Origin of the sequence: Spirosoma sp. 209 (assembly GCF_002006735.1) — a bacterium.
In the GTDB taxonomy this organism is placed as follows: Bacteria; Bacteroidota; Bacteroidia; order Cytophagales; family Spirosomataceae; genus Spirosoma; species Spirosoma sordidisoli.
This window is the reverse complement of record NZ_MVEC01000009.1, coordinates 1-56,965: the sequence shown is the minus strand read 5'-3', so window position 1 is coordinate 56,965 and position 56,965 is coordinate 1. Positions and strand designations below refer to the sequence as shown.

At 53.2% G+C, this 56,965-nt stretch carries 54 protein-coding genes and 1 tRNA gene (1 of these 55 cut by a window edge); 37 read left to right on the top strand and 18 right to left on the bottom strand.

What is annotated here, in order from left to right:
- Together B1C80_RS15545 and B1C80_RS15540 are read right to left on the bottom strand one after the other, a co-directional pair.
- Nucleotides 1–897, bottom strand: the 5' portion of a protein-coding gene (locus B1C80_RS15545) for a FecR family protein (RefSeq protein ID WP_077922113.1). Its footprint begins 96 nt before the window's first position; the window shows 897 of its 993 coding nt (coding positions 1–897); its start codon is at nt 895–897; its stop codon lies off the left edge, out of view.
- 79 nt (nt 898–976) lie between these two features.
- Complete coding sequence (locus B1C80_RS15540; RefSeq protein ID WP_077922112.1) at nt 977–1,564, bottom strand: RNA polymerase sigma factor; 588 nt, start codon at nt 1,562–1,564, stop codon at nt 977–979.
- Nucleotides 1,565–1,721: 157 nt separating this feature from the next.
- Between B1C80_RS15540 and B1C80_RS15535 the strand changes: the two genes are divergently transcribed.
- From B1C80_RS15535 to B1C80_RS15400, 28 genes are all read left to right on the top strand, one after another.
- Nucleotides 1,722–4,148 (top strand): penicillin acylase family protein, encoded by a 2,427-nt coding sequence (locus B1C80_RS15535; protein WP_077922111.1) that lies wholly within the window; start codon nt 1,722–1,724, stop codon nt 4,146–4,148.
- A gap of 54 nt (nt 4,149–4,202) precedes the next feature.
- Nucleotides 4,203–4,565 carry a hypothetical protein gene (locus B1C80_RS15530; protein ID WP_077922110.1) on the top strand — a complete coding sequence of 121 codons (363 nt, stop codon included), beginning with the start codon at nt 4,203–4,205 and terminating at the stop codon, nt 4,563–4,565.
- A gap of 55 nt (nt 4,566–4,620) precedes the next feature.
- Entirely contained in the window at nt 4,621–5,220 is a 600-nt protein-coding gene (locus B1C80_RS15525) for an OmpH family outer membrane protein (protein ID WP_077922109.1), read from the top strand.
- A 594-nt stretch (nt 5,221–5,814) separates the two neighbouring features.
- Nucleotides 5,815–6,276 carry an SsrA-binding protein SmpB gene (gene smpB, locus B1C80_RS15520; RefSeq protein ID WP_077922108.1) on the top strand — a complete coding sequence of 154 codons (462 nt, stop codon included), beginning with the start codon at nt 5,815–5,817 and terminating at the stop codon, nt 6,274–6,276.
- 71 nt (nt 6,277–6,347) lie between these two features.
- Nucleotides 6,348–6,863 carry an HNH endonuclease gene (locus tag B1C80_RS15515; protein ID WP_077922107.1) on the top strand — a complete coding sequence of 172 codons (516 nt, stop codon included), beginning with the start codon at nt 6,348–6,350 and terminating at the stop codon, nt 6,861–6,863.
- Between the two features lie 218 nt (nt 6,864–7,081).
- Nucleotides 7,082–8,866, top strand: a complete 1,785-nt coding sequence (gene rpsA / locus B1C80_RS15510; RefSeq protein ID WP_077922106.1) for a 30S ribosomal protein S1 — start codon at nt 7,082–7,084, stop codon at nt 8,864–8,866.
- 147 nt (nt 8,867–9,013) lie between these two features.
- Nucleotides 9,014–9,084 (top strand) — tRNA-Cys (locus B1C80_RS15505).
- Nucleotides 9,085–9,349: 265 nt separating this feature from the next.
- Entirely contained in the window at nt 9,350–10,660 is a 1,311-nt protein-coding gene (locus tag B1C80_RS15500; RefSeq protein ID WP_236648804.1) for a c-type cytochrome, read from the top strand.
- A gap of 27 nt (nt 10,661–10,687) precedes the next feature.
- Entirely contained in the window at nt 10,688–13,789 is a 3,102-nt protein-coding gene (locus B1C80_RS15495) for a TAT-variant-translocated molybdopterin oxidoreductase (RefSeq protein WP_077922105.1), read from the top strand.
- Nucleotides 13,790–13,898: 109 nt separating this feature from the next.
- Nucleotides 13,899–15,329: an NrfD/PsrC family molybdoenzyme membrane anchor subunit gene (gene nrfD / locus B1C80_RS15490; RefSeq protein WP_077922104.1), complete on the top strand. Its 1,431-nt coding sequence runs from the start codon at nt 13,899–13,901 to the stop codon at nt 15,327–15,329.
- An 81-nt stretch (nt 15,330–15,410) separates the two neighbouring features.
- Nucleotides 15,411–15,944, top strand: coding sequence for a DUF3341 domain-containing protein (locus tag B1C80_RS15485; RefSeq protein WP_077922103.1), 534 nt, complete (start codon nt 15,411–15,413; stop codon nt 15,942–15,944).
- A 50-nt stretch (nt 15,945–15,994) separates the two neighbouring features.
- Nucleotides 15,995–16,564, top strand: coding sequence for a cytochrome c (locus B1C80_RS15480; protein ID WP_369822708.1), 570 nt, complete (start codon nt 15,995–15,997; stop codon nt 16,562–16,564).
- A gap of 88 nt (nt 16,565–16,652) precedes the next feature.
- Entirely contained in the window at nt 16,653–17,963 is a 1,311-nt protein-coding gene (locus B1C80_RS15475; RefSeq protein WP_077922101.1) for a quinol:cytochrome C oxidoreductase, read from the top strand.
- 18 nt (nt 17,964–17,981) lie between these two features.
- Complete coding sequence (locus B1C80_RS15470) at nt 17,982–19,103, top strand: cytochrome c oxidase subunit II (protein ID WP_077922100.1); 1,122 nt, start codon at nt 17,982–17,984, stop codon at nt 19,101–19,103.
- A 25-nt stretch (nt 19,104–19,128) separates the two neighbouring features.
- Complete coding sequence (locus tag B1C80_RS15465) at nt 19,129–21,018, top strand: cbb3-type cytochrome c oxidase subunit I (RefSeq protein WP_077922099.1); 1,890 nt, start codon at nt 19,129–19,131, stop codon at nt 21,016–21,018.
- Nucleotides 20,993–22,012 (top strand): heme A synthase, encoded by a 1,020-nt coding sequence (locus B1C80_RS15460; protein WP_077922098.1) that lies wholly within the window; start codon nt 20,993–20,995, stop codon nt 22,010–22,012. The genes B1C80_RS15465 and B1C80_RS15460 overlap by 26 nt, the downstream gene beginning before the upstream one ends.
- 1 nt (nt 22,013) lies before the next feature.
- The gene (cyoE, locus tag B1C80_RS15455) at nt 22,014–22,892 is read left to right on the top strand and encodes a heme o synthase (protein ID WP_077922097.1); all 879 of its coding nucleotides are present in this window, start codon (nt 22,014–22,016) and stop codon (nt 22,890–22,892) included.
- 6 nt (nt 22,893–22,898) lie between these two features.
- Complete coding sequence (locus B1C80_RS15450) at nt 22,899–23,489, top strand: cytochrome c oxidase subunit 3 (protein WP_077922096.1); 591 nt, start codon at nt 22,899–22,901, stop codon at nt 23,487–23,489.
- A gap of 14 nt (nt 23,490–23,503) precedes the next feature.
- Nucleotides 23,504–24,301 carry a cytochrome c oxidase subunit 3 gene (locus B1C80_RS15445; protein ID WP_077922095.1) on the top strand — a complete coding sequence of 266 codons (798 nt, stop codon included), beginning with the start codon at nt 23,504–23,506 and terminating at the stop codon, nt 24,299–24,301.
- A gap of 14 nt (nt 24,302–24,315) precedes the next feature.
- On the top strand, nt 24,316–24,651 hold the full coding sequence (locus B1C80_RS15440) for a cytochrome C oxidase subunit IV family protein (RefSeq protein WP_077922094.1): 336 nt from the start codon (nt 24,316–24,318) through the stop codon (nt 24,649–24,651).
- A 3-nt stretch (nt 24,652–24,654) separates the two neighbouring features.
- The gene (locus B1C80_RS15435) at nt 24,655–25,368 is read left to right on the top strand and encodes an SCO family protein (RefSeq protein ID WP_077922093.1); all 714 of its coding nucleotides are present in this window, start codon (nt 24,655–24,657) and stop codon (nt 25,366–25,368) included.
- A 56-nt stretch (nt 25,369–25,424) separates the two neighbouring features.
- Nucleotides 25,425–25,970, top strand: a complete 546-nt coding sequence (locus tag B1C80_RS15430; RefSeq protein WP_077922092.1) for a DUF420 domain-containing protein — start codon at nt 25,425–25,427, stop codon at nt 25,968–25,970.
- 13 nt (nt 25,971–25,983) lie between these two features.
- Nucleotides 25,984–26,265, top strand: coding sequence for a hypothetical protein (locus B1C80_RS15425; RefSeq protein WP_077922091.1), 282 nt, complete (start codon nt 25,984–25,986; stop codon nt 26,263–26,265).
- A 52-nt stretch (nt 26,266–26,317) separates the two neighbouring features.
- Entirely contained in the window at nt 26,318–26,587 is a 270-nt protein-coding gene (locus B1C80_RS15420) for a DUF983 domain-containing protein (protein ID WP_236648803.1), read from the top strand.
- Nucleotides 26,588–26,720: 133 nt separating this feature from the next.
- Nucleotides 26,721–27,338 carry an RNA polymerase sigma factor gene (locus B1C80_RS15415; protein ID WP_077922089.1) on the top strand — a complete coding sequence of 206 codons (618 nt, stop codon included), beginning with the start codon at nt 26,721–26,723 and terminating at the stop codon, nt 27,336–27,338.
- Nucleotides 27,307–28,239 carry a hypothetical protein gene (locus B1C80_RS15410; RefSeq protein WP_077922088.1) on the top strand — a complete coding sequence of 311 codons (933 nt, stop codon included), beginning with the start codon at nt 27,307–27,309 and terminating at the stop codon, nt 28,237–28,239. Before B1C80_RS15415 ends, B1C80_RS15410 begins: the two co-directional genes overlap by 32 nt.
- Nucleotides 28,236–29,264, top strand: a complete 1,029-nt coding sequence (locus tag B1C80_RS15405) for an outer membrane beta-barrel protein (RefSeq protein WP_077922087.1) — start codon at nt 28,236–28,238, stop codon at nt 29,262–29,264. Before B1C80_RS15410 ends, B1C80_RS15405 begins: the two co-directional genes overlap by 4 nt.
- 3 nt (nt 29,265–29,267) lie before the next feature.
- The gene (locus tag B1C80_RS15400) at nt 29,268–30,089 is read left to right on the top strand and encodes an NAD(P)H-binding protein (RefSeq protein ID WP_077922086.1); all 822 of its coding nucleotides are present in this window, start codon (nt 29,268–29,270) and stop codon (nt 30,087–30,089) included.
- 14 nt (nt 30,090–30,103) lie between these two features.
- Here B1C80_RS15400 and B1C80_RS15395 read toward each other — a convergent pair whose 3' ends face one another.
- Entirely contained in the window at nt 30,104–31,249 is a 1,146-nt protein-coding gene (locus B1C80_RS15395) for a glycosyltransferase family protein (RefSeq protein WP_077922085.1), read from the bottom strand.
- Nucleotides 31,250–31,307: 58 nt separating this feature from the next.
- On the bottom strand, nt 31,308–32,135 hold the full coding sequence (locus B1C80_RS15390; protein ID WP_077922084.1) for a UDP-2,3-diacylglucosamine diphosphatase: 828 nt from the start codon (nt 32,133–32,135) through the stop codon (nt 31,308–31,310).
- Nucleotides 32,136–32,245: 110 nt separating this feature from the next.
- Here B1C80_RS15390 and B1C80_RS15385 point away from each other — a divergent pair, with 110 nt between their 5' ends.
- A complete protein-coding gene (locus B1C80_RS15385) occupies nt 32,246–32,878 on the top strand; it encodes an acetyltransferase (RefSeq protein ID WP_077922083.1) in 633 nt (210 codons plus the stop codon).
- 215 nt (nt 32,879–33,093) lie between these two features.
- Here the strand turns inward: B1C80_RS15385 and B1C80_RS15380 are convergent, their stop codons facing one another.
- Nucleotides 33,094–34,035, bottom strand: coding sequence for a GDP-L-fucose synthase (locus B1C80_RS15380; RefSeq protein WP_077922082.1), 942 nt, complete (start codon nt 34,033–34,035; stop codon nt 33,094–33,096).
- 168 nt (nt 34,036–34,203) lie between these two features.
- Complete coding sequence (locus B1C80_RS28730; protein ID WP_236648802.1) at nt 34,204–34,359, bottom strand: hypothetical protein; 156 nt, start codon at nt 34,357–34,359, stop codon at nt 34,204–34,206.
- Here B1C80_RS28730 and B1C80_RS15375 point away from each other — a divergent pair.
- Entirely contained in the window at nt 34,358–35,197 is an 840-nt protein-coding gene (locus B1C80_RS15375; RefSeq protein ID WP_077922081.1) for a toxin-antitoxin system YwqK family antitoxin, read from the top strand. The two genes, B1C80_RS28730 and B1C80_RS15375, sit on opposite strands and share 2 nt — an antisense overlap.
- A 9-nt stretch (nt 35,198–35,206) precedes the next feature.
- On the opposite strand, the gene B1C80_RS15370 is transcribed toward B1C80_RS15375, so the two are convergent.
- From B1C80_RS15370 to B1C80_RS15360, 3 genes are all read right to left on the bottom strand, one after another.
- Nucleotides 35,207–36,004 carry a tetratricopeptide repeat protein gene (locus tag B1C80_RS15370; protein WP_077922080.1) on the bottom strand — a complete coding sequence of 266 codons (798 nt, stop codon included), beginning with the start codon at nt 36,002–36,004 and terminating at the stop codon, nt 35,207–35,209.
- A gap of 76 nt (nt 36,005–36,080) precedes the next feature.
- Nucleotides 36,081–37,490 carry a DEAD/DEAH box helicase gene (locus B1C80_RS15365; RefSeq protein ID WP_077922079.1) on the bottom strand — a complete coding sequence of 470 codons (1,410 nt, stop codon included), beginning with the start codon at nt 37,488–37,490 and terminating at the stop codon, nt 36,081–36,083.
- Between the two features lie 72 nt (nt 37,491–37,562).
- Nucleotides 37,563–38,465 carry a fructosamine kinase family protein gene (locus B1C80_RS15360; RefSeq protein ID WP_077922078.1) on the bottom strand — a complete coding sequence of 301 codons (903 nt, stop codon included), beginning with the start codon at nt 38,463–38,465 and terminating at the stop codon, nt 37,563–37,565.
- Between the two features lie 101 nt (nt 38,466–38,566).
- Between B1C80_RS15360 and B1C80_RS15355 the strand changes: the two genes are divergently transcribed.
- Nucleotides 38,567–39,763, top strand: coding sequence for an anhydro-N-acetylmuramic acid kinase (locus tag B1C80_RS15355; RefSeq protein ID WP_077922077.1), 1,197 nt, complete (start codon nt 38,567–38,569; stop codon nt 39,761–39,763).
- Nucleotides 39,764–39,771: 8 nt separating this feature from the next.
- Here B1C80_RS15355 and mog read toward each other — a convergent pair whose 3' ends face one another.
- The 3 genes from mog to B1C80_RS15340 all read right to left on the bottom strand — a co-directional run bounded on the left by mog (nt 39,772) and on the right by B1C80_RS15340 (nt 43,403).
- On the bottom strand, nt 39,772–40,296 hold the full coding sequence (gene mog, locus B1C80_RS15350) for a molybdopterin adenylyltransferase (protein ID WP_077922076.1): 525 nt from the start codon (nt 40,294–40,296) through the stop codon (nt 39,772–39,774).
- A gap of 103 nt (nt 40,297–40,399) precedes the next feature.
- The gene (locus B1C80_RS15345) at nt 40,400–42,220 is read right to left on the bottom strand and encodes a glycosyltransferase (RefSeq protein ID WP_077922075.1); all 1,821 of its coding nucleotides are present in this window, start codon (nt 42,218–42,220) and stop codon (nt 40,400–40,402) included.
- 184 nt (nt 42,221–42,404) lie between these two features.
- The gene (locus tag B1C80_RS15340; RefSeq protein WP_077922074.1) at nt 42,405–43,403 is read right to left on the bottom strand and encodes a N(4)-(beta-N-acetylglucosaminyl)-L-asparaginase; all 999 of its coding nucleotides are present in this window, start codon (nt 43,401–43,403) and stop codon (nt 42,405–42,407) included.
- Between the two features lie 107 nt (nt 43,404–43,510).
- Here B1C80_RS15340 and purU point away from each other — a divergent pair, with 107 nt between their 5' ends.
- Nucleotides 43,511–44,326: a formyltetrahydrofolate deformylase gene (gene purU, locus B1C80_RS15335; RefSeq protein ID WP_236648821.1), complete on the top strand. Its 816-nt coding sequence runs from the start codon at nt 43,511–43,513 to the stop codon at nt 44,324–44,326.
- Here the strand turns inward: purU and B1C80_RS15330 are convergent.
- Nucleotides 44,313–45,044, bottom strand: a complete 732-nt coding sequence (locus B1C80_RS15330) for a copper homeostasis protein CutC (protein WP_077922073.1) — start codon at nt 45,042–45,044, stop codon at nt 44,313–44,315. The genes purU and B1C80_RS15330 overlap by 14 nt on opposite strands.
- Before the next feature lie 210 nt (nt 45,045–45,254).
- Here B1C80_RS15330 and B1C80_RS15325 point away from each other — a divergent pair, with 210 nt between their 5' ends.
- A complete protein-coding gene (locus B1C80_RS15325; RefSeq protein ID WP_009284883.1) occupies nt 45,255–45,476 on the top strand; it encodes a DUF2795 domain-containing protein in 222 nt (73 codons plus the stop codon).
- A gap of 91 nt (nt 45,477–45,567) precedes the next feature.
- Here B1C80_RS15325 and B1C80_RS15320 read toward each other — a convergent pair whose 3' ends face one another.
- Entirely contained in the window at nt 45,568–46,041 is a 474-nt protein-coding gene (locus B1C80_RS15320; RefSeq protein ID WP_077922072.1) for a sterol desaturase family protein, read from the bottom strand.
- Between the two features lie 171 nt (nt 46,042–46,212).
- Between B1C80_RS15320 and B1C80_RS15315 the strand changes: the two genes are divergently transcribed.
- Nucleotides 46,213–46,881: a helix-turn-helix domain-containing protein gene (locus tag B1C80_RS15315; protein WP_077922469.1), complete on the top strand. Its 669-nt coding sequence runs from the start codon at nt 46,213–46,215 to the stop codon at nt 46,879–46,881.
- 3 nt (nt 46,882–46,884) lie between these two features.
- Here B1C80_RS15315 and bioA read toward each other — a convergent pair whose 3' ends face one another.
- Nucleotides 46,885–48,177: an adenosylmethionine--8-amino-7-oxononanoate transaminase gene (gene bioA / locus B1C80_RS15310; protein ID WP_077922071.1), complete on the bottom strand. Its 1,293-nt coding sequence runs from the start codon at nt 48,175–48,177 to the stop codon at nt 46,885–46,887.
- A 14-nt stretch (nt 48,178–48,191) separates the two neighbouring features.
- On the bottom strand, nt 48,192–48,713 hold the full coding sequence (locus B1C80_RS15305) for an HAD family hydrolase (protein WP_077922070.1): 522 nt from the start codon (nt 48,711–48,713) through the stop codon (nt 48,192–48,194).
- A 50-nt stretch (nt 48,714–48,763) separates the two neighbouring features.
- Between B1C80_RS15305 and B1C80_RS15300 the strand changes: the two genes are divergently transcribed.
- The 3 genes from B1C80_RS15300 (at nt 48,764) to B1C80_RS15290 (ending at nt 52,124) form a co-directional block, all read left to right on the top strand.
- Complete coding sequence (locus tag B1C80_RS15300) at nt 48,764–50,164, top strand: RsmB/NOP family class I SAM-dependent RNA methyltransferase (RefSeq protein ID WP_077922069.1); 1,401 nt, start codon at nt 48,764–48,766, stop codon at nt 50,162–50,164.
- The gene (locus B1C80_RS15295; RefSeq protein ID WP_077922068.1) at nt 50,161–51,198 is read left to right on the top strand and encodes a carboxylesterase; all 1,038 of its coding nucleotides are present in this window, start codon (nt 50,161–50,163) and stop codon (nt 51,196–51,198) included. The genes B1C80_RS15300 and B1C80_RS15295 overlap by 4 nt, the downstream gene beginning before the upstream one ends.
- 107 nt (nt 51,199–51,305) lie before the next feature.
- On the top strand, nt 51,306–52,124 hold the full coding sequence (locus B1C80_RS15290; protein ID WP_077922067.1) for an enoyl-ACP reductase: 819 nt from the start codon (nt 51,306–51,308) through the stop codon (nt 52,122–52,124).
- 78 nt (nt 52,125–52,202) lie between these two features.
- Here the strand turns inward: B1C80_RS15290 and B1C80_RS15285 are convergent, their stop codons facing one another.
- Entirely contained in the window at nt 52,203–55,289 is a 3,087-nt protein-coding gene (locus B1C80_RS15285; protein WP_077922066.1) for an AAA family ATPase, read from the bottom strand.
- Entirely contained in the window at nt 55,286–56,518 is a 1,233-nt protein-coding gene (locus B1C80_RS15280; RefSeq protein ID WP_077922065.1) for an exonuclease subunit SbcD, read from the bottom strand. Before B1C80_RS15280 ends, B1C80_RS15285 begins: the two co-directional genes overlap by 4 nt.
- Nucleotides 56,519–56,965: the final 447 nt, after the last annotated feature.

Genomic DNA, 56,965 nt, shown 5'->3' with positions numbered 1-56,965 from the left:
GCTGCCCGACAGGGTTTGCCGGCCCAGCTCCGGATTGGTAATAACGACGTCGACACCGTACGTTTCCCGCAGCATATCGGCCACTTCCTGCAGGGTGGTATCCTCGAAGCGGAGTTTGTCGGCCTGCCACGACGACTGTACCGCCGGGTCGACCCGTTTTCGGTAGTAAATCCGCTTGTTGATATCGGCGAAGACCAGGTCGCCGGGACGCATGATCAACTTCTCTTTAGCGCGTTTACCAACGTCGAGCCGGATTTTCCCATTAGTCAGTACCACTTTAGCCCGGCTGGCGCGGGCCAGCACGTTGAACTGCGTGCCAAGCACCTCGATGTTGAGCTTGTTGGGGAGGTGAACAACAAAGCGCTCGTGGTTTTGCTGGTGGGTAACCCGGAAGAAGCCTTCGCCATCGAGCCATACTTCGCGCGCCTGGCCAGGGCGCCACTGTTCGGCAAGCCGCAAGCGACTGTTGCCGTTCAGCGTTACAACGGAGCCATCGGAGAGGGTGAGGGTGCGAATTTTCCCGAAGGGCGTCTGGTGGGTCAGCTCGGCGGGCTGGCGCTGATTATATAGCCAGAAACTGCCGAGTGCGATCAGCAGGGCACCCACAAACACAGCCGCCCAGCGCATAGGCTGTCGCCAGCTGGTCAATGGTCTGATAGCTAGAGTTGGCTGGGCAGATAGTGATTGCCGGGCTTCGTTCAGGCGTTGCCAGAGCGGGTCCGCTGCCGGAGCTGAAAGGGGTGAGGTAGTTTGCCAGCTGGGCTGACCCAACTGCTTATCGAGTCGGTTTGCCAGGTACGCACGGCCCTCATCTGTATTGAACCAGGTCAGAACACGCTGGGCTTCTTCGGGCGTAATCTGGTTGGCAAAATACCGATTGAGTACATCGTCTGTCATAGGGTATAGGAGTCCATTTACTCACTATACACCACAGCGTTTCTAAAGTATTATTGGAATCAAAAAAAAAGTTCTGATTTTAATGATATAGGCTGCTCAGCACGGCAATAACCAGTGTAGGCAGGTCGGCATGATGCCGCAGGTAGTCGCGCAGAAAGCGACAGGCGTGGTAATAATGGATTTTAACCGTATTGATCGAGATGCGAAGTTGTGAGGCTACTTCTTCGTTGGTCAGCCCCACTTCGGAGCGGAGGGTGAATACCAGTCGGCGCTGGGGCGGCAGCAGCTGCAGGCCCTGACGAACAACCGAGCTGTATTCATTTAATGTAATTGACTCTTCGGTCGAGGTATCTGCTTCGGGCAAAAGTGCCTGCCGCTCAATATGCCGCAGAATGGCCCGCCTGTCGTCGCGAAGCCGGTTAATGATCTGGTTTCGCATGGCAGTAGCCAGATAGGCTTTTATCGACTGCGATGCGTCGAGCTGGGTTCGGTGCGTCCAGAGTTTCAGGTATACCTCCTGCAGCGCGTCTTCGGCCAGTTCCGGATCTTTCACGTACTGAACGGCAATACTGTACAGATAACGATAGTACCGTCGAAACAGCGTTTCAAAGGCTGTTTCGTCGTGTTGACTCAGACGATACGTTAGTTCGGCATCCGTTACTTCCATGATAATTCGGCAGTCGTTCTTAAACCACTAGCTCCTATAGAATTGATCGTAGACAAATGTAAAAAAGAATAAGTCTGGTTAGTATAAGAATACTTTTTATTTGCTGGGTGCAATCGTAAACTTGCACTTCCAATCGAGAATTTGCCCCACCTTACGCATGCGCTACGCTAAAGCTTCGCTCTTTGTTATTCTGACTGTTTTATTGGTTTACGCGTTGAATCGCCCCTGGGGTGTAGTGCCGGCATTCGGGCCTTTACTGAGTCCATTTGTGGGTTTCTGGCAGAACGCCGAGACCACTGAAGCCGCTGATGAAGAGCTGATCCTGAAAGGCACCCGGGCACCCGTTACTGTCGTATTCGATGACCTGGCTATTCCGCACGTGTTTGCGCAGAACGACCGCGACGCTTATTTCGCGCAGGGGTACCTGACGGCCCGTGATCGGCTCTGGCAGATGGAATTTCAGACACACGCTGCCGCCGGGCGCGTGGCCGAGATTGTGGGCGATCGGGCGCTGGAGCTGGACCGGTACAACCGGCGGCTGGGAATGGGGTTCGGCGCCGAACGATCCGTCAAGGCCATGCTGACCGATCCGCGCTCGCGGGAGTCAGTAGAAGCGTATACCGCCGGGGTCAATGCGTACATCAGCCAGCTCAGCCCGGCTCAGTACCCACTGGAGTACAAACTGCTCGGCTACAAACCCGAACCCTGGCAGGCTATCAAGTGCGCCTATTTCCTGAAATACATGTCGGGCGTGCTGGCGCTTGGGGCCGACGACCTGAACATGAGCAATGTGCTCCGCCGGATTGGCCCGGCGGCTACCGCCGATCTGTTTCCCGACTACCCGTTTCGCGAAGATCCTATCATTCCGGTGGGTACGTCCTGGGATTTCAAACCAGTTGCTGTACCGGCCACTCCGCCCAACGCGTTTACCAGCAGCGAACCGCTGGCGATGAAATGGCCCGATCACGACCCGGCTATTGGGAGTAACAACTGGGCGGTTGGTCCGCAAAAGTCAGCCACCGGCTATCCTATTCTGGCCAACGATCCGCACCTGTCGCTCAGCCTGCCGTCTATCTGGTATCAGATGCAGCTCGTTACTCCAACCATGAATGTATACGGGGCCACCATGCCCGGCGCACCGGGGGTAATTATCGGGTTCAACAAACAGGTGGCCTGGGGCGTCACCAACGTGGGGGCTGATGTACTCGATTTTTATCAGATACGTTTCCGGGATGCCTCGCAGCGGGAGTACTGGCATGACAACCGCTGGAAACCCGTTACCCGTCGTATCGAGCGAATCAAGGTGAAAGGGCAGGCCGACGTAATAGATACCGTATTGTATACGCACCACGGCCCCGTTATGTACATGGCTGGCCAGAAACCGTTCGCCAAAAATGTTCCGGTGGGGTATGCCGCCCGCTGGATCGCCCACGAAGAGTCGAACGATTTTCTGACGTATTACCTCCTCGACCGGGCTAAAAACCACGCCGATTATCGCGAAGCGCTGCGTTATTACGGAGCCCCTGCCCAAAACTTCGTGTTTGCCGATGTAGCCAGAGACATTGCCATCTCGCCCAATGGTCGCTTTCCGTTGAAGTGGAAAGATCAGGGTAAGTTTTTGCTCGACGGGACTAACCCGGCTCATGACTGGCAGGGCTGGATTCCGGCCGCGCATAATCCGCACGTTAAAAACCCACCGCGCGGGTTTGTCAGCTCCGCTAACCAGTCGTCTACCGACCCAACCTATCCGTATTACATCAACTGGCAGTTTGCTCCCTACGAGCGGGGTGTACGCATCAACCAACGGTTAGCGCGCATGCAACAGGCTACTCCCGACAGTCTGCGGCAGCTACAGAACGACAATATGAACGTGCGGGCGGCCAACGCTCTGCCCGTGTTTCTCAACTATGTACAGACGCAAAAGCTGACAGGCCAGCAGCCCAAGGCACTGGCGGTGCTGAAAGCCTGGCGTTACACCAATGATGTGAGCGAAATAGCACCGACCATCTTCACCGAATGGACGCGGCAATGCATGGACGCGGTCTGGAACGATAATTTTCCGAGCAATGACTCGACCACTCTGCGCTACCCCAGCTTTGACCGTACGCTCCAGCTGGCCGAAAAAGACCCCAGTGCCAGCTGGTTCGACGATGTTAACACGCCCGCCCGCGAAACCATCAATGATGTACTGACGCAGAGTTTCCGCGCGGCTGTCGATTCGCTGACCCGGCAGCACGGCCCACTCGGTACGTCATGGCAGTGGGGGAAGCACAAAGCCACCCGCATCAGTCACCTGGCCCGGCTCGACGCCCTCAGCGCGCTGAACGTACAGATTGGCGGAGGGAATGGTATCGTAAACGCCACGACCGAGCGTACCGGCCCCTCTTGGCGGATGGTGGTAGCCCTCGGCCCGAAGCCCATAGCCTACGGCGTTTATCCGGGTGGGCAGTCCGGTAACCCCGGGAGCCCGCACTACCTCAACATGCTGGAAACCTGGCGTACGGGGCAACTCAACGAATTGCTCTTTTTGCTGTCGGCCGATGAGAAACATGCCCGAATCAGGCGCCGGGTTACTATAAAATAAGGTCACGATCAGATCAATATATCAATCAACGCGACTACGGGTCGTTTCTGGAATATGCGTCAAATTATTGCCATTGCCGTGCTGAGTTTGCTGGTGCAGCTCGTTTTTCCCTGGTGGAGTCTGGCTGTTGTATCATTTGCTATCTGCTGCTGGCGGAGCCCGGGGGCGGGACGGGCCTTTGTGTATGGCTTCGTCGGGGTGGGTATTGTCTGGCTGCTGTACGCCCTGATGATACAGCTCCGCACCGACGGGGTTTTTGTGGGGCGGATGAGCGAGTTGCTTTTTAAAACGAACGGAGGGGTGCTGCCGGTCCTGGTGACAACGCTGGTGAGCGGTCTGGTGGGTGGTTTAGCCGGAGTGGCCGGATTCTTTGTCCGGCAGGCCAGCGGAAATCAAATCGCAAATCGTATCTCCTAATCGTAAATCCCTATACCTTTGTAAGATAAACAAGTCACTAACTAATTCATTTATCGTGAAGAATGCTTCGTTGATTCTTAACGTCGTCCTGACGATTGCCGTAGCCGTACTGTATTACCTGCATTTTAAAGACCGCCAGCCCGAGACGACTGCCGTGACCAAGCCAGCCCAGGCCAAGGGGAAAGAAATTGTTTACGTAAACGTTGACTCGCTGCTGACCAAGTATGAGTATTTCAAAGACACGCAGAAAGTACTCGAGAGCAAACGCTTCCAGCTGGAAAACGATCTGGCCTCCAAAGGGCGCAACCTGCAGAACAAGGTGGCCTTTTTTCAGCAGCGGGCTGCTACCATGACGCAGGAGCAGGGCCGGGCTACCGAAGCCTCGCTTCAGAAAGAGCAGCAGGATATCCTGGCTTTCCGCGAGCGCGCAGCCCAGAATCTGGCTGCTGAAGAACAGGCGAAGAACAAGCAGCTTTACGACCAGATCTACGATTATCTGAACAAAGTCAACGCACAGAATAAATACCAGTTCGTGCTGGGCTACACCAAAGGCGGTGGTATTCTGTTCGCGAATCCCGATGCTGATCAGACAAAAACCATTCTGGACGGGCTTAACAAGGAATACAAAGACAAGCAGGCTCAACCCAAGAAGTAGCCGATCGGCTCAGGGCCAACAAACGAAAGGGAATTTGTCCAGAGCGGACGGATTCCCTTTTGCTGTTTTAGTCATCTCATGGGTAGGCGCCGTGCCAAAAAGTGGCACGATTATTGGGCCTGTTAACGACCTATTTTTTGTGGTGACACAGTATAGCCGTTAATTAAATTTCAGATTCGGCGTGACCCTAATTTTGTTTATTTCCCGGTATTCCTGTGGGTTAGGCATTGTTTTTGCTTAAAAACTAAGCAATCCTGTTTTGATGAGTCATTGCTTCTGACTGGAGAAAAGGCCAACACCGCCCGGGTTGGGCCGATGCCGTAACAAGTCTTGAGGCTGTGACTTCGTTACCACTCTTCGGGGTGTCAACATCGGCCTACCCAGGCGACCTTTCCCCGGCGAGACACTATTTTCGCCCGGCCTTGCAAACCTCCCTCCGCTTCCCGGTGTTTGTGTTCTTACCTGGCTACCTTTGTGGCCTTTTTCCGGTTTATATTTTTGGCGTTCATGCCTGACCAACACGGGTCGGCACAGGAACTTGGTGTAAACTGCATCGCCTTTTCTGACCAGCATACTGGTCTAACCTTTGCATACATGGCCTCCGCTTCTATTGTTAAACAAGTTGATATCCGCAATCGCCGGGCTTCGTTCGAGTATTCATTTCTCGAAACCTACACTGCTGGCATTGTGCTGACCGGCACCGAAATCAAATCGGTTCGGCAGGGAAAAGTAAATCTCCAGGATGCGTACTGCCTCATTAACGGGAATGAACTGTTTATCAGGCAGATGAATATCTCGCTGTATGCAGAAGGGACGCATTACAACCATGAGCCGCTGCGCGACCGTAAACTCCTGCTCACCAAACGCGAAATCAGACGGCTCACCGAAAAACTAAAAGACCAGGGACTGACCATCGTACCTATCCGGATGTTCACCAGCGAGCGCGGTTTTGCGAAGGTCGATATCGCTCTGGCAAAGGGTAAAAAGCTGTATGACAAGCGGGATAGCATAAAGGAAAGGGAGGTCGAACGGGATCTCCAGCGCGAGCGATACTAATTTTCCACAAATCTTGTCGTTTTGTGGATAAGTCTGTAAATTGCTACCGTACAGAGGCATCCAAACGCGATATGGGCAGGAAAGTATTAGTCTTAAATCAAGATTACAGCGCACTCAGCATCTGCTCCGTTCCCAAAGCATTTTTGCTGGTTTACTTAGACAAAGCCGAACTCGTTGCCGAATCGGAGCAATTCATGCTGCGAACCGTTTCTGCCGAGTTTCCGATGCCGTCGGTTATCCGTCTGCACCGGTACGTGAATCTGCCTTACAAAGGCGTTATGCTAACGAGGCAGAATATATTCAAACGCGATGGGCACCGCTGTCAGTACTGCGGCACGCCGGAAGACCTCACGCTTGATCATGTTATGCCGAAATCGAGAGGAGGCAAAACCAGTTGGGATAACCTGGCTACCGCCTGCAAACGCTGTAACTCCAGGAAAGGAGATTACACGCCCGACGAAGCTAACATGAAACTGCGCCAGAAACCGTTCAAACCTACGTTTCTGGTTTTTTTACGCGAATTTTCGGGCTCCATAGAAGAAAGCTGGATGCCGTTTCTAGCCAGAAAAGAAAAAGCGTTTTTATAAAAAAACAGTAGCTAGGCAGGGAGGCCGATAGAAAGGACGGGGTAACCGCTTCTTTTCTGTCGGCCTCCCTGCCTTTTTTCCGGCCTGTCAGAACTTTTTGCCCGAAAAGATTGCTTACCTTTGCAATCCTTTTTCAAGGATAACAATCTATAAACCAAAAGTCAGCGCGCCATTGACCCAGCGCCTGATGTACCGAGTGGGTCAGGAAACCATTTTTTATGAGCAAAACGCAGCAACGCGAACTGCCGGCATTTGATTGGGACCGGGCAGACAACAAAGGATTTGGAAGTGGCTATTCGGATGACGAGCGCAACCGGATGTTAGAACTCTACGACAACACCCTGTCGGAGGTTAAAGAGAAAGAAGTGGTGATGGGAACCGTAGTTGGGATCACAGACCGGGAGGTGCTGCTCAACATCGGATTCAAGTCGGATGGGTTGGTGCCAGCTTCTGAATTCCGGGATCTGCCGGACCTGAAGATGGGTGATGAAGTTGAAGTTTACGTAGAAAATCAGGAAGACCCGAACGGCCAGCTGGTGCTCTCGCGCAAGAAAGCGAAAGTAATCACCGCCTGGCAGAAAATCCAGAAGGCGCTGGACGAAGACCTCGTTATCGATGGTTTTGTAAAACGCCGGACCAAAGGTGGCCTGATCGTTGATATTTACAGTGTAGAAGCGTTCTTGCCCGGTTCGCAGATCGACGTGAAGCCGATCCGTGACTTCGATATTTTCGTTGGCAAGAAAATGGAGGTTAAAGTCGTCAAGATCAACTATGCAAACGACAACGTAGTTGTTTCGCACAAAGTACTGATCGAGAAAGACCTCGAAGCACAACGTGCCCAAATCCTGAACAACCTCGAAAAAGGTCAGGTACTCGAAGGGGTGATCAAGAACATGACCAACTTCGGTGTGTTCATCGACCTTGGTGGCGTAGATGGTCTGCTGCACATCACGGATATCTCGTGGGGTCGTATCAGCCATCCCTCCGAAGTACTGCACCTCGACCAGAAAGTCAACGTGGTTGTCCTCGACTTCGATGAAGACAAGAAGCGGATTTCGCTGGGTATGAAGCAACTGCAGGCTCACCCATGGGATGCGCTGTCGGACGATATTCAGGTTGGTTCGAAAGTAAAAGGCAAAATCGTGAACGTAGCCGACTACGGTGCGTTCCTCGAACTGATGCCGGGTGTAGAAGGCCTGATCCACGTATCAGAAATGTCGTGGTCGCAGCACCTGCGTAACCCACAGGAGTTCCTGAAAGTAGGCGACGAAGTAGAAGCACAGGTGCTGACGCTGGATCGCAACGATCGGAAAATGTCGCTGGGCATCAAGCAACTGACCGAAGATCCCTGGACCCGCCCCGAACTGCGGACCAAGTATGCCATCGGTACGAAGCATAAAGGCCTGGTGCGTAACCTGACCAACTTCGGCCTGTTCCTCGAACTGGAAGAAGGTATCGATGGTCTGGTACACGTGTCGGATCTGTCGTGGACCAAGAAAGTAAAACACCCATCGGACTTCATCAAGGTAGGTGAAGAACTGGAGGTTGTGGTACTGGAACTGGACGTCGACAACCGTCGTCTGGCCCTGGGTCACAAGCAGCTCGAAGAAAACCCATGGGATACGTTCGAGTCTGTGTTTGCGGTAAGTACCATTCACCGGTGCACGATCCTGAGCAAAAACGACAAGATGGCTACGCTCGAACTGCCCTACGGCATTGAGGGCTTCTCGTCGCTCAAGAATCTGGGCAAAGAAGACGGTACCTTCGCTGAAGTGGGTGAAAACCTCGACTTCAAAGTGACCGAATTCTCGAAAGAAGAGAAACGTATCATGCTCTCGCACACGAAAACGTGGCAGGAGAAAAACGAGCCGGTAAAAGAGCAGAAGCCGAAAGCCCCCAAGGCACCGTCGACTTCGACCTCCAACCAGTCGGATCGTGGTGCAACCCTGGGTGATCTCGATGCCCTGGCTGCCCTGAAAGAGCAGATGGAAGGCCGCAACTAAGACCAGTTCCTGTTGTCCTACCTAGATAGTATCGCCCCGGTATTCGACAATACCGGGGCGTTTTTTTGGCGTGACTTTTGCCTGCGATAGATAAATACCTATATTTGCAGTCCCGAAACGAGGAGTCATCATGTGTTCGGGTAAAATGGTTCCGTGGCCGAGTGGCTAGGCAGAGGTCTGCAAAACCTCGTACAGCGGTTCGAATCCGCTCGGAACCTCTCCGATTATGATTGCCATTTGGCTATTCTTTACAAAAGAAGCCGAATGGCAATTTTTTTTGCAGAACACCCAAATAAACAAATCGTTACCAGTCTGTGTGGCGAATCAGAATTGGTGCTGCTTAGAACCAATATAAATAAAATTGAGCCCTAAAAATATCTAAACCTTGATTTTTGCCTATACAGCAATCGTGTCGTACTTTTGTGGGCCAATGAAAAGTTAGTGGTGAATATGGTGATTAACACGTTAACTATACATCTCAAAATGAGTCGCTTGTCTAAGGTTTACGGGGTGTTTGCCCTGTCGCTGGCGCTGTTACTGAACGGTAGTCAGCTCAAGGCGCAGGACTCAGTTGCGGCAGCCGGCGGAGGTCCAGCCACAGCCACACCTGCTGGTGGGGGTGGTGGCGGAGACGCTGAAAAGGGAAAAACATTGTTCACAAACAACTGTGCACAATGCCATGCTGTAACTGAAGAAGTGGTTGTTGGACCCGGTTTGAAAGGAATTCAACAACGTGCCCCCAGTAAAGATTGGTTGCATAAATGGATTCGTAACTCATCGGCGCTGATTGCCGCTGGGGATCCATACGCCGTTCAGGTCTACAACAAGTTCAACAAGATTCAGATGTCGAACTTCCCGAACCTGACGGATGCCGACATCGATGGTATTCTGGCTTACATCGACCAGGCGAGTGCGCCCGCAACGGCTACCGTTGATGGAGATGGCAAAGCTCAGGTGCGTGGTGGCGGTGGGGCCTCGGCCGAGAACGGGGGTATCAGTTCGAGCCCGTCCAACCTGTTTACGTTTGTACTCGTTGCGCTGCTGGTTGTCATGCTGCTCGTGCTGGGCGTATTGCTGGTTATCGTAACAATCCTGTCGAAAGCGGTAACGCCGGTAGCTGCCGGCGACGGTACACAGACCGTAGCTCCGCTGGGGCAGCGTTTGAAAGAAGGTCTGTCCGGTGCGTTCAACAATCCGACGCTCCGCTCCGTTGTAATCTGGCTGTTTTTACTGGTTGTCGCGAAGGAATCGATCGATGGTCTGTACAGTGTTGGTATCCAGCAGGGCTATGCTCCCAAGCAGCCTATCGCTTACTCTCACAAGCTACACGCCGGTCAGTACAAGATTGATTGTAACTACTGCCATACCGGTGTAAACAAAGGAAAATCGGCAACGATTCCGGCTGCCAACATCTGTATGAACTGCCACGGCGTCATTAAGAAAGAGTCGCCGGAGATTCAGAAAATCTACGCAGCCATCGAGCAGAACCGGCCTATTGAATGGGTTCGGGTACACAACCTGCCTGATCTGGCTTATTTCAACCATGCTCAGCACGTAAACGTCGGCAACGTACAGTGCCAGACCTGCCACGGCGAGATTGAGAAAATGGAAGTAGTGGAGCAACGCTCTTCACTGACCATGGGCTGGTGTATTGACTGTCACCGCAAAACCGAAGTCAACACCAAAGACAATGCTTATTACGATAAGCTGGTTGCGTTGCACCGGAAAGAAAGCAAAGAGCCGCTCAAGGTAGCCAACATTGGTGGTCTGGAGTGTTCCAAATGCCACTATTAATCGTTTAACCTGCCGCACAAAATACGCATGGAAAATACAACCAAACGGTATTGGAAAGGGGTTGAGGAACTGCGCAATGACGCTACGTTCGTCAAGAACGCCAACAGCGAATTTGCCAATCCCGACGAGTCTTCCTCAGACCTCGATGGTCTGCTGGGCGGCTCGAACACCCAACGCCGTGATTTCCTTAAAGCAATGGGTTTTGGTATGGCTGCCGTTTCGCTGGCGGCCTGCGAGACACCAGTTCATAAAGCTATTCCGTACATTAACAAACCGGAATTTACGTACCCATCTATTTCAGACTACTACGCTTCAACCTTCGTTGATGGTGGTGATTACGCGGCTATCCTGGTAGAAACCCGCGAAGGCCGACCCATCAAAATTGAAGGTAACCCGCAGTCAAGCATCTCGAAAGGAGGGACCACCGCCCGCGTTCAGGCATCGGTTCTGTCTCTGTATGACATTGACAAGCTGAATGGACCACGCCGGGGTGATGCCGTCATCGACTGGGCAACTGCCGACCGTGAGATCATTAACGGTCTGAATACGGTTTCGTCGCGCGGTGGAGCTATTCGCATCGTTACGTCTACGATCTTAAGTCCAGCCACCAAGGCGGTTGTTGCTGACTTCGTAGCGAAGTACCCAACGGCCCGCCACATCATGTACGATGTGAACTCGGCATTTGGTATGGTTCAGGCCAACCAGGCTTCGTTTGGTAAAGCCGTTATCCCATCCTATGATTTCAGCAAAGCGCAGACGATCGTTAGTCTCGGAGCTGACTTCCTGGGCACCTGGATCGCTCCGCTGGATTTTGCCCGTCCGTACGCACAGGGTCGTAAGATCGGTGCCGTTGGTGGTGGCAAGAAAACGATGTCACGTCACTACCAGTTTGAGACCGGATTGTCGATGACGGGTGCGAACGCCGATTATCGGGGTACCTACAAACCATCGCAGGAAGGTCTGGTTGCGCTGGCGCTTTACAATAAAGTAGCTCAGAAATTGGGTGGTACGGCTGCGGGTTCTGCTTCTGTCGACGTACAATATCTGGACAAAGCGGCTACGGATCTGGCACGCTCACGCGGTCGGGCGCTGGTCGTATCTGGATCCAATGATCCAAACGTTCAGGTGGTGATAAACGCCCTGAATGGTCTGCTTGGCAGCTACGGCTCCACCATCGACCTCGATACGCCACTGAATTACCGGCAGGGTAACGATCAGCAGATGAATGCGTTCATCGACGACGCGAAAGCGGGTCGGGTAGGAGCTGCTCTGTTCTTCGGTGCTAACCCGGTATACGATCACCCACGTGGTGCCGAACTGGCTGAAGCCCTGCCGCGGGTAGGTCTCTCCATTTCGTTCGCTGACCGCGCTGATGAGACCGCTTCGGTTTGTAAATACATCACGCCGGCTCCTCACTTCCTTGAATGCTGGGGTGATGCAGAGCCTAAGGCTGGTCATTACAGCCTGATGCAGCCGGCTATCACGCACATCTTCAAAACCCGTCAGTTTCAGTCGAGTCTGCTCACCTGGGCGGGTCGGCCAAACGACTTCCAGACGTACCTGAAGAACTACTGGCGCACTAACTATTATCCGCAGGCTTCAGGCTTCTCGTCATTTGACGCTTTCTGGATCAAGTGTCTGCACGATGGCGTTTTTGAGCCCGCTAAAGGTCAGGCTGTTGCTGGTGGCGCTAGCTTTGCCGGTAACCTGGCCCAGGCTGCCGCTGGTATTGCGCAACGCTACCGGCCAACGACGGGTATCGAGCTGGCCCTGTACGAGAAAGTAAGCATCGGTTCTGGCTCAATGGCTAACAACCCCTGGCTACAGGAGATGCCTGATCCGGTTTCTAAAGCCTGCTGGGATAACTATGCAGCCCTGTCGCAGAAAACGGCCAATGATATGGGCGTTGCACAAAACGACCTGGTGACGGTTACCGTAAACGGCAAGTCGATTGAATTACCCGTGCTGGTACAACCCGGTCAGGCCGACAATACCGTATCGGTAGCTATCGGTTATGGCCGTGAAAAAGCGGGTAAAGCGGGTAACAGTGTTGGTAAAAACGCCTTCCCGCTCGCCAGTCTGACCAACGGATACCTGAACTTCTCTGCGGTTAGTGCTAAAGTAGAAAAAGCAAGTGGCAAGCGCGAGATTGCGCAGACGCAGACCCACGACACCGTAATGGGTCGCCGGGCGGTTGTGCAGGAAGCCAAGCTGACCGACTACGTGAAGAATCCGATGGCCGGTCGGTATACGCCCAGGGTTGAAACGTCTGAAGGACCAACCGATGCGACTAACATTACCCTCTGGCACGGCTACGGTAAGCCCAACCACTCATGGGGTATGGTCATTGACCTAAACTCCTGTATCGGTTGTAATGCCTGCGTAATCGGCTGTCAGTCAGAGAATAATATCCAGGTAGTAGGCCGCGACGAAGTTATCATGCGTCGTGAGATGCACTGGATCCGGATCGACCGGTACTACAGCAGCGATGCTGATGCTGAAGATGTAAAAGCACTAGAAGTAGCTTCGGCCAATCCCGAAGTAACGTTCCAGCCTATGCTTTGCCAGCACTGCAGCAACGCTCCCTGCGAAACGGTATGTCCCGTTTTGGCTACGACCCACAGCACCGAGGGTCTCAACCAGATGACCTACAACCGTTGTATCGGTACCCGTTACTGTGCTAACAACTGTCCTTATAAAGTACGCCGTTTCAACTGGTTCAAGTACTTCGATAACGATAACTTTGATTACCATTTCAACAATGACCTCGGTAAAATGGTCATCAACCCGGATGTTACAGTTCGGTCACGGGGGGTAATCGAGAAGTGTTCGTTCTGCGTGCAGCGGATTCAGGAAGGCAAACTGACGGCTAAGAAAGAGCGCCGTCGGCCCATGCCAGATGAAATTCAGACTGCCTGTGCGCAGGCCTGCCCAACTGACGCCATCATTTTCGGCGACATGAACAACCCCGAAAGCACCATTTCCAAAACGCTGGAAGTAGAAATGAAGGGCCGGGCTTTCCACGTACTGGAAGAAATCAACGTGAGACCGCAAATCTCGTACCTGACAAAAATCCGCAACAAGGACGAAGAGCCCAAGCAGGAAACCCGTCAGGAGTCACAAGCCTAAATCACAAGCATGGTTTACGATTGACGGATTACGAGCTGAGTAAAACAACGTAATTCCACAAATTGTAAATCGTACATCGTCAATCGTACCTCGTAAATACAGTAAGTATATGTCGCATGTAACATCAGCCGTAAGAACTCCCCTTATCACCGGTGGTAAAACCTACGCCGATGTGACGGAGGATATCAGCCGTCAGGTTGAAGGGCGTCCCACCAGAGAGTGGACGATTGCCTTTACTATTTCGGTGATTGTGCTAATCTACGGAACCGCCTGCGTGTTCTGGACCTGGTGGGAAGGCTTGGGTGTCTGGGGGCTGAACAAAACAGTCGGCTGGGCATGGGACATCACCAACTTCGTTTGGTGGGTGGGTATCGGTCACGCCGGTACGCTAATCTCGGCCATTCTGCTGCTGTTCCGTCAGAAGTGGCGGACGGCGGTGAACCGGGCTGCTGAGGCTATGACCATCTTTGCGGTTATCTGTGCGGCCAGCTTCATCCTGATGCACATGGGCCGTCCGTGGCTGGCATACTGGGCACTGCCGCTGCCAAACACCTTCGGTTCGCTATGGGTAAACTTTAAATCGCCCCTGGTTTGGGACGTATTTGCCATCAGTACCTACTTTACCGTTTCGCTGGTGTTCTGGTACATGGGTCTGTTGCCTGACCTCGCTACCATCCGCGACCGGGCTCGCAGCAAAGTATCTCGCTATATCTACGGCGCTTTCTCGCTGGGCTGGAACGGTTCGGCTAAAACATGGGCTCGTTATGAGTACATGAGCTTGATTCTGGCTGGTCTTTCTACTCCGCTTGTATTGTCTGTACACACGATTGTAAGTATGGACTTTGCTACGTCGGTAATTCCGGGCTGGCACACAACCATTTTCCCTCCTTACTTCGTTGCCGGTGCTATCTTCTCGGGCTTTGCCATGGTGCAGAACCTGATGCTGATTATTCGGGTCGTGTTTAAGCTGGAGGATTACATTACGGTTGAGCACATCGAGTCGATGAACAAAGTCATCACCCTGACGGGATCGATCGTAGGGGTAGCTTATCTGACTGAGTTTTTCATTGCCTGGTATTCGGGCGTTGAGTTTGAAAGCTATGCGTTCATCAACCGCGCCACGGGACCCTACTGGTGGGCTTACTGGGCCATGATGACCTGTAACGTAATTTCTCCCCAGCTGTTCTGGTCGCGGGCTATCCGCCGGAGCGTTGTCTGGACGTTCACCCTATCGGTTGTTGTAAACATCGGTATGTGGTTCGAGCGCTTTGTAATTATCGTTACGTCGCTGCACCGCGATTACCTGCCATCGAGCTGGGCCATGTTCCACCCGACTCTGTTCGATATCAGTGATTATATCTTCTCGTTCGGTTTGTTCTTCACCCTGTTCCTGCTGTTTGCCAAATTCCTGCCGGTGGTGAACATGGCTGAAGTGAAAACAATCATCAAATCATCTTCGGAAAAACTGCCCGTTTCGGTATCGGGTGTTGCCAAAGGTGAGCGGGTTGCCAATCCGACGTTTAACAAAGATGTTGACTAATTGAATAGTTAAGCCTTCAGGCTTTCTTATCCTGGTGATAAAAGGCCTGAAGGCTCAAGCAGAAACAGACCAATAAAAAGTATGTCAGACGTAAATGGTAGCGGTAAGTTTCTAGTCGGCATCTATGACGATGACGATGTAGTTCTGAAAGCCGTTAGAGATGTAAAAAAAGCGGGTGTTCGAATCCACGAAGTATACAGCCCATTCCCAATCCACGGACTGGATGTTGCTCTTGGTCACCCACGCAGTCGGTTAGGCATTGCCGCTTTCCTGTTCGGTCTGTCCGGTACCCTTACTGCCCTAACCCTGACTGCCTATACGGAAAGCTTTGACTGGCCTATGATTGTAGGTGGTAAGGATTCCTACTCGCCTGTGGTATACGTGCCGGTGATTTTTGAATTGACGGTACTTTTCTGCGCCCTGGGCATGGTAGGCACCTTCCTAGTTTCGAATGGTCTCGGTCCCACAGTGAAGCCGCTCATGTACGATTTACGCACAACAGACAACAAGTTTGCGATGGCTATTGATCTTAGCAAAAACAACCTTGTTGAAGGCGACATTGAACAGATTCTGAAAAATTCAGGAGCTGCCGAAGTTAACGTTAAGCAGTTCTGATTCGAACAATGAGCAAGATTACGAAACATAGAAGCGTGGCTACCATCGCTATGGTCGGTCTCATCATTGCAGGCTCGGCCTGTAAGCGTGGGCATGACGATACGAATGTTGAATTTGCTCCGCAGATGTACGATGCTGTTGGCTATGAGCCTTATCGGCAAATCCGTCCCAACACGATAAACCCGGAAGGACTGAACATGCGTCTGCCCGCCCGGGGCACGGTTGCGCGGCCTAATTATCATACCCAGTTTGGAACTGGCGACAGCGCCACAACCGACCTGATGATTTACAACATTCCCAAAGACAGCATTGGGCTGGCAGAACGCGTATTGACAAACCCTATACTCGAAACGGAAAAAACGCTTGAGGAAGGTAAGGTTCTGTACGGCCGTTACTGCATCCACTGCCATGGCGAAGGTGGTAAAGGTGACGGGCTTGTTGGCAAGGAATACAAAGGTGTTCCCAGCTATTCAGCAGACGCCTACAAAACCATGAATGACGGACATATTTTCCATGTCATCACCCATGGTAAAGGACGTATGTGGCCCCATGGTTCGCAGATGACGCCCGAAGAACGCTGGAAGATTGTACAATACGTACACAAACTACAACAAGGATAATTTGATTGTTCCGCTTTCAACGCAGGCTTTGATCTACCGTACATACCTGCTTTTCTGAAACGCGAACCGAAAACTTATAACTATAAGAATGGCATCGGCTCACGCAATACCGTCGCTAGACGAACAATTCGAATTTACAGCAGAGTCCAAACGTCGCTTACTGATCGGCATTGGAGCCGGTGTTGCGTTGGTGGCAATCGGCGCTTATTTACTGGCTTCAGGAGTTGGTGAACATGGTACCCATGAAGTCGTTCATGGTACGGGCGCCAGCGAAGGTCATGATGGTGGCCACCATGCGTACAAGTGGACTAACCGCCTGTGGGCAAACGTTTGGTTGAACGCTATCTATTTTACGGGCGCATCGGTGATCGGGATGTTCTTCATCTCGTACAACTACCTGGCTCAGGCTGGCTGGTCGTCTGCTTTCAAACGTATTCCCGAAGCACTACCCGCTTACCTGCCGTTTATGGGAGTTGTGGTGCTGGCTGTTTTCTTTATTGCCGGCCATGACCTGTTCCACTGGACTCATGAAGGGCTGTACGATAAAGCCAGTCCGGACTATGATCCGATCATTGCCGGCAAACAGGGCTTTCTGAATACGCCTTTCTACCTGATCCGTGTAGTCCTGTACTTCGTGCTGTGGTACGTGCTGTGGCGCATGCTTCGTAATTTCTCGCTGCAGGAAGATCTGCATGGTGGCACCGAATACTACGAGAAGAGTATCAAGTTCGGAACCGCTTTCCTGGTTGTTTTTGCCGTTACATCGTCGACCTCAGCCTGGGATTTCGTCATGTCGATTGACACGCACTGGTTCAGCACCATGTTCGGCTGGTATACGCTGGCAAGCTGGCACGTAACGGGCCTGGCGATTATTACACTGACGGTAGTTACGCTGAAGGAACGTGGGTATCTGCAAATTGTGAACGATAGCCACCTGCATGACCTGGGTAAATTCATGTTCGCGTTCAGTATCTTCTGGACCTATGTTTGGTTTGCTCAGTTTATGCTGATTTACTACGCCAACTTACCCGAAGAAACGATCTATTATCGGGAGCGTTTCAGTGGTTACGGTGGTATTTATAAAGCGCCGTTTTTTATAAATATCCTGCTAAACTTTGTCTTTCCATTCCTTGTTCTGATGACAAGGGACGCTAAGCGTACGTACATCTTCCTGAAGCTGGCCGCCTGGGGCATTATCGTTGGCCACTACTTTGATTTCTATGTGAATATCATGCCAGGAACGGTTGGCGAACACGCTGGCTTTGGTCCGATCGAGTTTGGGATGATCCTCATCTTCGCCTGCGGATTTATGTGGTCCATTTCTACCCAGCTGACGAAGGCTAACCTGATTGCCAAAAATCACCCGATGCTGGAAGAAACCCTGCACCACGACATTTAACGATTAAACTTTCTGATCATGGTTTATATAGTCGCTCTGTTATCGGTTATATTCCTGGGGCTGGCCGTATTGGTTATATCCAGAATGGCAGCTGTTGTTAAAAGCACCAGAGGGCCAGTTGAAGAAGGACGCATAGGGATGAGCAATCGCATCAACGCTGCTCTGTTCATGGTGTTCTTTGTTGTAGGATTGGTTGGGGCCGTCTGGTCGTTCTGGTATGCATCGGACTACTTCCTGCCCGAAGCTTCGTCTCCACATGGTCGCCGGACTGACTTCCTGTTCTGGCTGTCTATGGCCATCATTACGGTCGCGTTCTTAATTACCAATGCCCTGTTGTTTTTCTTTGCCTGGCGCTATCAGCACCGCGAAGGATACAAAGCGGCATACTACCCGGAAAACCACAAGCTGGAGCTGATCTGGACTGTCATTCCGGCGGTTGTGATGGCGGTCCTGGTGTTCACCGGATGGCGTGCATGGCGGGACATCATGTCCGAAGCTCCTGCCGATGCTCAGGTGTTTGAAATTGTAGGAAAGCAGTTTAACTGGATTGTTCGTTACCCGGGTGTTGATGACAACAAGCTGGGTGCTTACAACTATAAACTGATTGATAATAGCAACGATACAGGTATCGATTATACGGATCAGGCCTCTTTTGACGACTTTACGTCGACAACGGAGTTGCACATTCCTGTTAACAAACCTGTATTGCTGAAGATCCGGGCACGGGATGTATTGCACAGCGTATTTATTCCGCACATGCGGGTAAAAATGGACGCTGTGCCAGGTATGCCAACACGCTTCTGGTTTGTGGCTGATAAAACCACCGATGAAATGCGGAATATAACAGGTAATCAGGATTTCGGTTACGAGATTGCCTGTACTGAAGTTTGCGGACGCGGCCACTTTTCAATGCGTATCCGGTTGGTAGTAGAAGACGAAGCTTCCTGGCAGGCATGGTGCAAAGAGCAAAAGCCTTTGTTGTCATCGACGCCTGAACTGGCAGCCCGCATACCTGCTAATCTGAAAGCAAAAGCGGCCAAGTATTTGCCGGCTGATGCGCCTGCTGCTCCTGCAGACAGCACAACAGCCTCCACTCAACAGGGCGGTGGTGTTTCAATAGCCCGGACCACAATCCGTTAATCTTTAGACAACAAACCAAAATACTATGGCGACTGTAGCAGCTAACACGGCAACCGTGGCGCATGTAGCAGAACATGAGCACCACGAGCCGCAAAGTTTTTGGCGCAAGTACGTTTTTTCAGAAGATCACAAGACAATCGCTAAGCAGTACCTGATTTCGGGTATTATCTGGTCTGTTATTGGTATTAGCTTATCGGTTATGTTCCGCCTTCAGTTAGGTTTCCCTGACATGAAGCTGGAGTTTCTGCGGCCGATTCTGGGTAACTGGATTAACGAGAGCGGTAAGCTTGATCCCGATTTTTACCTGGCTCTGGTGACGATGCACGGTACCATCATGGTATTCTTTGTATTGACTGCCGGTTTGAGTGGTACGTTCTCTAACTTCCTGATTCCTCTACAGGTTGGAGCGCGTGATATGGCGTCAGGCTTTCTGAACATGTTGTCGTACTGGTTCTTCTTCCTGGCCAGTGCAGTTATGCTCGTATCGCTGTTCATCGAAACAGGTCCCGCTGCGGGTGGCTGGGTAGTTTATCCGCCACTGAGTGCTCTGCCACAGGCGCACCCCGGCTCACAGTTGGGTATGACGCTCTGGCTGGTCAGTATGGCTCTGTTTATTGTTTCGCAGCTGCTGGGTGGTATTAACTATATCACCACGGTAATCAACCTCCGTACACGGGGTATGTCGTTCAGCAAACTGCCGCTGACGATCTGGGCTTTCTTCCTGACAGCTGTTCTGGGTCTTATTTCATTCCCTGTGTTGTTGTCGGCTGCGCTGTTGCTGATTTTTGACCGCAGCTTCGGAACGAGCTTTTATCTGTCCGAAATTTACATTGGTCAGACCGGCGAGGCACTGCCAAACGTAGGTGGTAGCCCGATCCTGTTCCAGCACCTGTTCTGGTTCCTGGGTCACCCCGAAGTGTACATTGTACTGCTGCCAGCGCTGGGTATGACGTCGGAGATCATCGCTACCAATGCGCGGAAGCCAATCTTTGGTTACCGCGCCATGATTGCCTCCATGATGGGTATTGCCTTCCTGGCGTTTATCGTATGGGCACACCACATGTTCGTAACAGGGATGAACCCATTCCTGGGCTCGATCTTTATGTTCCTGACGCTGATCATCGCTGTACCATCGGCGGTAAAAGCGTTCAACTACATCACGACGCTGTGGCGTGGTAATATTCGGTTTACCCCAGCTATGCTGTTCTCGATCGGTCTGGTATCGTTCTTCATATCAGGTGGTCTGACGGGTCTGATTTTGGGTAACTCGGCACTGGACATTCAACTGCACGACACATACTTTGTAGTGGCTCACTTCCACCTGGTAATGGGTGCTGCATCGGCGTTCGGTCTGCTGGCGGGTGTATACCACTGGTTCCCAAAGATGTTTGGCCGTATGATGGATGAGAAGCTCGGCTACATTCACTTCTGGCTGACGTTCATTGGTATCTACCTGGTGTTCTTCCCGATGCACTATATCGGTATTGCCGGGTTCCCACGGCGTTACTACGCCTTTACGAGCTATGACTTCACGAAGAATATCTTCACGGATATGAATAGCTTCATTAGTCTAGCGGCTATTTTCACCTTCACGGCACAGTGGGTATTTATCTGGAACTTTGTATACAGCCTGTTCAAGGGCAAAAAAGCAACCCAGAACCCTTGGAAATCGAACACGCTCGAGTGGACTACGCCGATCAATCCTGGTCATGGTAACTGGCCTGGTGAGATACCAGCTGTTTACCGCTGGCCATATGATTACAGCAAGCCTGGCGCGAAGGATGACTTCATTCCTCAAAACGTGCCGTATTCGCAAACTCCAGAATCAAATCTTCCGCATGAGAACGAGTTGATTGGTTTGGAGAAAGAGATTGAGGCACAAAACCTGAATGACCAGTTCAAGCAACCTCACTAATAATCGTGAGCGGCAGTTCCGGAGCCTGGCTCTTCTGACAGTCATCATCGTATACCTGCTGGTATTAGCAGGTGGGATTGTCAGAGGAACCGGCTCCGGAATGGGCTGCCCCGACTGGCCGAAGTGCTTCGGCCAATGGATTCCCCCTACAGACGCTTCTCAACTTCCCGCAAACTATCAGCAGCTCTACGGCGCTAAGCTGAAGGGAGAGGTTGAGTTCAATGCTGTCAAGACCTGGATCGAATACGTAAACCGTTTACTGGGTGTACTCTCCGGTCTGTTTGTTTTTGCCACACTGGTGGCCTCTTTCCCTTATTTACGAAAAGACAAGCCCGTTTTCTGGGGTAGTGTCGCTGCTTTTGTACTCATTGGCCTCAATGGATGGCTGGGTTCCCGTGTTGTAGCCACTGAGTTAGCGCACTATATGATTACGTTGCATCTGTTTTTGGCAGTGCTTGTCGTTTTTGCCTTATTGTTTGTGTACGTGCGTGCCAGTGCTGCCAATTGGCAGATCCCGTTGCCAGGCGCTGGTAAGAAGTCACTGAATGGATTAGTGGTCGTGACAATTATTTTGTCACTGGGTCAGGTGCTGTTAGGAACGCAGGTGCGAGAAGCACTGGATGAAGTCGTGAAGCAACTCGGCTACAACCAGCGAGCCGAGTGGATCAATAATCTCGACTGGCGCTTTTACATACATCGGTCCTTCTCGCTTATAGTTTTCGGACTACACGTTGCTGTAATCAGCAAGGTGAGGTCAATCAGTAAGGCCGGGGTTTTACCCTCACTGACCATACTACTAATTCTTACCGTACTGGCCGAAATAGGTACCGGTGCTATCATGGGGTACTTCGAAGTGCCCGCTGCAGCTCAACCTATTCACCTGTTTCTGGCAATTATCATGATTGGGGTGCAGTTTATGATTTGGCTGCTTATAAACCCCGCTTTAAGTTCATCGAAACTGGCTGTTCATAAGCTCAGTTTACAGACTACTTAACATGGAAAAAGTAATTGCTCTTCGTCTCATCAACGAGAAAGCGAAAGCCTATATAGAGTTGTTAAAACTGAAGCTGACACTAGCTGTTGTTTTCTCGGGTGTGTTCGGATATTGTTTGGCAGCTGATGTAATTGTATGGTGGAAAGTGGCGGTACTGGTAATAGCATCTATTGCCATCACGGGGGCCGCTAATATCATCAACCAAATCATAGAGAAAGACTCAGATAAGCTAATGAAGCGCACAGCTGGCCGACCGTTGCCAACCGGTCGATTGTCAGTGAACGAAGCCGCCGGATTTGCGTTCATCCTTTTTTCGGCTGCCTGCCTGCTGTACGTCGAAGTATTCAATCTACGGGCGGCTGCACTGGCGGTTCTGTCTTTGCTATTGTATGGGTTTGTGTACACCCCCCTGAAACGGAAAGGCCAGATTGCCGTATACATTGGTGCTTTACCAGGCGCTTTTCCTCCCATGATCGGCTGGGTAGCCGCTACCAATCATTTCGGCTGGGCTCCCGGAATTCTGTTTGCCATTCAATTCTTCTGGCAGTTTCCGCACTTCTGGGCCATTGGCTGGCTCGCTTTCGACGAATACAAGAAAGCTGGTATTCAAATGATGCCTGGTAAAGCTAAAGACGAAAATACGGCCTTCCGGATCATGATTTACACCCTGTTCCTGATTCCGGTTGGCTGGCTGCCGTATGCCCTGGGAATGACCGGAATTAATTCAGCCTTTATAGCCATGATCGGCGGAATCTTGTTTCTGGCGCAAACGTTTCATTTAATGAGGACCTGCACCGATAAAGCAGCATTACAGATGATGTTTGGATCATTACTGTACCTGCCCGTTGTGCAGATTGTTTATCTGTTAGACAAACTATAAGGCCCCATGAGTGAGATCGTAAAGGATATAGCGGTTCTGGAAGAACCCGAAGAAACCCTCTCGATGAATCCCCGGAAGTTCATTCTGTGGTTATTCATCGTGAGTATTATCATGTTGTTTGCGGCTATGACAAGTGCCTACCTGGTACGCAGAGCCGAGGGTAACTGGCTGGAGTATACAATTCCACCCATATTTTCGTACAGCTCGGTGGTGTTGGTGTTGAGCAGTCTGACTATGCATTGGGCCTACGTGTCTGCAAAAAAAGATAACTTCAACAGCCTGAGGACAGCGATAACTATTACTTTTGCACTTGGAATGGCTTTCCTGTACATGCAGTTCCAGGGCTGGGTCGAACTAGTTGAACAAAAGGTCTTCTTTGTTGGTAACCCGGCCGGTTCGTTCATGTACATATTTACGGGCCTGCACGGCTTCCACCTCATTTCCGGCCTTATCGTGCTGGTGTTTGCGCTGGTAGCCGCTTTTCGGCTTCGTATTCATGCGAAAAGCTTAAACCAGATTGAAATTGCCGCCACGTACTGGCATTTTTTAGACATTCTGTGGCTGTACCTGTTTTTCTTTTTAGTCTATTTTCATTGATAATCTCTTAAACGATGGCGGCTACTGCGACGACAAATACCGTAGCAACTGACTCAGCACAAACGTTCGACAAGAAAGCCTGGATGGGTGGTGTCGAGCCGATGAATGCCAGTTATGGCAAGTTGATGATGTGGTTTTTCCTGATTTCAGATACGTTCACGTTCTCAGCCCTGCTGGTAACCTACGGTCTGATTCGTTACAGTTATCCAGCCTGGGACCCAGCCATCTATGGCGAAGTATTCAAGTTCTCGAACTTGTACTGGCCAACACCTGAGAAAGTGTACAATGCGGTTCCGTTCCTGCACGGTATTGATGCGCCACTGATTTTTGTGGGTATCATGACTTTTATCCTGATCTTCAGCAGCGTGACCATGGTACTGGCCGTTGAGGCTGGTCACCGGATGGACCGTAAGGATGTGGAGAAATATATGCTCTGGACAATCCTGGGTGGTATTACCTTCCTTGGAAGCCAGGCGTGGGAATGGTCGCACTTTATCCATGGCACCGAGACCGGCACCGTAATCAGCGAACTGGTAAACGGGCAAACCGTACAGCGGACTATCTTCGGCGCTAACCTGACCGAGAACCAGTATGGCCCCCCGGCCTTTGCCGATCTGTTCTTCTTCATTACGGGCTTCCATGGTACGCACGTATTGAGTGGCGTTGTGCTGAATATCCTGATTTTCTACCGGGCCGCCACCGGCTTGTACGATCGTCGTGGTCACTACGAAATGGTTGAAAAGGTAGGTCTGTACTGGCACTTTGTTGACCTGGTTTGGGTATTTGTCTTTACGTTCTTCTATCTGGTGTAAGCATCACTACAGCAATGACTGAAAATACACACTATCACGACGATCACGGTCACGGCGGTACCGAGATTCAGCCGGCTAACACGGGAGTTATCTGGCGCACATTCTGGATTCTGGCAGCTATTACGGCTGTTGAATTTACACTGGCCTTTCTGATGCATGCTGGCGGGTTCCGCACGTCGCTCTTCATCATCATGACGCTGGTTAAAGCGTTCTACATTGTAGGTGAATTTATGCACCTTCGCCATGAAGTGAAAAGCCTGATCTGGGCTATCGTTGTACCAGTAATCTTTATCGTCTGGTTATTGGCAGCCCTACTCACAGAAGGCGGGTCCATTTTTGAACTTAGGTAAGTCATGACGACTACACGAAAAGCCGGGATCCTGCTCGCTACGCTGCTGGTCCCGGCTTTGCTGTATCTATTTTTGCGGTTTGGTACGCAGAATCACTACGTTTTACCACGTTATCTGCCAAAAATCGACTCGGCCCGGGGCGAACCCCTGATTGGTAAGGTTACCCAGGCAGATGGTAGTCAGATAACCGACACCATTTACAATCACATCCCGCCTTTCAAACTCATCGATCAGAATGGGAAAACGATCGACCAGTCGGTCGTAAAAGGGAAAATCTACGTTGCCAGCTTTTTCTTCACCCGCTGCGGAACGGTATGCCCCAAAATCTCATCGCAGCTGACCCGGGTGCAGGACATATTTGTGAACCGCTCCGATCTGGTTTTTTTGTCTCACTCGGTCGATCCTGAACATGACCGTCCAGCCCAACTGAAGGCCTACGCAGAACGCTATAGAGCCATCCCGGGCAAGTGGTATTTTCTGACAGGATCTAAGGCCGACATCTATGACCTGGCGCTGCATGGTTATTACCTGCCGGTAGTTGATGCCGGGGTCAAAGAGGGCAAGCCGGACGAAACTTTTATTCACAGCGAAAAGTTGGTATTAGTAGATAAAGAGGGCATTGTCAGAGGGTTCTACGACGGAACAGACAAAGAAGATGTAGATCGGCTGGTACTCGAAATCCGGGTGCTGCTGGACATCTACAGCAAAGATACCTGACGCCGACTGGAACGCTAATTGAGTGATGATTCCATCTGATTTCCCACTATACACGCATGGAAACGCTACAATCGCCGGTGCAGGAGCAGAAGGCTAATCGGATCATTAATGTATTGTCAATCGCCATTCCGGTAGCGGTGGCAGTACTGCTGGGGGTCCGGCAGAAAGTTGACTTGGGAAGCTGGACAACCTACCTGCCCCATATTAACGCTGTCATAAATTCAGCTACGTCGTTGCTCCTGATTATGGGGTTGTATTTCATCCGGCAGAAAAATGTTGCTGCACACAGGCGGACAATGCTAACCGCTTTTACCCTAGGTTCGTTGTTTCTGGTGAGCTATGTTTTATACCACCTGACCAATGAGTCGACGCCCTTTGGCGGACAAGGCTGGATCAGGCCAGTATATTACTTTCTGCTGGTGTCGCATATTGTCCTGTCGGTCGTAGTTGTCTGGTTTGTGTTGAGGGCTGTTTACTTTGCGGTCACCAACCAAATCAGTAAGCATAAGCAAACGGTAAAATGGGCATATCCCATTTGGTTATACGTGAGCACAACGGGTGTGATCGTATACCTGCTGATCAAGCCGTATTATCTCCACTAAATCACCGTAAGCCGTGAAAAACTGGAAAACCTGGTTTGTATTTGTTATTCTTCTGGCTGTAGGGCCTGATCTGATGGCCCAGTGTGCTATGTGCCGCGGAACGGTAGAAAGTACCGTCAGCAACGGACGAAGCGTTGTGGCGTCAGAACTGAACGTCGGCATTTTGTATTTGTTGGTTATTCCATACCTACTGGTCGCCAGCATCGGTTATCTCTGGTACAGGAATAGTAGACTGGAGCATGGAAAACGTCTCGAAATTGCAGGCCGTGTCAGAAGGGCGTTGTCCCAGGTGTAGGAAAGGGAAAATCTTCAGCAGGCCCTTTTATTCACTGCGCGGTTTCGACGACATGTATGAATTCTGTCCACATTGTGGGCTGAAGTACGAAGTAGAGCCGGGGTATTTTTACGGCGCTATGTTCGTAAGCTATGCCACATCGGGTGGTGTGGCACTGGTGCTGGGATTTCTACTGTTTTATCTGGCAGGAGATCCCGGTGGCTGGGTATACGTAGCCGTTATTGCACCCGCCATGGTTTTGATCGCACCTGTCAACTTCCGGTTTTCGCGGGTACTGTGGCTGCACTACGTGGCAGGAATAAAGTACCAGCCCGGACTATAAACTGTTTTTTGCCGGGAAATCATAAGCCCGAAATCTATTTTGTTCGCAAAACGGGTTTCGGGCTTTATTTTTTTTGAGGTTCATGCAACCCGAGTGTGTCTATTATGCATCTTGCCAATGAACCTGAACTCGTATGCTACGACTTATACCGTTTTTCTCGACTGAAACGCAACTGATTGCGGCCCTAAGACGGGCCGAAGGTCGGGCGCATAAGGTTGTTTATGAACGGTATGCAGGCAAAATGCTGGCGGTATGCACGCGCTATTGTGCCAACCGGGCCGATGCCGAAGAGGTTATGATCGATGGGTTCATGCGTGTGTTCGAAAAAATTGACCAGTTCCGGGAAGATGGCAGCTTTGAAGGCTGGATCCGACGCATCATGGTCACCGAATCACTAATGTTCCTGCGAAAATCGAAGCAATGGCGGCAGGAACTCCCGCTCGACGATGTAACAGTCGAGCCGGATTATGAATGGGCCGATGCGTCGCTGAATGAAACGGATTTGTTGCGAATGATCGCTCAGCTGCCCGATGGCTACCGAACGGTCTTTAACCTTTATGCTATTGAAGGCTATTCTCATGCCGAAATAGCCGATACACTTGGCATTTCGGAGGGTACTTCAAAATCACAGTTGAGCCGGGCCCGGATGATGTTACAGACGCTCGTTAAAAAAGCGGAACTGGGGGCATCGGGGCAGGCCCAGATCAGGAAAGACACTTATGAAAAAACACAACGAACACTCGGCCGATAAATCACCTGTCGACGACTTGTTTGCGCGTCGATTGCGGGATACAGCCCTGCCGCCTACTGAAGGCGGCTTCGAGCGGTTACAGGCTCGCATGAACGCTCAACACCAGAAAACACCGGTTGTGCCGATCTGGAGCAACCCGGCCCTACAACGTTACATGGCGGCTGCGGCCTGTGTGTTGCTGGTATGTTTGTTCGGCTGGTTGTATTTGTCAGCGGACCAACCCGGAAATAGTCAAACCGACGGGCAGGTTGCTGCGGCCAAAACCGCTAAAAAGAGCCAACCCGAAAGCAGCGCACCGGCTGCCGAACGCGCCGGTGAAGTCGATCTGGCCAAAACCGAAACAACTACACAGCCCGAAACCGGTCCGGCTACCGCCAATTCGGTCGAGCCGACAGCAAACCAAGTGGCGGATAACGATGTCCTGCCGAACGCTGGCCAGGCCAGCCAAACCCAACATCAGCCAGTGGCTACGCCACAGCCTAAACAGCCGGTCGAAGCGATCAGCGAGCCTATGGTGGCGCAAAACAAACCGGCTACTACAACCGAGCCAGACCGGCTGGACACGACTCCGGTCGAGCCCCGGCAGGCCTCTGCTCCCGAACGGGCCGTAGCATCAGCTAAACTGGCTGAGCGGGTGCTGACCGTAACGATTGCCGAACCTGAGCGGCTGGTAGCGGCACGGCAGGTGGTGAAAAGCTCGGCTGATGAGGGTCAACCGGAGGGGGAAGAAACCCCTTCAAAAGAGGCCAAAGGAGGTAATTTCTGGCAGCAGGTTCGGCGGGTGAAGCAGGGCGACATTTTTGCCAGACAAGACGCCGGTACCGAAGAGCGGAGCCTGCTCAGCCGGGCCTACAATGGCCTCAAGCACTCTATCGATAAAGACAAACCTACCAAACAATGAACCGACTCCTATACGGGACTTTCGTTGTCCTGGTCTTACTGCTCAGCATGAGCGCGCAGGCAAAACCGGTCAGCCCGGCCGACTCGCTGGTGATCCGATTCGCGAACCGGACCCGGATGGTTATCTATGCACCTGATAAAGCCGGTATTCAGGCCCTGTCCAATTATGATCTCAATAAAATTGTCCGGGAAATGAGCATGCAGCTCGATTCGGTTCCCGGCGGGCCGGCGGCTATCAAACGCGATGGTGATCAGTATCTGAAAGATACCGTGCTGGTGGTTACTAAAACCAAAGACGGGGTCAGGATTGTAGTAGGCGATACCGACGGAGCCAGTGCCGACTCGACCCAAAAAAAATCAGAGAATAGCCGGACCGATCGGGATTATAAGGAGACCCGCCGGCGCAACCGGGGCGACTTCGGACGCCTGAATTTTGGCGGTAGCATCGGGCTTAACAATTATATCGTACAGAGCGACGTTCCGGCTTATCCGGAAGATAGTTATGACCTGAGGCCCATCGGATCCCGATATTTTGCTTTGTCGGTTAGCTCGACACCGACCCTGATCCGGGGCAAGCGGGCGTCGCTGAAGCTGTACTACGGCCTGGAACTGGCCTGGAATAACTTCATGTTTGAAGGCAACAACTATGCGGAGAAAACAACTACCGGTGTTGCGTTTCCCGACGCCCAGCGCGACCTGCGTAAAAGCAAGCTGACCGTATGTACCATTGGTATACCGGTCGTTCCCAGGCTCACCTTCTACGACAGTCGTAATCGTCGGGCAGGTCATATCGGGATCGGGATGTATGGAAATTACCGGCTCGACAGCTACCGCAAGATCAAAGAAGCCGATGGGAGTAGAGATCGTCGTCACTCAAACTTCAATCTGTCAGACTTCCGCTATGGAGTCATGACGCAACTGGGCATACGGAATACCGAATTTTTAGTAAAATATGACCTGAGCCCCTTGTTTGAAGAAGGCCTTGGTCCCGATGTAAGGGCCATCAGCTTTGGAATTAGCTTCTGATTGATGCGTAACGTCATTTCAATTATCGGTTGTGGCTGGCTCGGCGCGCCCCTGGCCGATCAACTCCTGGCCGAAGGATACCAGGTTCGGGGCAGCACAACTTCTGACGAGAAAGTCGACACGCTTCGTTTGCGGGGCATCGATGCCTATAAACTGCAACTGGGTCCCGAACCGGTTGGTAATCTGGAGGCTCTGCTGAATGCTGATACGGTTGTTATCAATGTACCGCCCAAAGCAGGCAAACTCGGCGATGACTTTCATCCGCAGCAGGTGGCTTATCTGACCGACGCAATCCGGTCGGCGAAGGTAGCGCATGTCATTTACGTCAGTTCGACATCCGTATACCCCGAACTGAGCCGCACCGTAGACGAAGCCGATGTAACAACCGAAGACCAGTCTGCCGCTCCCGCGCTTGTACGGGCCGAAAAACTGGTGCAGCGCCTGCAACCCGGTTGTAAGGTAACCATCCTCCGGTTTGGGGGCCTGATGGGATATGACCGTATCCCCGGAAAATACGTAGCCGGCAGAACCGTCGATAGCGGGGCTGTACCGGTCAATTATCTGCATCGCGACGATGCGGTGGGTATACTTACGGTTGTAATAGACCAGGCCATTACTGGCGTTTTCAACGGCGTTGCTCCTGAACACCCGACGCGTGAGGCCATCTACCGGAAAAGCTGCGCTGATTTTAGCTACGCGCTGCCAACCTTCGTTACCCCTCAACAGCCCATCCCATACAAGTTGATTGGTACGAGCAAACTGCAACAGCAGATACCATATACATTCCGGTTTCCTGACCCGCTCCAGTTCCCCTACGGCGCGTAAATTGACGTCGTTTGTTACGACCGCAGTAGCTGCCGCATCCGACTCAGGAAGAACCCACCCGAAGAGGTAGGTCGCGAGGCAACAGCCCGGTTCATAGCGGCCAGGAAGAGGAAATAGCCTTGACCATACCACGCTCTGAACCGGTCGCTAACCTGCGGGTCGTGTTGAGGCAGATAGTCCAGTAAGGTATCCAGGTCAAAGCGGTCAGTGGCTACGCCTACACCGGCCCGTTGCCCGTCGAGGGCGTTACCGGCCTGCTCAAAATGGTTGGGCTGAGGAATCATCAGGGCGGGCTTACCAAGGTAGGCGGCTTCGCAAACAGACTCGAAGCCGGCCGTGGTGACAACGGCTTTACAACGGGCCATGTAATCCAGGAAGCGCTGGCCATCGATGGCATGGTAGGTCAGCGTCTCATCGACAGCATGATCCGCTTCCTGAATACCACTATGAAAGCCATGCATTGGAACCTTCGGGTTTCTCTGGTGCGCTTTCTCCAGCTCGCTACGCAGGCCGGGCTGGGTGACGTAGGCCAGCAGGAAATCACCAGCAACGGCCTTCAGTTCGGTAACTTCGCGCCGGAGCAGGGGAGGAACAACGCGCACCCGCCGTTCGGGGGCATCGGCCTGCTTGTCGAATGATAAGGCCAGCAGCTCCTGAGCCCCAAAGCACGTGAGTCGGGTGTTGAGCTTGAACGCCTGTTCGTATAACCACTGATGTCGGGGCCGCTGAAAGTTAGGATGGAACGCCAGGTATTGATGGGCTACACAAATCATAGGGACCGATGGTTTCATCAACGCGTAGGTTAAGCCGCCCAGCATCTCGTAAAAATTGACGACTACATCGGGCCGCAGCGTCTCGATAGCTTTTCGCACCTGTTTCAGACTGCGCCAGAAGGGCCTGACAGATCGGATGGCCCGCAGCGTTGTCTTTGTTGGTTCCAGCGCGTTGGTACCCGCGTTGTAGACCAGACCCGGGCTGAAAACGGGGGTTATGGGAGCCGCGAAAGCTGAGCTGAAAAAATCAGGAACGTTCCGGTTTTCTGTCACGCCAACCAGGGCACCCACGACCTCATGCCCGGCCGTTTGAAGTATCTGGGCCAGAGCCAAGGCCTGTGTCAGGTGCCCACGACCTTCGCCCTGGACTAGAAAAAGAACTCGCATACTGGTTGGGGAGATGAGGTCTAACCGATTTAGGCAACCGGTTAGACCGGGTTTATGGTTAGACAGCCGGTTCAGACAAAGCCTTCTGCGCTTTGCGGGCGGCTTTTTTTACCCTGGCCTCTTCGTCGTCCTCGTCAGATAGATCAGATGTGTAATAGAGCAGACTCCAGTTGCCGTCGTGGTCTTCGACCAGCGCGCTCAATGATTCGACCCAATCGCCCGAGTTCATATAGATGATACCATCGAAATTATGAATGGCGGGTTGGTGAATATGGCCGCAAATGATACCGTCGCAGTTTCGGGCGCGGGCCAGCTCGGTCAGCTTCTGCTCATAGTCCGATATGTAGTTGACGGCCTGTTTGATTCGTCCTTTTATCTGCTGCGAGAGCGAGTAGTAGGGCAGACCACGCCAGTTACGGTATTGGTTATAAAACTTATTGACCCAAAGGAGGAATGTATAACCAATGTCGCCCAGGTACGCCAGCCACTTCATCTGCGAGGTTATCGAATCAAAGACATCGCCGTGGGTAACGTAAAATTTGCGGGTGCCCGAGCTGAGGGTGTAATCTTTACGGATCGAGAAATTCTTGCCTACCTTCAGCGGCATCACCTGGTCCAGAAAGTCGTCGTGGTTACCGCGCAGATAGACAACTTTGGTATCGTAGTGAACGATTTGCTTTAAAACCGTTTTAAAAAAGGCAGTATGTTTTTTCTTCCAGGTGCTGTACTGTTTCAGTTGCCAGCCATCAATGATGTCGCCGTTCAGAATCAATTTCTGGCAGGAGTAATTGCGCAGAAACTCGGTCGCTTCTTTGGCTTTCGACCCGGCGGTACCGAGATGAATATCAGAAAGCACAATGGTTCGGAACTGTGTACTTGATCTCATGGACGAAGCTACCGTTCATACATGAAGTAGTATTTACCACATTGTTACCAAATTGGTAAATATATAGCCATTAACAGATGGTAATTCACATTGACTTAATAAGATAATTGATGGAAAACCCCGTATTGATTTTTGGGGCAGGAAGCCTCGGACTGACTGTATTAGACCTTTTTCAGCGGAATACCGTCGTTGTATACGGCCTGCTGGATGACAATAAAGACCTGCACGGAAAAGAGTTTGGCGACGTTTCGGTGCTGGGCGAGACGGACGATGATGGGTATCTGAAGCTGATTGGACAAAAATGTGAAGCGTTCGTTGCCATCGGCGACAGCCGGGTACGGAAGCGGATCGTGAAAATGCTGAACGAACGGCGGAAAGTACAGCCCGTCAACGCCATTCATGATACGGCGGTTGTGTCGGCTTTAGCCACCATAGGCCACGGTAACCTGATTGCGGCCCGGGCTGTTGTGAACGCGTTTGCCGAAGTCGGCCAGCACTGCATTATTCAATCAGGCGCTGTTATCGAAAGCCAGGCGAAGCTCGGCGATTATGTGCAGGTAGGAACCGGGAGCGTAATCAGCAGTGGGGCCATCATTGAAGAGGGGGCCTTTATTGGCGCCGGAGTTACAATCGTTGCCGGGGTAACAATCGGTAAAAACGCCCGCATCGGTGCCGGGTCGGTCGTCATCGAAAACATCGAGGCCAGCGCCACGGTATTTGGCAACCCAGCCCGCAAACTGTAAAAACGCGATCGCACCGGCGCCCCGGCCATCGCGTCTCCGATGCGTTAGCCATAAAAAGTATGACCACGTAAGAACGGCCTGCGCGTCAACGATTCGTTGATACGCAGGCCGTTCCTGTATAAAATACTAAAAGTGCTGAGGTGTATGAGACGCGAGTGACTTTATTGCTGATGCGTATGAGACGCAAAGGCCGGATCGCCGGTGCGACTGCGTCTCTACTCGACGTACATGACCTCGTTAGTCAGGAAATCCTGATAAGTTTTCTCGAGGCCGTCTTTCAGTTCGGTGGCGTGTTTCCAGCCCAATGAGTGTAGCCGGGAAACGTCCATCAGCTTGCGGGGCGTACCATCGGGCTTATCGGTGTTCCAGCGGAGTTCACCTTCGAAGCCAACGATCTCTTTGATCAGTTCGGCCACTTCGCGAATCGTAACGTCTTCGCCGGTTCCGATGTTAACAAACAACTCATCGTCGTAATTCTCCATCAGGAAGAAACAGGCATCGGCCAGATCGTCGGCATGCAGAAATTCGCGCCGGGGTGATCCGGTTCCCCATACTTCTACGGTAGGCAGGTTATTCACCTTGGCTTCGTGAAATTTGCGGATCAACGCCGGCAGTACGTGCGAGCCATTCAGGTCGTAGTTGTCGTTTGGGCCGTAGAGGTTGGTAGGCATAGCCGAGATGAAATTGCAGCCATACTGACTCCGGTACGCTTCGCACAACTTGATACCCGTAATTTTGGCAATGGCATACGGCTCGTTGGTTGGTTCAAGATACCCGCTGAGCAGGTACTCTTCCTTGAGCGGCTGTGGCGCCAGCTTCGGATAAATGCACGATGAGCCCAGGAACAACAACTTCTTCACCCCCGTTTTATAGGCGCTGTGAATGATGTTCGACTCGATCATTAGGTTATCGTACAGAAATTCGGCACGATAGGTGTTGTTAGCCAGAATACCGCCAACTTTGGCAGCGGCCAAGAATACGTAGTCAGGACGTTCATCCGCGAAAAAATCGGCCACGGCCGCCTGATTTCGCAAGTCCAGTTCGGACGAAGTACGGGTGATGATTTGAGAGTAGCCTTCGGCCTGGAGCTTTCGGACAAGGGCCGAACCGACCATGCCCCGGTGTCCGGCCACGTAAATGCGAGCCTGTTTTTCCACGACGGTTGATTATGAATGAACTACCGGACCATCCGGCTGAGTATATACAAAATAGTAAGACCTGACAGAGCGTTTTATAAAGACCAGCGCCTGCTTTTACACAAAGCTAACAAACATCGTTTATCAATCGTTTGCCAGACCTATGTTCGCCAAAAATTTCAAATATTATTATATAATAAGTTTACTGAATATAATAATTGTAAATAAATCGCAGGCGCAAACAAGCGCACCGGCCTCGCTGACAACTGCTTCTAAACCAGTTCTTGAGCCGTCGGGGGCTGCTCCATCTCCTTTTTCCTCATTTTCGTCGGTATCATCGACCATGACAACGCTGGGTGTCCCCACCACTTCTTCGTTGAAAGAACAGAAGGATGCCTACCTGTCAACGATCATCCCGGCCGATCTGGGTCTTAAGGTGAAACAGCTCAAGAAATTGAAGGCTGACCGGAAAAGCAAGAAAAAATTATTGAAGACTGAATACGAGGGGCTCTCGATCGTGAAGGCCTATACGAAGATGGGAAGTGGCGATCGAACCATCGTAGAAGAGTTTTCGATTCTGCGCAGTAACGATGCCGCCAAGCCACTGCCTTATGTCCGCGACATCTACCGCTATTATCAGCGAAGCGCCCGGGTATCGAGTTCCATCATTCGCGACGAAGGAACCGGACTGCTCCTGCACGGACCCTATAAACGATACCAGAACGGCGAGCTGGTTGAGGAAGGATTTTATTACGCCGGCATGAAAGACGGCCGCTGGGAAAAATACGACAGCAAATTCATGCTGATCGATAAAACTTACTGGCGTCAGGGCGTACCGGCCGACTCAAAATTGACCTATTACGACTCGACCCATCATAAGATCAAAGAAATCGTACCGGTCGAGTACGGTAAAATAACCGGTACTTACATGGCCTTCCACGAAAACGGTGCTTTGGCCGAAGAAGGTAAGTATGACAATGGCGTAAAAATAGGCCGCTGGACAGAATTCTACCCCAGTACGCCGGGCGGTCGCCGAATGCGCCGGAAGATCGTTCAGCACGGCAGCAGCCAATGGGACGCCGACTTTGAGCCGATCGTACTGACGGAGTGGGACGAGAAAGGGAAAGTGACCTTTGAGCGGGCCAAAGAAAAGACGATTCAGGAAGACGAAACCGAAAATTAAGTCGGCACCCTACTTAAAAACGCCCTTCGGATCAGGGTGTTTGGCCAGCAGATCGTTGAGGTAATTCAAATCCAGCTGCGAGAGGTCGAGGTTGCGGGCCTGATGGAAATAATCCCAGGCTTTGGCGTAATCCGCTTTCAGGTAGCTAACCAGCGACAGTTTCTGAAAAGAAGTGGCATTGGCGGGGGTCAGTGCTACGGCCCGCTGCAGGGCTGCTTCGGCCTCGTCGAGCATTTCGGGAGAGGCATGTTCCTGGTGATATTTGATCTGCACCGTGGCCAGATCCGTCATCAGTACGGCATTGCTGTCGGCAACGCTGAGCCCGCGCTTCAGCATCCTGATTGCGTCGGGCAACTGGTTTTTCTGGTAGCAGACAACCCCCAGGCCCCAGTACGCATCGGCATTTTTGTCGTTCAGCAGCCAGGCCAGGTTGAAGCGGTGAGCCGCGGTATCGAGTTGACCATCGGCCACGTAATCCCATCCCCGCGCGGCAAAAAAATCGCTGGCTTCCGGACGACTGGCAAAATTCTGGTCGCAATCATTCAGAAAATGTACTTCCTGATCGATCTGCTCGGCTGTTTTAGGCCGTTCGCCAAAAAGTGGAAGGGTATTGATTGCCCCGCCCGAAGCCTCTGTAGTGGCTTCGGTGGCATGAGCGCCCGTTTCCGTCTGCGCGGTTGCTGACGATTGCGAAACACCCGACGTACTGTTGTTGCGGACTGATGTAATGAGCTGTTTGGGTTGAGCTGCCGAAATCAGGGGCAGAACAACGAGACTTAGCTGCATCAGATTCATTCGAACACGCATAACGGTCAGCACACCAGAGGAGTAGTATGTTCCGGTAGAACGAAGAAGGCAACCAAGTTAGTACATTTTTACGGAATTAACGGCGATTGCCGCGGCCCCCCGAGCGTTTCGATCCGCCTGGTTTAGAACCTGCTGCTGCGCCGGTCCGGGGGCGCGGGCCCGTAGAGCGCGACGCTGGTTTGGCGCTGCTGCCAGGGCGACTCGTGCCAGTTCTGGATCGGGCCGGTGCCATATTTTTTGCTTTCTTTTCGTGGAAAGCGCCCAGAAACGTCGGATCTTCTTTCCGGCGTTGTTCGTCGACTTCGCGCAACAGGGCCTGCTGCTCGTCGAAAGGCGTTTCGGTAATCTCGACGACCCTCGGAATAGGAACGCGCGGTATCGTCATCCGGATAATCTTTTCGATCTTCTGAACGTGATACTCTTCGGCTATGGTCATAAAGGTGATAGCCTCGCCGGTATGATTGGCGCGGCCCGTGCGGCCGATGCGGTGTACGTAGTCTTCGTAGATGAGCGGCACGTCGAAATTAATGACGTGGCTGACTTCGACGACGTCGATACCACGGGCTGCCACATCGGTCGATACCAGCACCCGGATGTTGCCTTCCTTAAAAGCTTCCATCGAGTTGATACGGGTATTCTGGCCTTTGTTGGCATGAATGACCCGAATCTGATCCGACTCAATCACTTTACGGGCCAGAAACTTATAAATATTGTCGGCGGTGCCTTTGGTTCGGGCAAATATGATACCCCGCGTGAAATCGTCGCGGGTAACGAGGTAGTCGAGCAGATTGATTTTGGTCCGGAAGTTCGGCACCTGATAAAGAACCTGGTTTACCATCGCAGCCGTTGAAGCCTGTGGCGTAACCTCAACCTTGATCGGCGCTTCGAGAAATTCTGACGACAGGCGCTCAACGCGCCCGCCGAAGGTTGCCGAGAAGAGCAGGTTCTGCCGCTTCGACGGAATAACCTCCAGAACGGCCCGGATCTGGGGCATGAATCCCATATCCATCATTTTGTCGGCTTCATCGAGGATCATAGTCCTGATGTCTTTGGTAACGATATGCCCGAGTCGGTACAGGTCGATGAAGCGACCAGGAGTGGCCACCAGAATGTCTACGCCCTGGCTCAGCGTTTCTATTTGCTTTTTAGGGCCTAAACCGCCATACAGAGCCAGGTGGCGCAGGTCGGTATATTTGGCCAGCTGGCTTATGGCTTCGTTGATTTGCAGTGCCAGCTCGCGGGTAGGAGCCAGAATGAGCGCCCGTGGATGGGTGCCCTGGGCGTATTTCACTTTCATCAGCAGCGGCAGCAGATAAGCGGCCGTTTTGCCGGTACCTGTCTGCGCAATGCCCAGCACGTCGTGATTGCCTAGACTCAGCGGAATGGTCTTTTGCTGAATAGGGGTCGGCTCGGTATAGCCTAAATCGGCTACTGCGTTCAACAACTGCCGGTTGATCTCAAACTGATCGAACGATGTAATCTCCATGATGCAAATCAATAATGGGGGGCCATGCGTTGGGCTGGCTGCATACGTGCAACAGCCAAAACGCACTGACGCCTACAGGTAGCGCTTTAAAATTCGCTCTACGCCACTAACGTAACCTGACCCAAACAGATTCACATGTACCAGCAAAGGATACAGATTATAAATGCCCACCCGCTCGTCGAACCCCCGGTCGAGGGGGAACGCTTCGTTATAGGCATCGTAAAAACGCTGATCGAACCCGCCAAATAATTTGCTGAACGCCAGCTCGGCTTCCCGAAACCCGTAATAAACGGCCGGGTCGATCAGGGCGGGGGTGCCCTGTTCGGTAACCATCACATTGCCAGACCATAAATCGCCGTGGAGCAGGGCCGGCCGTTCGTTGGGAAGCAGGTTGGGGAGTTGCTCGCGCAGCCGGAAGAGAGCTTCGTAATACGGTTTGGTCAGTAGCCCCTTGTACAGCGCCATACCGGCCTGGGGCAACAGCCGCTGATCGAAGAAAAAGTCAAAACCGCTGCTGGTGAGCGTGTTGGTTTGCGGAAGCGAGCCGATGAAATTATCGAAATGAAGCCCAAACCGGGGCTGGGTGTGCGAGTGCATCTCGGCCAGTGACTGCCCCAGCATCTCCCAGTACAGCTGATTTGGCTTACCCGACGAGATAAACTCCAGGATCAGGTACGATTTACCCTGGTGCTGCCCGCAGCCCATAATTTCCGGAATAGCCAGCGTATCGGTTTGCCGGAGCAGGTTCAGCCCCCGCGCTTCCGTTTCGAATGGATTGAACGCGCCCAGCGTCGTCTGGCTGTCGGCATGATTCCATTTTACAAAAAAAACGCCTTCCGACGAGAAGACCTGAGCCGCCATGTTGATGTCGCCCCCCGATAAAAACTGGGTCTCGATGACATCGACAGTACGGCCCAGCGTCTGAAACAGAATGCTCTCGAAAAAGGAAAATTGTTCGTCTCCCCAAAAATTCATACACTTTGGCTGCAAGAAAGTATCTTCGGGCGTCCCGGACCGACAAGCGCTGTTTCGGATGAACAGGCGGCTGGCAGACAAAAAAGAGACAACCCAAGGGCATGAACGCACAACTACAACGTCTTTATTCAGCGGCTCAGCAGGCCGATCGCCGGATTATCGGACTCATGTCAGGAACCTCCCTCGATGGTCTCGATATTGCCTTGTGCCTGATTTCAGCGAGCGGTCCGGCCACCCGGGTGAAGCTCGAACAGTTTATGACAGTACCGTACGACGAAGGTCTGAAAGACGAGATTCGTGCCATCTTTGCTAAGACACAAATCGACTTTGAGCAACTTTGTTTACTAAATCCATACATAGGGCAGCTACACGGCCAGATGATTCTGGATGCACTGCGTACCTGGAACATCGATCCCCGGGCGGTTGATCTGGTGGCCAGCCACGGCCAGACCGTATACCACGCGCCCAAAAGTCAGCATCGGCGGGCGGGCTTTCCGAACGCAACCCTGCAGATTGGCGACGGCGATCATGTAGCGGCTGTAACGGGTATTATCACGCTGAGCGACTTCCGGCAAAAACACGTGGCCCACGGGGGCGAAGGCGCACCGTTGGCCGTATACGGTGATTATTTCATGTTCTCCAAAGCCGGTGAGAATCGAATCTTACTGAACATGGGCGGTATCGCTAACTTCACCGACCTGCCGGCCACTGAAGATGCCAGCGCCGTTTTTACGACCGATACCGGACCCGGTAATACGCTCCTCGATGCCTACGCCCGCCGACTGCTGAACCAGCCGTACGATAAAGACGGCGCGCTGGCAGCCAGTGGCCAGGTAAACGATGGGTTGCTGGCAGCTCTGAAAGATAACCCGTTTTTCGATGCCCCGTTTCCCAAAACGACCGGCCCCGAAGTCTTTAATACCCAGTACGTCGACGCGGCTCAGGCGCGTAGCCGTACCACCGACCTGGCACCCGCCGATCTGATGGCGACGCTGGTTCAGTTCAGTGCGGATACCATTACCGATGCCATCAGCCGCGTCCTGCGCGCCGGTGAATCATACGTGGTGTATATGAGTGGGGGCGGTATGCATAACCCGGTGCTGACCAGCGCCATCCGGCAACGCCTGCCTGCCTGTAGCTTCGGATATACCGACGACCTGGGTATCAATGGAGACGCCAAAGAAGCGGTTTTATTCGCTGTTTTGGCCAACGAATGCGTGGCGGGCGGTACGACCTCCTTCGGGAATCGGCAGGGCGTACCGAGTATCACTATGGGGAAAATTAGTTTACCGGCCTGATCAGTGCCCTACGCCTTCGGGCGGAACACCTTCATCTGCTCTTCGTTGGTAGTCAGAAACGGCCCGCCAATCAAGTCGATACAATACGGAATGGCCGGAAAAACGACCGACAGGCACTGGCCGATGGCCTTTGGCTTGCCCGGCAGGTTAAGTATCAGCGTCTGGTCGCGGATACCCGCCGTTTGCCGCGACAGAATGGCCGTGGGTACATAGTTCAGACTTTCCTGGCGCATCAGTTCACCGAAGCCGGGCATCATTTTCTGACAAACGGCTTCGGTCGCTTCGGGGGTCACATCGCGGGGCGAGGGGCCGGTGCCGCCCGTGGTAACGACCAGACAGCAGCCCTCGCTATCGGCCAGTTCGATAAGGGTTGCTTCGATCTGGTCCTGCTCGTCGGGAATAACGCGGTATACCGGCTCCCAGTCGCAGCTAAGCCAGTCGGTCAGCAGCGCCACAACGGCCTTGCCCGGAATATCCTCGTACACGCCCGCGCTGGCCCGGTCCGAGATATTGATTACGCCAATACGTATCATAGACTAGTAAAAACAGAGAGTCGGTTTACGTGCCTGGTATTCGACTACCCGGAAACCAGGCCGCCGAACACCAGCCGCGTAAACCGACTATGATGAACTGAAACTAAGGTTTCTTACGCTTCAGGGCCAGGTCGTGGGCCGTATCGTAATACGAACGGAGGTTGGTCCAGTCGAAGACCTCCGCAATGCTCTCGACCCGGTTCCGCTGCTGAATACGGTCACGCTGGGCCATTTTCACGAAGCGAAACAGGACGTTGGTCAGCTGGTCGGCGGCTTCGTTGAAGTTCTGGGTCCGGCGGTTGATGACATAGATCCCGCGGTTTTCGTAGTCCCGCATGATCTGCATGATAAAGTCGCCGAAGCCCGACTGATCGCTCGTGACTGTCGGAATGCCGCGCACGACACACTCCAGCGGAGTATAGCCCCAGGGTTCGTAGTAGCTCGGGAACACCCCCAGGTGGCAACCACGCACAAACTGGCTGTAGTCCAGTCCGAACAGCGGATTGGTAGAGGCAATGAAGTCGGGATGGTAAACGATCTTGACCCGATCATACTCATTATTAACGAGGTTGGCCTGCTGGATAAACCGCGTCATGTCGTCTTCCTGCACGAGGTTGTGCGTCACGAAAGGCGGTAGCTGCTTGTTCTTCCAGCTCTGAACCGTTCGCCGGAGCCGGAGCCGCCAGTACTCATCGACAAACGTGTTGAGGTCGGGGAGGGCGTTGGCACTCTGCCCCGAAGCGGCTGCATGAAAGAGCCGTTCGCCCACCTGTTTTTCGATGCTCTCGCAGGTTTCCTGAATCTCGTCGAGTAAAGCCCGGGAGTGAAGCACGTCGGGGTTGATAGATGTAAAGGGCTGCTTTGTAACCATGAACATCACCACCGTCATGTCCATGTTAGCCTCGCGCATGCGGTAGTTGAGCCGCGCCAGGGCCTCCAGCGTAATGTCGTATCCTTTGTTGGTGAACTCGAAGCGGCCCGAGGTAAAGAAGTACAGGGTCTTTTCCAGATCGAACGAGTAGTTCTGGAAGAAATGGCCCATCACGAACTCATGGATCTTATCCTTATACTTGACGTGCAGATTCTGGAACTCGTGGACAGCCGCAAAGCGGGTGATATTCAGGCCGTTTGGCAGAATGAGGTCTGTTTGCCGGCCCAGGAAGACCTCGCACTCGCGCGAGGTCACATCGCTGACGGTGGTAAACACGTGGGCCTGTTGAGCGGCCAGCCGCTCAATGGTTGCCTGGGTTTCGATACCGTAGTGGCGGGCTTCGCGGAGCCAGTCGAAGAACGGTAGCTTACCGTAAAAACCGGGTTCGTTCTGCGCCAGATACCGGCCCAGCATGGTAGCATGGGTGGTGAAAACAGTAGCTACCTTTACGTTATCCCGGCGCAGGTCGGGCAGGCCGCTGCTGGCCATCCACTCGTGGAAGTGAGCCACGAAGTCGACCCGCCGGGCATGATCCTCTGCCAGGAGGGTGATAAAGACCCGAACCATCTCACCGAACGCAATGGTCTGGTTTACCAGGTCTTCAACATTCAGCGTCGATAGCTGGTGGTTTTGCCAAAGCTGGCCTTTGATGGCGTTAAGCTGGTCAACGCCGATGCAGGTAATATCGAAAAGGACAACGCGCGGCCGACCCGTTACGAGCCAGTACCCATACTCGACGCTATACCCCATCTGCCGCATCTTACGAACGGTCTGACCAATCTCGGTTGCGTCAGATTCGGTAATGGGTTCAAACTCGGCGGCTGCCCGCTGCGGGAAGTAGGGGCCCAGCGCTACGTAGTTATCATCCCACTTCTCGACCATAGCCGGTACTTTAGACCGGATTACTGTATAGATGCCGCCGACCTGGTTGCAAACTTCCCAGGCAATTTCGAGCAGGAGTTTGCGCTTCGACGTGGAGAATACCGATTCCAAGAGCTTATTTGTGGTTTTGGGTTGAGAACTATAGTGTTGTTGCAGCGGTCTGTTTATTGGATCGATTCGTTGAGCGGCAAACCCGACTAATGGAAACGACAGCGTCAACAGATTCCATAACCTGACTAAGTAGCAAGGGTTCAAAAACTGCCCAAACTACGTATGCCAAACTACAAACCCCAAACTATTTACTCAGAAATGATTTAGCTTCCCGAACCTCCGTTCGTCCGTTCTGCGAAACGGTATAGTTGAATCCGGTCTGGATGCTGTAGGCGCCAATTTCGCCCTGCCGGTTTACGGCCAGTACGCCCACCTGTACATCGTTCAGGTTGCCCTGCCCGTCAACGTATTTGCCGTCTTTGATAGAAGGCCCTTTCACGATTCGGTTGATGACTTCCTCGCAGGCCTGCTGCGGTGTCTTACCCTGCCGCATCAGTTCAACCGCCAGAAAGGAACCGCAGGTCCGCATGACCAGCTCGCCCAGCCCGGTAGCACAGGCCGCTCCGATTGTGTTGTCAACAAACAGGCCGGAGCCGATGATGGGTGAATCGCCGACGCGGCCGTTCATTTTATAGGCCAGACCGCTGGTGGTGCAGGCTCCCGAGAAATCACCTTTGGTATCCATCGCCAGCATACCGATGGTGTCGTGGCGTTCGATGTTGACCTGGGGTTTGTATTTGGCCGTTTTCATCCACTCGCGCCAGGCGGCTTCCGATGATTTGGTGAGCAGGTTCTCTTTTTTGAAACCCTGAGACAGCGCGAACTTCAGCGCGCCCTCGCCCGATATCATAACATGGGGCGTTTTTTCCATGACGGCCCGCGCTACGGAAATGGCGTGCATAATATGCTCGAGGTAGGTGACCGAGCCGCAGTTGCCGCGCTCGTCCATGATGCAGGCATCCAGCGTAACCCGCCCGTCGCGGTCGGGCAGACCACCGTATCCTACGCTCGTATCATTTGGGTCGGCTTCGGGAACGCGGGCTCCGGCTTCTACGGCATCAAGGGCCCGCCCGCCCCGGCTCAGTACAGCCTCGGCGGCTGCGTTGGCTTTGGGCTGGTTCCAGGTCGATACAACCAGCGGACCGGATGCGTAAGACAGGGGGGGCGATTGAGTCGTGAAGGCCAGGGAAGGAAACAGGCCGGAGAGGGAGCTGAGCGTAAGAAAGCGTCGACGATTTACCATGAGTGTTGTGATTTGGCTAAAAATAAAGCATTAACCGGGACGCCGTACTACTTTTGCCCAATTTCTTGGTTTCTATGGCTCCCGACACCAGCAAACACATCCTGCTCATGGACGGTCCCGACAGTAAGGGACTGATCTACCACGTTACGGGCGTATTGTATCGCCACGGCCTCAATATCATTCATAACGACGAGTATGTGAGCCCGGCCGGCCAGTTTTTCATGCGCACCGAGTTTGAGGGAACGTTTGACAGTGAGGCCCTGCTAAACGAGTTATACAATACCCTGCCCAACGCCGACGGCATTACCTTCCGGCTCAATCCGAAGCGGAAAAAGAACATCGTTGTCTTCGTTACCAAGGAGCACCATTGCCTGGGCGATCTGCTCATCCGCTACGCTTTTGACGAACTGGACGCCGATATACTGGCCGTGATCAGCAACTACAATCATTTGCAGCCGCTGGTCAGTAAGTTCGGGATTCCTTTCCATTACGTCTCCCACGAGGGCCGGAGCCGCGAAGAACACGAAGAGGCCATTCGCCGAACGCTGTCCATCTACGAGCCGGACTACCTCGTGCTGGCCAAGTACATGCGCGTGCTGACGGCCGGATTCGTTGGCCTGTTCCCGAACCGGATCATCAATATCCACCACTCGTTTCTGCCCGCGTTCGTGGGCGCCAATCCCTACCGGCAGGCCTACGAGCGGGGCGTCAAGATTATCGGTGCCACGGCCCATTTTGTCAATAACGACCTCGACGAAGGACCCATCATTGCCCAGAATGTTAAGGAAGTAGACCATCGCCATTCGGCAGCGGATATGGCTACCGAGGGGCGCGATGTCGAAAAAATCGTGCTGTCGCAGGCGCTGAAGCTGGTCTTCAACGACCGGGTGTTTATTGCCGGAAACCGCGCTATTGTGCTGTAATCGTCACCACCGCCTGTATCTTACCGGCGTTGGCTTCAACGAGGTCATACTCGCCGGGTACCGACGAGGCCATTGACAGGGCGGGCTGCCGATAGTGCATCGCACTGTCGTGCCGGACACCGCCACTGAGGTGCAGCGCATCCACCCCGGCGTCGATCAATACCTGAGCATTCTGGGCGTTGACTCCCGATCCGGCCATGATCTCGATCCGGCCTGCAGCCTGCCGGGTTAGCTGCCGCAGGAGTGTTGCTCCTCTGTCGGCCGTAGGTTGCTGCCCTGACGTAAGAATCCGAACGGCACCGGTGCGAATGACGGCCTCCAGCGCTTCGGCGGGGTCGCGCGTCATATCGAAAGCCCGGTGAAAGGTGACCGGCAGGGGGTGGGCCAGTCGAATCAGTCGTTGGGTAGTTGCTTCGTCAACCGTGCCGTCGCTGTTCAGCAGCCCCAGTACGAGGCCATCGGCGCCGTAGGCCTGAGCCAGTCTGATGTCGTCTTCCATCACCGCCAGCTCTGACTCGTTATAGAGGAAGTCGCCCCCGCGCGGACGGATCATCACGTAGACGGGAATATGCAGGTGTTGCCGGGCCTGCCTGATCAGGCCCGCGCTCGGCGTGGTGCCGCCTTCGGGCATACCCCCACACAGTTCGATACGACCGGCGCCGGCCTGTTGGGCTGTCAGGCAGGAGGCCAGGGAGTAAGCACATACTTCAACAATCATTGGTTTCAGAATCAGCCTATATGGATAAGGGTTCAGCCGCCGGGGAGCAACATTGAGTAGGAACCCAAAACAAAACAAAAGCTAGTGCGTTATTGGCCTAAATCCCCATACAGGCCGTTCTGCAACATTTTTGAGGAATTAGTCTTGGAAATCAAGTTTTTTTTACTTTTGCACCCTCATTGAAAAATCGACATTAACTACGAACACACTATGTACTGGACACTTGAACTGGCCTCCTATCTGGAAGATGCCCCCTGGCCCGCTACCAAAGATGAACTGATCGATTATTCGATTCGCTCCGGCGCTCCGCTCGAAGTGGTTGAAAACCTCCAGGAACTCGAAGACGACGGACAACCTTACGAAAGTATTGAAGAAATCTGGCCCGACTATCCGACCAAAGATGATTTCTTCTTCAATGAAGACGAATACTGAGCCAGCTTAAAAGGACAGTACAAAAAAGGTGTACCTGCGCGAAGCGGATACACCTTTTTTATGCCCGGGAGTAACCGGATAGGGCCGTTGGTCAGGCCGTTTCTGATTTCGCTTTTTCCTTGACCGGACGGTCGTATTTTTTCGGAGCATACAGAAAGCCGAATGCTTCGGCGCCTTCTTTGGTATGTACCTTATGATGAATATAGTGCGCCCGCATGATGCGCTGCATATAACGCCCGTTGGTGTTGACGTTCAGCCTGGCCCGCCGGTGTACGATAACATCGTGAAATACAAAATAAAACACCCCGTAGAGCGTAACGCCCGCGCCAATCCAGGCCAGGTACCGATAGTCGGGCAGTTCTACGCCCGCTACGATCAGCGAGATGGCCGTACCGGCAAAAACAACCGCAAACAGGTCGTTTCGCTCAAAAAAACCTTTGTGATGATTGTGGTGATCGCGGTGCCAGCTCCATAAAAAACCGTGCATCACGTACTTATGGGTGAACCACGCTACCCCCTCCATAAACAGGAATGTACCAATAACGAGCGCAACGTTTAGCAGCATTTTTATGTTATTTATACGATTGAGTTAATCATCTCTGCCAATTTGTAACGGTATGTACGACTAAAAAGTTGGCCGCAGATAACCCACTTTTCTGCAAAATAGAGATACAGGAATAATAGTTGCAAGGTTGTGGAAAAGTCGTATATTTATCGCGATTCAGTGCTCAACCAGATGACCCCATCTGTTATGGACCATCAGGCGCTCAAGAACCTGGTTAAACGGGGAGAGGGTTCCCATTTAGAGTTCAAGCTGAAAACAAACCATCCCGAAAAAATTATTCGGGGCGTGGTAGCCTTCGCCAACACCAACGGCGGAACCATGCTCATCGGCGTCGGCGACGACAAAACGATTCCGGGACTAAAATACGCCGACGAAGACGAGTACCTGCTCGTTCGGGCTATTCACAAGTACTGTTTTCCGCGCATTTCATACACCATCGAACGGGTTCAGCTCTACGACGAGCGCGAAGTTCTGGTCATTCGGGTGCCGCCCAGCCTTAACAAGCCGCATTATATCATTCCTGACCCCCAGGAGCCCGACAACAAGAAGGCCTACGTACGTGTGGCCGACAAATCCGTGCAGGCCAGTCGCGAAGTGCGCGAGATCCTGAAAGGCGAACAGGCCGCCCGCGACATCCGGTTCAACTACGGCGAGAAGGAGCGTAAGCTGATGCAGCACCTTGGCGAGCACAACAGCATTACGGTTGATCTGTTCGCGTCTATTGCGGGTATATCGCGCAAAATAGCTTCCCGAACGCTCGTGCTGCTGGTGCTGGCCAACGTGCTTGAAATCCATCCCAACGAGGTGGTTGATCAGTATACTACCCGTCCGGTCTCGTAGCGGTTATCTGTCAGTACCGGTTTCGGCCAGGTGGGTCAGCAGCGCTTCGATCTGGGTATAGGTATACTGCAGCTGCTCATTGGTGGTGCAATAGGGCGGCATCAGGTAAAGTACATTACCCAGCGGCCGCATCAGCACACCCCGGTCCAGCAGAAACGCATACGCCCGATCCCGAATGCCGTTGAAGTACGATGTGCCGCCTTCGCCCAGCAGATCGAACGCCAGTAGCGTGCCCCGCTGCCGGATATTACCCACCCCCGACTGCGTTGTCAATCGACTCACAAAACCGGCGTGCTGCTGACTGATACGGTCAATATTGGCCCGCGTATCATCAGAGAGCGTCAGGTCCATGCTGGCCAGCGCAGCCGAGCAGGCCAGCGGGTTGGCGGTATAGGAGTGTCCGTGAAAAAGCGTCTTTATCTTTTCGGTCGATAGAAACGCTTCGTATATCGGTTGCGTGCAGGTAGTGACGCCCATGGCCATCGTGCCGCCGGTTATTCCCTTCGACAGACACATCAGGTCCGGTTTTTCGGTCAGGTAGTCTGAGGCAAACAGTCGGCCCGTACGGCCAAACCCCGTCATTACTTCGTCGGCGATCAGGAGCGAGCCCTGTTGCCGGGCCATCTGGAACAGCTCGTCGAGTATGGCGGGTTCGTACATGACCATGCCACCAGCGCCCTGCACCAGCGGTTCGGCAATGAAAGCGGCCACGTCGGTCGTAAACAGGTCGCGAGCCTGACGAAGCACAGCTTCTTCCTGCCCCGGTACCGGTACCGGCAGGTATTCCACATCGAACAGGAAAGGCGTAAACGGGGCGGTGAACGCACTACGCCCGCTTACCGCCATTGCGCCAAACGTATCGCCGTGGTAGGCTCCTTCCAGCGCAATGACTTTCTGGCGGGGTTGGCCCAGGTTATACCAGTACTGGAAAGCCATCTTGAGCGCTACCTCAACCGCCGTAGAGCCGTTGTCGGAGTAAAAAATCTTAGCCTGCCCAGTCGGCAGTATAGCCAGTAGCCGCTCGGCCAGTTCAACCGCCGGCTGGTGGGTGAAGTCGGCAAAGATGACGTGTTCGAGGGTGTTCAGCTGCTCCGACACGCGTTGCGCAATGTACGGATTGGCGTGGCCGTGGAGGTTGACCCACCACGACGCGATCATGTCCAGGTATTCGCGGCCATCGGCGCCATAGAGAACAGAGCCAGCGCCCCGAACAATAGGGGTGGGCAGCGGAGCCGTTTGCATTTGGGTGAACGGATGCCAGATGACAGCCTGATCACGGGTTGCTAAATTGAGCATAGGTTGTTGACGGATTACGAGTGCCACTTCGCCTGTGCTTTCAGGACGCGTTCGATTACATCACGAACGGCTCCCTGACCCCCCAATTTCTGCGACACATAGCTGCAGACAGCTTTGACCTCATCGACCGCATCGGCCGGGCAGGCCCCCAGCACCTCAGGACGGCTAAGTATCGGGCAGTCGGGCAGGTCGTCGCCCATGTACAGGATTTCTGATTCGTTCAGATCATCGCGGGAAACGTAGGTCAGGAAGGTGTTGAGCTTCTGATCTGAGGGGTTGCCCATGAATAAATCGGTTACCCCCAGGATCTCGAACCAGTTCCGAACGCCATCGGCCGTGGCGGCCGAAACGATACCGACCCGGAACCCTGCCCGAAGCGCGTGCTCAATGGCGTAGCTGTCTTTGATGTCGAAGGTTCTGAATTGTTCGCCGGAAGCCAGCAGATGAACATCGCCGGTGGTCAGGACCCCGTCGATGTCAAAAATAAAGGTTCGGATGGTAGCGAAACGGTTGAGTAAGTCAGGCGTAAGTAGCATCCGGCAAAGGTAATGAATCAATCCGCGTGCTGGTTTCGTACCTTTGAGTAATGAATACTCTTCCAAAAACAGGGCTACCGAAGGACCAGCTTCCGCCGGCGTTTCAGGACCAGATGCAGACGCTGCTGGGTGATGAATTTCCGGCTTTCGAAGCTGCGTTAGGCGAGCCTGCTCCCGTGAGCATCCGGCTAAATCCGCGTAAACCGGCCGTCGATACGACGGAACTGGAGCGGGTGCCCTGGTGTGCGGATGGATTTTACCTGCCCCAGCGTCCTAATTTTACCCTCGATCCGCTGTTTCAGGCGGGTGCCTATTACGTACAGGAGGCCTCGTCTATGCTTCTGGCCGAAGCCCTGCGGCAGTCTGTCCGGTCTGATCGGCCGCTTCGGGTGCTGGACCTGTGTGCGGCCCCGGGCGGGAAAAGCACCCTGCTGGCGTCGGCCCTTCATTCCGATAGTCTGCTGATCTGCAATGAAGTGATCCGAAGCCGGGTGTCGGTGCTGCGCGAGAACATCGAAAAGTGGGGTTACCCGAACGTTGTTGTCAGCAATCACGATCCCGAGGACCTTGGTAAACTATCGGGGTTCTTTGATGTGGTTCTGGTCGATGCGCCCTGCTCGGGGGAAGGATTGTTTCGGAAAGATCCCGACGCCGTTGGCGAGTGGTCGGCCGATAGCGTACAGCTCTGTTCGGCCCGGCAGAAACGGATTCTGGCCGCTGCTGCGCCCCTGCTCGATCAGGGCGGTATCCTGATTTACTCGACCTGTACGTATAACGATGTCGAAAATGTGGATAACATGCAGTATCTGGTGGATAACGGCTTCGACAGCCGGCCGCTGATACTGCCCGCCGACTGGAATATCGTTGAAAAACACGTGGGCGATGCCGTTGGCTATCAGTGTTATCCACATCGGGTACGGGGCGAAGGGTTTTTTATCAGCGTTTTCCGGAAAACAGCCTTCTCGCCTACGGTCAGGCTGGACGCCCGAACGTTCCGGAGCATCCGGGCGCTGCGTCCGCGCGAAACGGCTTCGGCTTCGCAGTGGCTCCAGCATCCGGCCGACTTTTCGTTCTGGGAAAAACCCAACGGCGACGTGATGATACTACCCAAAGCGCTGGAGAAGCAGTTTCTGTTTCTGGACGTGGCTATTCATAACAAAGGCTTTGGCCTCGAGATCGGGCAGTTTAAAGGAACCGACTTTATTCCGTCGCATGCGCTGGCGTTGAGTACGGCGGTTCATGCCGACCTACCAGCTATCGAACTCAGTAAAGAAGAGGCACTTCGGTACTTTAAGAAAGAAAACCTGGTGTTCGATCGGCCCGTCAAAGGCTGGTTGCTGGCCCGGTATAAAGGCCTGAATCTGGGCTGGATGAAGGGCGTAGGCAACCGCGTCAACAACTACCTGCCGAAAGACTGGCGTATCCGAATGGAAATCAAAGAGTACGCATGAAACGACTGTTCACCATCACGGGTTTGCTGCTGGCTGTATTGGTTGGTGGCTATGTACTCGGGCCATCGTCGCATTACGATCCCATCAAAGACGAGCCAATTATTCTCGATTCTGATTTGGTTAAACTTGAACAACGCATTGCCGAGTCAGAAGGCAAGGCGGGGCTGAAGCCCGACAACGAAGCCCGGATCATCTGGGCCGATAGCTCGCGCAAGGTAAAGACGCCCTACAGCCTGGTTTATATTCACGGGTTCTCGGCGAGCTGGGCCGAGGGCGACCCTATTCATAAGCAGCTGGCCCGGCAGTTCGGCTGCAACCTGTATCTGGCTCGCACCGACGGCCACGGCGTTAAGTCGCCCGATGCGCTCAAGGAGATGACGCCTGCCAGCTACGCAGCTTCGGCCGAGCGGGCGCTGGCCATCGGTAAGGCGCTGGGCGAGAAAGTCGTGGTTATCGGCACCTCGGCGGGGGGCATGCTGGCGCTGTACCTGGCTGCGCGTCATCCTGAGCTGGAAGGGCTGGTGCTGTACTCGCCCTGTATTGCGGTGGCCAATCCGGCGCTGAAGCTGGCTACCCGTCCCTGGGGCAAACAGATTCTGGACCGGGCTTTCGGGGGCGAACACGCCATCATGACCCACTACAAACCCGACCGGGCCCAGTACTGGTTTACCCAGTATCATACCAATGGACTCATCACGCTGCAAACCATGCTCGATCAGTATATGACCCCGGAGCAGTTTCAGCGGGTAAAGCAGCCGGTGTTCATGGGCTATTATTACAAGGATGAAGACAATCAGGATAAAGTAGTGTCGGTAGCGGCCATGCTGGCGATGTATGACGAGCTGGGCACGCCAGCCGATAAAAAACAGAAGGTTGCTTTTCCCGAAGCGGGGGAACACGTTATCGCGTCGCACTTCACGTCGGGCGATCTGGACGGGGTGTACAAGACTACCGAAGCGTTCATGCGGAACGTGCTGAAGATGCCCGTGGCGGGCGCTTCGGGCACAACGGTAGCCCTTAACCTGAAAAAATAGTCTACTTTTGTTGTTCCGACTGGAGTGAAAGCAATACAGTCGTGTGGTGTTTGACCGCAACCTGTGATTTGACCATCGAGCCGGGACCCCGGCAAAACAGAGAAAAAATGGCTTACGGATTACTGAATGGAAAGCGAGGCATCATTTCGGGTGCCCTGAATGAACAATCAATTGCCTGGAAAATTGCCCTCAAGGCCAAAGAAGAAGGGGCTACGTTTACGTTGACCAACGCGCCCATCGCCATGCGCATGGGAGCTATCCGCGAGCTGGCTGAGCAAACGAACGCCGAAATTATTCCGGCCGATGCTACCTCATCCGACGATCTCGACAACCTGTTCACCAAATCGCAGGAAGTACTGGGCGGAAAAGTTGATTTCGTGCTGCACAGTATCGGCATGAGCCCCAATATTCGCAAAGGGCGCGCCTATACTGATCTGAACTATGACTGGCTGAAACAGACGCTCGATATTTCGGCGGTGTCGTTTCATAAAATGCTCCAGTCTGCCTATAAACTCGACGCCATCAGTGAGTGGGGTTCGGTGGTGGCGCTGACCTACATGGCGGCCCAGCGTACCTTCCCGTTCTATACCGACATGGCCGATGCCAAAGCCCTGCTCGAATCCATTGCCCGGAGCTTCGGCTACCGCTACGGCCAGCACCGCAAAGTGCGGATCAACACGGTGTCGCAGTCGCCTACGCCAACCACGGCGGGCAGCGGTATCGGTGGTTTTGACCGGTTCTTTGAATTTGCTGAAAAAACGGCTCCGCTGGGTAACGCCACCGCCGATCAGTGCGCCGACTATTGCATTACGCTTTTCTCGGACATGACCCGCATGGTTACCATGCAGAACCTCTTCCACGACGGCGGCTTCAGCATGACCGGTATTTCGGAAGAAGTAATGGACCTGATCAATAAGCAACCCTAGTACTACAGTATAAAAGGGCGGGCTGTGTGTCAGAAACGGTATCTACGATTCCGTCTCGACGCACAGCCCGCTTTTTGTTTAGTCCCAGCTGGTCTCGATCCGGCTACCGGTCTCAGTGGCTATGGTGCGGATGTAAGTGTCGACTTCGTGCTGCAGGTCGTCAACGTGCGAAATAATACCGACCACCCGGTTTTCCGTGCGTAAGGCTTTCAGCGTTTTAAACACTGTTTGCAGCGCGTCTTTGTCGAGCGTGCCGAAGCCTTCGTCCAGAAAAAACAGATTCTGCCGCGCTTTGGTCAGGTGCTGAATATTGTCCGACAGCGCCAGCGCCATGGACAGGGCGGCCTGAAAGGTCTGGCCGCCCGACAGGGTTTTCACGCTTCGCAGTTCGCCCCCGTTCATGTAGTCGCGAATCTGGAAGTTGTTTTTCTCATCCAGTTCCAGCTTGAGCTGGTTGTTGGTCAGCTTGAAGAACCGCTCGTTGGCCGATTCGCAGAGGCTTTTCAGATAAACGGATGAAACGTAGTTGACGAACCCCTGCGCCCGGAACATCTCGTCCATCTTTTTCAGATCCTGCCGCCGAAGTTCCAGCTCGTCGTGCCGCTTCTGGTGGCTCAGTTTCTGCTGCCATTGGGTTTCGAGCGAGGCCAGTACGCTCGTAGCGCGGCCGTGCTCTTTGTTCAGCTCGTCTTTTTCGGCCTGTAAAATCGCCAGTTGCTGCTGAACGGTTGCCAGCTCGTCCGGATCGAAGGGGTGCTGGGTCAGTTCAGCCTCCAGGAGGTCGACCTGGCGCTGAAGCCCGCTCCGCTGCTCGTTATATTCGTTGATCTGCTGCTTTTCATGCCCAACGTTCAGCTCCGACCGCACTATTCGGCTTACCTGATCGAGCGTCAGGCGCTGCGCTTCCAGATTCCGGGCAATGGTAACGTCGAGCGCGTCGAGTTCGGTAGTGACCTCGCTCAGCTGGTTATGAAGCTGCTGAATCTGTTCTTCAACGGTTGCCAGCTCTTTTTCGGCCTCGCTTTTCTGCTTTGAGGTAGCATCGAAATTGAGCCGGGCCTGGTTGTAGACCTCGCTCAGCGATGCCCGCAATGCGTCAATCTGATCGAGCCGCCAGTTGGTGACCTCATCGAGCCGGAAATGCGCCAGTGATTCGGCGGCCGTTTTCAGCTGGCCACTCAGCCCCGCAATAGCATGACCGGTCTCGATGACCTTTTTTGACAGATCGTTGTACGCTTTTTCGGCGTCGGTAATCAGTTGGTCCAGGTTTCGAATAGCCTGCTGGGCATCCTGAAGCTGCTGTTGCGCATCGCTTTCCCGGCGTATGGCCTCGGTTACCTCGCCTTCGCGCTCTTTCGAGAACTCGGGCCAGACAAAACGGTCTTCATGTTCGGTCAGCTGTTTGACAATATCCGTGCGCTCCTGAATAAGTCGTTTGCCGTTTTCCAGCTCGGCCCGCAGTTTCGTAACCAGTTCTTTAATCGTTAACTGAAGCGTTGAGGTGTCTTCAATACGCTGTATAACTTTCTCCAGAGCGGCTTCGCTGCGTTGCACATCGGCCGGATCGGCGTCGCCCCGGTGGCGGTCAGGGTGGTGGGCCGATCCGCACAGGGGACAGGGCTGCCCTTCGCTGAGCGCATCGGCATACTTCCGCAGCTCGTCCTGAATCAGCAGCTGCCGGTGCTTTTGCTCGCGCTCCTGCCGAATTGTTTTAAGGTTGGTCAGGGCGTTGTCGATATAGTCGGGCAGGACCTTAAGCGTCAGGTCGGCCCATTCGGCCGGAAAACCGGCCAGTACTTCGTTCTTTTCCTGCTTAAGATCGTTTATGGCCTGGTCATATCGTTCAACCCCAGCCTGAAGATCGTCGGCCTGCTTTTTCAAGGGCGCATAGACCGCAAACCAGTTCTTGACCTGGTACAGCCGTTCCAGGTCAGACGTCCGGCCGAGTCCCTGATCCAGCACCTGCTGCTGCTGAGCGCGGGCGGCTTTGTGGCGTTCGAGCTGAGCAGCCTGCCGGTCGAGCTGTCCGGATAAGGTTGTCTGATAATGGGTCTGCTCGCCAATGGTCTGTTGCAGGGTTCTGATCTGCTGTACCGTATCCAGCTCGTCAATTTTCTGCTGTAGCTCATCCCGGCTTTCGTAGGCCTGCCGGGCGGCTTCGTAGAGCTGCTCCAGCCCCGCAAGCCGCTTGGTAACGGACAGTAGTTGCTGCTGGGCGATCCGTTCGCTCTCGGTCAGCCGACTTTTTCGGGCGTTTGCTTTCTCAAGACCCGCCAGATCGGCCTGAAACAGCAGCAGACAGCTTTCGTACAAAGCCAGCGTCTGCTCGCGCTCCCGGTAGCTCGCTTCCTGCCCCAGCAGCAGGCTCAGTTCCTGCTGGAGTGATGACAGGGTTTTGCGCTGCTTCTGCCGATCGAGCAGGCGCTGCTCGGTGGGGAGCAGTTCGTTGATGTCGGTATCTTTCCGGGTCAGGGCTTCCGTGACGGCAGCAATGGCCGACCGGGCCTCATCGATAGCTTCGGGCGTAACCGCTTCCAGGGGAGACAGTAAACCCCGCAGTTCGGATAGTTGCTCGTCGTTTGCTTTGTTCAGTTTGGCAACCCGCCCGGCCAGGTCGTACTGATCCAGCTTGAACAGCTGGTTCATCATTTTGGTCCGTTCGGCAGCGCCCAGCTCCAGAAACTCGCGAAACTGGTTCTGCGGAATAATAATGATCCGCTTGAAGTTGTCGTAGTCGATTCCAAGAATATCCCGCGTCAGTACGGCGACGTCATCTTTTTCGGTACCGATGGGGGTCCACTCGTCGTCTTTTCGGATGAACATGCGCCGTTCACCCGCCCCGATTTCGTGATGTTTCTTCGGATGCCGCCGGGCTTCGTAGGTGAACTTGTAGATAGCCTGATCCGGGCCCGCCTGAAACTCGAAGTCGATCATGAGCTGTTTCGACTTCAGGTTCATCATATTGTACTGGCGGTTATCACGGCCATTCAGTCGCTCGGTCTCGCCGTAGAGGGCAAAACTGATGGCTTCGAGCAGCGATGTCTTACCGCTTCCCACTTTACCGAAAATGCCGAACACACTCGCGCCAGCCAATGGCCTGAAATCTACTTCCTGAACGTCCTGGTAGGAATACAGCCCCTGAATGCGCAGCTTAATGGGTATCATTCTAACTCGGTTGCTAAAATCTCGTTGAACAGCTGCCGGAGTCGCTGATTGGGCTCCTGCCCTTTGTTCTTGTTCTTGAAGTACTCCGTAAAAAGCACATCCATACTTTGCGTCAGGTCGATCGCCGGACTGCGCTGGGCTTCGGTCGTTTCAATATCACGGATATCCGGAATAATACTGGCCGATGACAGCGCTTCGTGCGCCTTCGCCAGCCGCCGGCGGTCTTCGGCTGTCAGGTAGGTAGGGGTTTGCAGGGTAATCTCGGGATAACATTCCGGGTTAGCCTCCAGCCATTCGACGGCATCATCGACGCGGGTAAATCGTTTTCGGAGAAGCCGCTTCCCCGTTTTCAGCGGAACTGCCCGAACGTCGACCGCCCGGCCTGGCTCGGCATTGATGAGCATCGCATATTTCTGCTGATCCGCTTCGGCAAAGCTGTATGCCAGCGGACTGCTGCTGTACACAACCGGACACGGACCGCCCCCAATCTCCTGCTGCCGATGCAAATGCCCCAGCGCTACGTATTGTACCGGTGCAGGAATCATATCGGTATACACTACCGAAGCGCCCCCTACCTGTAGAATGCTTCGTTCATCGTCCGACTCTTCGGGTTGTTCGCCCCCGCGTTTCATAACAAACAGATGCGCCACGAGAAGATTAACCCCCTGGTCATCCATGTAGGTGCTGGCCAGGTCGCTCCAATGCTGTTGAATGTGTTCCCGAAACTGATCCGTAGCGTTGGTCATTCCGTAATACGTACGCATCCGGGCCTCGTTGGCGTAAGGAGTCAAAATGATACGAACCGGGAAATCGTGCCGGGGTAGCTTCAGTTCAACGAAGCCGGGCGCAACCTGAAGTAGTTTCGTTTCACAGGTGAGCAGGTGTGACCGAACTTCCGTTTTCGGGAAACCAACGAATATGATACCGCACTCGCGGCCGAAGTGGTCCTGTGCTTCAATCCGATCCGGGTTGTCGTGGTTGCCGGCAATAACGACAACCGGCCGACGACCGCCCCCCGTCAACCGTTTCAGCGTACTGTATAATAGATCTTCGGCTTCGGCAGAGGGGTTAAAGGTATCGAACAGGTCGCCAGCCACCAGCACCAGATCAACGTCTTCGGCTTCGACAAGCTCGACTAGTTCGTTCAACACCCCTTTTTGCTCGGCAAGTCGGTTAAAATCCTGCAACCGCTTTCCCAAATGCCAGTCCGCTGTATGTAAAATTTTCATGGAATGAGGCTGGATAAGCACTATAGAGGTAAAAAGAAAGATGCAATATACGGCATGTGACACGGATATAGAGCCTGAGAAGGGAGCTAACCGTAGGACACAGGAAAGAATAAATTGTAGTTCTGCGAAGGCATCCAAAAACCTCAAAAAAAGTTTGAAAAATTTACGGAGAGTAAGTGGCTGAGGTTGGGCCACTTATCCGATGGGCGGGGCCAGAGCTCCCAACTATTTTTCCGCCAGGGCTTGACAGAGGCCAAAAAGCGCCCTACCTTTGCAGTCCCAAATCGAGAGAAACAGGGCGCTGATCCAAAGCAACACGCTAACGGTCAGCGAGTTACGAGTAACAAACTGACAATCAATACCCAAAAATATTTTCAGTTTTTACTTGACAACCGGGAAAAAAGACGTACCTTTGCACTCCCAAACAACGAGACACGGAGCGGCCAC

What these genes read in the sequence shown, in the direction of transcription:
- B1C80_RS15540 (WP_077922112.1), bottom strand. Translation starts at nt 1,564, where the DNA reads ATGGAAGTAACGGATGCCGAACTAACGTATCGTCTGAGTCAACACGAC.
- B1C80_RS15535 (WP_077922111.1), top strand. Translation starts at nt 1,722, where the DNA reads ATGCGCTACGCTAAAGCTTCGCTCTTTGTTATTCTGACTGTTTTATTG.
- B1C80_RS15530 (WP_077922110.1), top strand. Translation starts at nt 4,203, where the DNA reads ATGCGTCAAATTATTGCCATTGCCGTGCTGAGTTTGCTGGTGCAGCTC.
- smpB (WP_077922108.1), top strand. Translation starts at nt 5,815, where the DNA reads ATGGCCTCCGCTTCTATTGTTAAACAAGTTGATATCCGCAATCGCCGG.
- B1C80_RS15515 (WP_077922107.1), top strand. Translation starts at nt 6,348, where the DNA reads ATGGGCAGGAAAGTATTAGTCTTAAATCAAGATTACAGCGCACTCAGC.
- rpsA (WP_077922106.1), top strand. Translation starts at nt 7,082, where the DNA reads ATGAGCAAAACGCAGCAACGCGAACTGCCGGCATTTGATTGGGACCGG.
- B1C80_RS15500 (WP_236648804.1), top strand. Translation starts at nt 9,350, where the DNA reads ATGAGTCGCTTGTCTAAGGTTTACGGGGTGTTTGCCCTGTCGCTGGCG.
- B1C80_RS15495 (WP_077922105.1), top strand. Translation starts at nt 10,688, where the DNA reads ATGGAAAATACAACCAAACGGTATTGGAAAGGGGTTGAGGAACTGCGC.
- nrfD (WP_077922104.1), top strand. Translation starts at nt 13,899, where the DNA reads ATGTCGCATGTAACATCAGCCGTAAGAACTCCCCTTATCACCGGTGGT.
- B1C80_RS15485 (WP_077922103.1), top strand. Translation starts at nt 15,411, where the DNA reads ATGTCAGACGTAAATGGTAGCGGTAAGTTTCTAGTCGGCATCTATGAC.
- B1C80_RS15480 (WP_369822708.1), top strand. Translation starts at nt 15,995, where the DNA reads ATGGTCGGTCTCATCATTGCAGGCTCGGCCTGTAAGCGTGGGCATGAC.
- B1C80_RS15475 (WP_077922101.1), top strand. Translation starts at nt 16,653, where the DNA reads ATGGCATCGGCTCACGCAATACCGTCGCTAGACGAACAATTCGAATTT.
- B1C80_RS15470 (WP_077922100.1), top strand. Translation starts at nt 17,982, where the DNA reads ATGGTTTATATAGTCGCTCTGTTATCGGTTATATTCCTGGGGCTGGCC.
- B1C80_RS15465 (WP_077922099.1), top strand. Translation starts at nt 19,129, where the DNA reads ATGGCGACTGTAGCAGCTAACACGGCAACCGTGGCGCATGTAGCAGAA.
- B1C80_RS15460 (WP_077922098.1), top strand. Translation starts at nt 20,993, where the DNA reads ATGACCAGTTCAAGCAACCTCACTAATAATCGTGAGCGGCAGTTCCGG.
- cyoE (WP_077922097.1), top strand. Translation starts at nt 22,014, where the DNA reads ATGGAAAAAGTAATTGCTCTTCGTCTCATCAACGAGAAAGCGAAAGCC.
- B1C80_RS15450 (WP_077922096.1), top strand. Translation starts at nt 22,899, where the DNA reads ATGAGTGAGATCGTAAAGGATATAGCGGTTCTGGAAGAACCCGAAGAA.
- B1C80_RS15445 (WP_077922095.1), top strand. Translation starts at nt 23,504, where the DNA reads ATGGCGGCTACTGCGACGACAAATACCGTAGCAACTGACTCAGCACAA.
- B1C80_RS15440 (WP_077922094.1), top strand. Translation starts at nt 24,316, where the DNA reads ATGACTGAAAATACACACTATCACGACGATCACGGTCACGGCGGTACC.
- B1C80_RS15435 (WP_077922093.1), top strand. Translation starts at nt 24,655, where the DNA reads ATGACGACTACACGAAAAGCCGGGATCCTGCTCGCTACGCTGCTGGTC.
- B1C80_RS15430 (WP_077922092.1), top strand. Translation starts at nt 25,425, where the DNA reads ATGGAAACGCTACAATCGCCGGTGCAGGAGCAGAAGGCTAATCGGATC.
- B1C80_RS15420 (WP_236648803.1), top strand. Translation starts at nt 26,318, where the DNA reads ATGTATGAATTCTGTCCACATTGTGGGCTGAAGTACGAAGTAGAGCCG.
- B1C80_RS15415 (WP_077922089.1), top strand. Translation starts at nt 26,721, where the DNA reads ATGCTACGACTTATACCGTTTTTCTCGACTGAAACGCAACTGATTGCG.
- B1C80_RS15410 (WP_077922088.1), top strand. Translation starts at nt 27,307, where the DNA reads ATGAAAAAACACAACGAACACTCGGCCGATAAATCACCTGTCGACGAC.
- B1C80_RS15405 (WP_077922087.1), top strand. Translation starts at nt 28,236, where the DNA reads ATGAACCGACTCCTATACGGGACTTTCGTTGTCCTGGTCTTACTGCTC.
- B1C80_RS15400 (WP_077922086.1), top strand. Translation starts at nt 29,268, where the DNA reads ATGCGTAACGTCATTTCAATTATCGGTTGTGGCTGGCTCGGCGCGCCC.
- B1C80_RS15395 (WP_077922085.1), bottom strand. Translation starts at nt 31,249, where the DNA reads ATGCGAGTTCTTTTTCTAGTCCAGGGCGAAGGTCGTGGGCACCTGACA.
- B1C80_RS15390 (WP_077922084.1), bottom strand. Translation starts at nt 32,135, where the DNA reads ATGAGATCAAGTACACAGTTCCGAACCATTGTGCTTTCTGATATTCAT.
- B1C80_RS15385 (WP_077922083.1), top strand. Translation starts at nt 32,246, where the DNA reads ATGGAAAACCCCGTATTGATTTTTGGGGCAGGAAGCCTCGGACTGACT.
- B1C80_RS15375 (WP_077922081.1), top strand. Translation starts at nt 34,358, where the DNA reads ATGACAACGCTGGGTGTCCCCACCACTTCTTCGTTGAAAGAACAGAAG.
- B1C80_RS28730 (WP_236648802.1), bottom strand. Translation starts at nt 34,359, where the DNA reads ATGGTCGATGATACCGACGAAAATGAGGAAAAAGGAGATGGAGCAGCC.
- B1C80_RS15370 (WP_077922080.1), bottom strand. Translation starts at nt 36,004, where the DNA reads ATGCGTGTTCGAATGAATCTGATGCAGCTAAGTCTCGTTGTTCTGCCC.
- B1C80_RS15365 (WP_077922079.1), bottom strand. Translation starts at nt 37,490, where the DNA reads ATGGAGATTACATCGTTCGATCAGTTTGAGATCAACCGGCAGTTGTTG.
- B1C80_RS15360 (WP_077922078.1), bottom strand. Translation starts at nt 38,465, where the DNA reads ATGAATTTTTGGGGAGACGAACAATTTTCCTTTTTCGAGAGCATTCTG.
- B1C80_RS15355 (WP_077922077.1), top strand. Translation starts at nt 38,567, where the DNA reads ATGAACGCACAACTACAACGTCTTTATTCAGCGGCTCAGCAGGCCGAT.
- mog (WP_077922076.1), bottom strand. Translation starts at nt 40,296, where the DNA reads ATGATACGTATTGGCGTAATCAATATCTCGGACCGGGCCAGCGCGGGC.
- B1C80_RS15340 (WP_077922074.1), bottom strand. Translation starts at nt 43,403, where the DNA reads ATGGTAAATCGTCGACGCTTTCTTACGCTCAGCTCCCTCTCCGGCCTG.
- purU (WP_236648821.1), top strand. Translation starts at nt 43,511, where the DNA reads ATGGACGGTCCCGACAGTAAGGGACTGATCTACCACGTTACGGGCGTA.
- B1C80_RS15330 (WP_077922073.1), bottom strand. Translation starts at nt 45,044, where the DNA reads ATGATTGTTGAAGTATGTGCTTACTCCCTGGCCTCCTGCCTGACAGCC.
- B1C80_RS15325 (WP_009284883.1), top strand. Translation starts at nt 45,255, where the DNA reads ATGTACTGGACACTTGAACTGGCCTCCTATCTGGAAGATGCCCCCTGG.
- B1C80_RS15320 (WP_077922072.1), bottom strand. Translation starts at nt 46,041, where the DNA reads ATGCTGCTAAACGTTGCGCTCGTTATTGGTACATTCCTGTTTATGGAG.
- B1C80_RS15315 (WP_077922469.1), top strand. Translation starts at nt 46,213, where the DNA reads ATGACCCCATCTGTTATGGACCATCAGGCGCTCAAGAACCTGGTTAAA.
- bioA (WP_077922071.1), bottom strand. Translation starts at nt 48,177, where the DNA reads ATGCTCAATTTAGCAACCCGTGATCAGGCTGTCATCTGGCATCCGTTC.
- B1C80_RS15305 (WP_077922070.1), bottom strand. Translation starts at nt 48,713, where the DNA reads ATGCTACTTACGCCTGACTTACTCAACCGTTTCGCTACCATCCGAACC.
- B1C80_RS15300 (WP_077922069.1), top strand. Translation starts at nt 48,764, where the DNA reads ATGAATACTCTTCCAAAAACAGGGCTACCGAAGGACCAGCTTCCGCCG.
- B1C80_RS15295 (WP_077922068.1), top strand. Translation starts at nt 50,161, where the DNA reads ATGAAACGACTGTTCACCATCACGGGTTTGCTGCTGGCTGTATTGGTT.
- B1C80_RS15290 (WP_077922067.1), top strand. Translation starts at nt 51,306, where the DNA reads ATGGCTTACGGATTACTGAATGGAAAGCGAGGCATCATTTCGGGTGCC.
- B1C80_RS15285 (WP_077922066.1), bottom strand. Translation starts at nt 55,289, where the DNA reads ATGATACCCATTAAGCTGCGCATTCAGGGGCTGTATTCCTACCAGGAC.
- B1C80_RS15280 (WP_077922065.1), bottom strand. Translation starts at nt 56,518, where the DNA reads ATGAAAATTTTACATACAGCGGACTGGCATTTGGGAAAGCGGTTGCAG.